Annotated in this window: 60 protein-coding genes, 6 tRNA genes and 1 riboswitch (1 of these 67 running past the window's edge); of the genes, 19 read left to right on the top strand and 47 right to left on the bottom strand. The window is 66.3% G+C overall.

Features of this window, described 5'->3' with window-relative positions; genetic code table 11:
- From folP to rlmE, 4 genes are all read right to left on the bottom strand, one after another.
- Positions 1 to 83: the 5' end (the start) of a dihydropteroate synthase gene (gene folP, locus VG561_RS06770; protein ID WP_197621514.1), read on the bottom strand. 814 nt of this gene lie to the left of the window's left edge; 83 of the gene's 897 nt are visible here — the first part of the coding sequence; it begins with the start codon at positions 81 to 83; its stop codon lies off the left edge, out of view.
- Positions 84 to 792: 709 nt separating this feature from the next.
- Complete coding sequence (locus VG561_RS06765) at positions 793 to 978, bottom strand: hypothetical protein (RefSeq protein WP_262093285.1); 186 nt, start codon at positions 976 to 978, stop codon at positions 793 to 795.
- A 99-nt stretch (positions 979 to 1,077) separates the two neighbouring features.
- On the bottom strand, positions 1,078 to 3,012 hold the full coding sequence (gene ftsH / locus VG561_RS06760; protein ID WP_005409015.1) for an ATP-dependent zinc metalloprotease FtsH: 1,935 nt from the start codon (positions 3,010 to 3,012) through the stop codon (positions 1,078 to 1,080).
- A 69-nt stretch (positions 3,013 to 3,081) separates the two neighbouring features.
- Positions 3,082 to 3,714, bottom strand: a complete 633-nt coding sequence (gene rlmE / locus VG561_RS06755; RefSeq protein ID WP_005409014.1) for a 23S rRNA (uridine(2552)-2'-O)-methyltransferase RlmE — start codon at positions 3,712 to 3,714, stop codon at positions 3,082 to 3,084.
- A 65-nt stretch (positions 3,715 to 3,779) separates the two neighbouring features.
- On the opposite strand from rlmE, the gene yhbY reads away from it, so the two are divergent.
- Together yhbY and VG561_RS06745 are read left to right on the top strand one after the other, a co-directional pair.
- Positions 3,780 to 4,085 (top strand): ribosome assembly RNA-binding protein YhbY, encoded by a 306-nt coding sequence (gene yhbY, locus VG561_RS06750; protein ID WP_004152868.1) that lies wholly within the window; start codon positions 3,780 to 3,782, stop codon positions 4,083 to 4,085.
- Positions 4,086 to 4,098: 13 nt separating this feature from the next.
- On the top strand, positions 4,099 to 4,473 hold the full coding sequence (locus VG561_RS06745; protein WP_014646710.1) for an Mth938-like domain-containing protein: 375 nt from the start codon (positions 4,099 to 4,101) through the stop codon (positions 4,471 to 4,473).
- A 27-nt stretch (positions 4,474 to 4,500) separates the two neighbouring features.
- On the opposite strand, the gene VG561_RS06740 is transcribed toward VG561_RS06745, so the two are convergent.
- The 5 genes from VG561_RS06740 to surE form a co-directional block, all read right to left on the bottom strand.
- Positions 4,501 to 4,989, bottom strand: a complete 489-nt coding sequence (locus VG561_RS06740; protein ID WP_046429909.1) for a hypothetical protein — start codon at positions 4,987 to 4,989, stop codon at positions 4,501 to 4,503.
- A gap of 486 nt (positions 4,990 to 5,475) precedes the next feature.
- Positions 5,476 to 6,261: a peptidoglycan DD-metalloendopeptidase family protein gene (locus VG561_RS06735; protein WP_262093284.1), complete on the bottom strand. Its 786-nt coding sequence runs from the start codon at positions 6,259 to 6,261 to the stop codon at positions 5,476 to 5,478.
- Positions 6,258 to 6,872, bottom strand: coding sequence for a YqaA family protein (locus VG561_RS06730; RefSeq protein WP_014646707.1), 615 nt, complete (start codon positions 6,870 to 6,872; stop codon positions 6,258 to 6,260). Before VG561_RS06730 ends, VG561_RS06735 begins: the two co-directional genes overlap by 4 nt.
- An 18-nt stretch (positions 6,873 to 6,890) precedes the next feature.
- Complete coding sequence (locus tag VG561_RS06725; RefSeq protein ID WP_014646706.1) at positions 6,891 to 7,568, bottom strand: protein-L-isoaspartate(D-aspartate) O-methyltransferase; 678 nt, start codon at positions 7,566 to 7,568, stop codon at positions 6,891 to 6,893.
- A complete protein-coding gene (surE, locus tag VG561_RS06720) occupies positions 7,565 to 8,344 on the bottom strand; it encodes a 5'/3'-nucleotidase SurE (RefSeq protein ID WP_032959183.1) in 780 nt (259 codons plus the stop codon). The genes VG561_RS06725 and surE overlap by 4 nt, the downstream gene beginning before the upstream one ends.
- 209 nt (positions 8,345 to 8,553) lie before the next feature.
- On the opposite strand from surE, the gene VG561_RS06715 reads away from it, so the two are divergent.
- Positions 8,554 to 9,093 (top strand): Smr/MutS family protein, encoded by a 540-nt coding sequence (locus VG561_RS06715; protein ID WP_032959185.1) that lies wholly within the window; start codon positions 8,554 to 8,556, stop codon positions 9,091 to 9,093.
- A gap of 70 nt (positions 9,094 to 9,163) precedes the next feature.
- On the opposite strand, the gene truD is transcribed toward VG561_RS06715, so the two are convergent.
- The 10 genes from truD to VG561_RS06665 form a co-directional block, all read right to left on the bottom strand.
- On the bottom strand, positions 9,164 to 10,195 hold the full coding sequence (truD, locus tag VG561_RS06710; RefSeq protein ID WP_053494898.1) for a tRNA pseudouridine(13) synthase TruD: 1,032 nt from the start codon (positions 10,193 to 10,195) through the stop codon (positions 9,164 to 9,166).
- Positions 10,192 to 10,689: a 2-C-methyl-D-erythritol 2,4-cyclodiphosphate synthase gene (gene ispF / locus VG561_RS06705; protein WP_014646702.1), complete on the bottom strand. Its 498-nt coding sequence runs from the start codon at positions 10,687 to 10,689 to the stop codon at positions 10,192 to 10,194. Before ispF ends, truD begins: the two co-directional genes overlap by 4 nt.
- 34 nt (positions 10,690 to 10,723) lie before the next feature.
- Positions 10,724 to 11,422: a 2-C-methyl-D-erythritol 4-phosphate cytidylyltransferase gene (ispD, locus tag VG561_RS06700; RefSeq protein ID WP_260808977.1), complete on the bottom strand. Its 699-nt coding sequence runs from the start codon at positions 11,420 to 11,422 to the stop codon at positions 10,724 to 10,726.
- The gene (gene ftsB, locus VG561_RS06695; protein WP_005412924.1) at positions 11,419 to 11,772 is read right to left on the bottom strand and encodes a cell division protein FtsB; all 354 of its coding nucleotides are present in this window, start codon (positions 11,770 to 11,772) and stop codon (positions 11,419 to 11,421) included. Before ftsB ends, ispD begins: the two co-directional genes overlap by 4 nt.
- A 4-nt stretch (positions 11,773 to 11,776) precedes the next feature.
- A complete protein-coding gene (gene eno / locus VG561_RS06690; protein ID WP_014646700.1) occupies positions 11,777 to 13,069 on the bottom strand; it encodes a phosphopyruvate hydratase in 1,293 nt (430 codons plus the stop codon).
- A gap of 96 nt (positions 13,070 to 13,165) precedes the next feature.
- A complete protein-coding gene (locus VG561_RS06685; RefSeq protein WP_046429902.1) occupies positions 13,166 to 13,495 on the bottom strand; it encodes a hypothetical protein in 330 nt (109 codons plus the stop codon).
- Positions 13,495 to 13,842 (bottom strand): hypothetical protein, encoded by a 348-nt coding sequence (locus VG561_RS06680; RefSeq protein WP_032959194.1) that lies wholly within the window; start codon positions 13,840 to 13,842, stop codon positions 13,495 to 13,497. The genes VG561_RS06685 and VG561_RS06680 overlap by 1 nt, the downstream gene beginning before the upstream one ends.
- The gene (kdsA, locus tag VG561_RS06675; RefSeq protein ID WP_014036736.1) at positions 13,839 to 14,669 is read right to left on the bottom strand and encodes a 3-deoxy-8-phosphooctulonate synthase; all 831 of its coding nucleotides are present in this window, start codon (positions 14,667 to 14,669) and stop codon (positions 13,839 to 13,841) included. Before kdsA ends, VG561_RS06680 begins: the two co-directional genes overlap by 4 nt.
- Positions 14,670 to 14,758: 89 nt before the next feature.
- Complete coding sequence (locus VG561_RS06670; protein ID WP_014646697.1) at positions 14,759 to 16,423, bottom strand: CTP synthase; 1,665 nt, start codon at positions 16,421 to 16,423, stop codon at positions 14,759 to 14,761.
- A 400-nt stretch (positions 16,424 to 16,823) separates the two neighbouring features.
- On the bottom strand, positions 16,824 to 17,057 hold the full coding sequence (locus tag VG561_RS06665) for a hypothetical protein (protein WP_014646695.1): 234 nt from the start codon (positions 17,055 to 17,057) through the stop codon (positions 16,824 to 16,826).
- Positions 17,058 to 17,228: 171 nt separating this feature from the next.
- Between VG561_RS06665 and parE the strand changes: the two genes are divergently transcribed.
- The 3 genes from parE (at position 17,229) to VG561_RS06650 (ending at position 21,482) form a co-directional block, all read left to right on the top strand.
- Complete coding sequence (gene parE, locus VG561_RS06660; protein ID WP_032959196.1) at positions 17,229 to 19,118, top strand: DNA topoisomerase IV subunit B; 1,890 nt, start codon at positions 17,229 to 17,231, stop codon at positions 19,116 to 19,118.
- Positions 19,119 to 19,296: 178 nt separating this feature from the next.
- Positions 19,297 to 19,875 carry a GNAT family N-acetyltransferase gene (locus VG561_RS06655; protein ID WP_032959203.1) on the top strand — a complete coding sequence of 193 codons (579 nt, stop codon included), beginning with the start codon at positions 19,297 to 19,299 and terminating at the stop codon, positions 19,873 to 19,875.
- 110 nt (positions 19,876 to 19,985) lie between these two features.
- The gene (locus tag VG561_RS06650) at positions 19,986 to 21,482 is read left to right on the top strand and encodes a S10 family peptidase (protein ID WP_014646692.1); all 1,497 of its coding nucleotides are present in this window, start codon (positions 19,986 to 19,988) and stop codon (positions 21,480 to 21,482) included.
- Positions 21,483 to 21,746: 264 nt separating this feature from the next.
- On the opposite strand, the gene VG561_RS06645 is transcribed toward VG561_RS06650, so the two are convergent.
- Together VG561_RS06645 and VG561_RS06640 are read right to left on the bottom strand one after the other, a co-directional pair.
- Positions 21,747 to 22,868 (bottom strand): inorganic phosphate transporter, encoded by a 1,122-nt coding sequence (locus tag VG561_RS06645; protein WP_014646691.1) that lies wholly within the window; start codon positions 22,866 to 22,868, stop codon positions 21,747 to 21,749.
- Positions 22,869 to 22,881: 13 nt separating this feature from the next.
- A complete protein-coding gene (locus VG561_RS06640; protein ID WP_004152833.1) occupies positions 22,882 to 23,508 on the bottom strand; it encodes a DUF47 domain-containing protein in 627 nt (208 codons plus the stop codon).
- 292 nt (positions 23,509 to 23,800) lie between these two features.
- Here VG561_RS06640 and VG561_RS06635 point away from each other — a divergent pair, with 292 nt between their 5' ends.
- Positions 23,801 to 25,105: a hemolysin family protein gene (locus VG561_RS06635; RefSeq protein WP_032959200.1), complete on the top strand. Its 1,305-nt coding sequence runs from the start codon at positions 23,801 to 23,803 to the stop codon at positions 25,103 to 25,105.
- The gene (locus VG561_RS06630) at positions 25,089 to 25,748 is read left to right on the top strand and encodes an exopolysaccharide biosynthesis protein (RefSeq protein WP_014646689.1); all 660 of its coding nucleotides are present in this window, start codon (positions 25,089 to 25,091) and stop codon (positions 25,746 to 25,748) included. Before VG561_RS06635 ends, VG561_RS06630 begins: the two co-directional genes overlap by 17 nt.
- 92 nt (positions 25,749 to 25,840) lie before the next feature.
- On the opposite strand, the gene VG561_RS06625 is transcribed toward VG561_RS06630, so the two are convergent.
- From VG561_RS06625 to VG561_RS06610, 4 genes are all read right to left on the bottom strand, one after another.
- The gene (locus VG561_RS06625; RefSeq protein WP_014646688.1) at positions 25,841 to 26,338 is read right to left on the bottom strand and encodes a pyridoxamine 5'-phosphate oxidase family protein; all 498 of its coding nucleotides are present in this window, start codon (positions 26,336 to 26,338) and stop codon (positions 25,841 to 25,843) included.
- Between the two features lie 67 nt (positions 26,339 to 26,405).
- Complete coding sequence (locus VG561_RS06620; protein WP_423179481.1) at positions 26,406 to 27,401, bottom strand: LLM class flavin-dependent oxidoreductase; 996 nt, start codon at positions 27,399 to 27,401, stop codon at positions 26,406 to 26,408.
- Between the two features lie 190 nt (positions 27,402 to 27,591).
- A complete protein-coding gene (locus VG561_RS06615) occupies positions 27,592 to 28,359 on the bottom strand; it encodes a sulfurtransferase (RefSeq protein WP_046429896.1) in 768 nt (255 codons plus the stop codon).
- A 167-nt stretch (positions 28,360 to 28,526) separates the two neighbouring features.
- A complete protein-coding gene (locus tag VG561_RS06610) occupies positions 28,527 to 28,892 on the bottom strand; it encodes a DUF6164 family protein (RefSeq protein WP_197621231.1) in 366 nt (121 codons plus the stop codon).
- A 70-nt stretch (positions 28,893 to 28,962) separates the two neighbouring features.
- On the opposite strand from VG561_RS06610, the gene VG561_RS06605 reads away from it, so the two are divergent.
- A complete protein-coding gene (locus tag VG561_RS06605; protein WP_014646684.1) occupies positions 28,963 to 29,397 on the top strand; it encodes an FKBP-type peptidyl-prolyl cis-trans isomerase in 435 nt (144 codons plus the stop codon).
- The gene (locus VG561_RS06600) at positions 29,384 to 30,631 is read left to right on the top strand and encodes a TIGR03862 family flavoprotein (protein WP_075076749.1); all 1,248 of its coding nucleotides are present in this window, start codon (positions 29,384 to 29,386) and stop codon (positions 30,629 to 30,631) included. Before VG561_RS06605 ends, VG561_RS06600 begins: the two co-directional genes overlap by 14 nt.
- A gap of 92 nt (positions 30,632 to 30,723) precedes the next feature.
- On the opposite strand, the gene VG561_RS06595 is transcribed toward VG561_RS06600, so the two are convergent.
- The 4 genes from VG561_RS06595 to VG561_RS06580 all read right to left on the bottom strand — a co-directional run bounded on the left by VG561_RS06595 (position 30,724) and on the right by VG561_RS06580 (position 34,824).
- Positions 30,724 to 31,185, bottom strand: a complete 462-nt coding sequence (locus VG561_RS06595) for a GNAT family N-acetyltransferase (RefSeq protein WP_329768063.1) — start codon at positions 31,183 to 31,185, stop codon at positions 30,724 to 30,726.
- 105 nt (positions 31,186 to 31,290) lie between these two features.
- Positions 31,291 to 32,913: an FMN-binding glutamate synthase family protein gene (locus VG561_RS06590; RefSeq protein WP_014646681.1), complete on the bottom strand. Its 1,623-nt coding sequence runs from the start codon at positions 32,911 to 32,913 to the stop codon at positions 31,291 to 31,293.
- A 55-nt stretch (positions 32,914 to 32,968) separates the two neighbouring features.
- The gene (locus tag VG561_RS06585; RefSeq protein WP_014646680.1) at positions 32,969 to 34,255 is read right to left on the bottom strand and encodes a nucleotide sugar dehydrogenase; all 1,287 of its coding nucleotides are present in this window, start codon (positions 34,253 to 34,255) and stop codon (positions 32,969 to 32,971) included.
- 134 nt (positions 34,256 to 34,389) lie between these two features.
- A complete protein-coding gene (locus tag VG561_RS06580) occupies positions 34,390 to 34,824 on the bottom strand; it encodes a BLUF domain-containing protein (protein WP_014646679.1) in 435 nt (144 codons plus the stop codon).
- 131 nt (positions 34,825 to 34,955) lie between these two features.
- Between VG561_RS06580 and VG561_RS06575 the strand changes: the two genes are divergently transcribed.
- Positions 34,956 to 35,042 (top strand) — tRNA-Leu (locus tag VG561_RS06575).
- Positions 35,043 to 35,063: 21 nt separating this feature from the next.
- Here the strand turns inward: VG561_RS06575 and hemN are convergent.
- Together hemN and VG561_RS06565 are read right to left on the bottom strand one after the other, a co-directional pair.
- On the bottom strand, positions 35,064 to 36,473 hold the full coding sequence (hemN, locus tag VG561_RS06570; RefSeq protein ID WP_041864131.1) for an oxygen-independent coproporphyrinogen III oxidase: 1,410 nt from the start codon (positions 36,471 to 36,473) through the stop codon (positions 35,064 to 35,066).
- 44 nt (positions 36,474 to 36,517) lie between these two features.
- Positions 36,518 to 36,958, bottom strand: a complete 441-nt coding sequence (locus VG561_RS06565) for a group III truncated hemoglobin (protein ID WP_423179480.1) — start codon at positions 36,956 to 36,958, stop codon at positions 36,518 to 36,520.
- A 180-nt stretch (positions 36,959 to 37,138) separates the two neighbouring features.
- On the opposite strand from VG561_RS06565, the gene VG561_RS06560 reads away from it, so the two are divergent.
- On the top strand, positions 37,139 to 37,426 hold the full coding sequence (locus VG561_RS06560) for a hypothetical protein (protein ID WP_164167119.1): 288 nt from the start codon (positions 37,139 to 37,141) through the stop codon (positions 37,424 to 37,426).
- Complete coding sequence (locus tag VG561_RS06555; RefSeq protein WP_142234495.1) at positions 37,423 to 38,478, top strand: 4Fe-4S dicluster domain-containing protein; 1,056 nt, start codon at positions 37,423 to 37,425, stop codon at positions 38,476 to 38,478. Before VG561_RS06560 ends, VG561_RS06555 begins: the two co-directional genes overlap by 4 nt.
- Positions 38,479 to 38,487: 9 nt before the next feature.
- On the opposite strand, the gene VG561_RS06550 is transcribed toward VG561_RS06555, so the two are convergent.
- Together VG561_RS06550 and VG561_RS06545 are read right to left on the bottom strand one after the other, a co-directional pair.
- Positions 38,488 to 38,724, bottom strand: coding sequence for a hypothetical protein (locus VG561_RS06550; RefSeq protein ID WP_005416001.1), 237 nt, complete (start codon positions 38,722 to 38,724; stop codon positions 38,488 to 38,490).
- Between the two features lie 360 nt (positions 38,725 to 39,084).
- A complete protein-coding gene (locus tag VG561_RS06545; protein ID WP_014646673.1) occupies positions 39,085 to 39,288 on the bottom strand; it encodes a hypothetical protein in 204 nt (67 codons plus the stop codon).
- A 111-nt stretch (positions 39,289 to 39,399) separates the two neighbouring features.
- Here VG561_RS06545 and VG561_RS06540 point away from each other — a divergent pair, with 111 nt between their 5' ends.
- Positions 39,400 to 39,801 carry a helix-turn-helix domain-containing protein gene (locus VG561_RS06540; RefSeq protein WP_005415999.1) on the top strand — a complete coding sequence of 134 codons (402 nt, stop codon included), beginning with the start codon at positions 39,400 to 39,402 and terminating at the stop codon, positions 39,799 to 39,801.
- Between the two features lie 22 nt (positions 39,802 to 39,823).
- Positions 39,824 to 39,887, top strand: a riboswitch (Fluoride riboswitch).
- An 81-nt stretch (positions 39,888 to 39,968) separates the two neighbouring features.
- On the top strand, positions 39,969 to 40,361 hold the full coding sequence (gene crcB, locus VG561_RS06535; RefSeq protein WP_014646672.1) for a fluoride efflux transporter CrcB: 393 nt from the start codon (positions 39,969 to 39,971) through the stop codon (positions 40,359 to 40,361).
- A gap of 3 nt (positions 40,362 to 40,364) precedes the next feature.
- Here crcB and VG561_RS06530 read toward each other — a convergent pair whose 3' ends face one another.
- Positions 40,365 to 41,198: an AraC family transcriptional regulator gene (locus VG561_RS06530; protein WP_014646671.1), complete on the bottom strand. Its 834-nt coding sequence runs from the start codon at positions 41,196 to 41,198 to the stop codon at positions 40,365 to 40,367.
- Positions 41,199 to 41,339: 141 nt separating this feature from the next.
- Positions 41,340 to 41,858 (bottom strand): AAA family ATPase, encoded by a 519-nt coding sequence (locus VG561_RS06525; RefSeq protein WP_014646670.1) that lies wholly within the window; start codon positions 41,856 to 41,858, stop codon positions 41,340 to 41,342.
- A gap of 260 nt (positions 41,859 to 42,118) precedes the next feature.
- On the opposite strand from VG561_RS06525, the gene VG561_RS06520 reads away from it, so the two are divergent.
- Positions 42,119 to 43,192 (top strand): alpha/beta hydrolase family protein, encoded by a 1,074-nt coding sequence (locus VG561_RS06520; RefSeq protein WP_414611777.1) that lies wholly within the window; start codon positions 42,119 to 42,121, stop codon positions 43,190 to 43,192.
- 175 nt (positions 43,193 to 43,367) lie between these two features.
- Here the strand turns inward: VG561_RS06520 and VG561_RS06515 are convergent, their stop codons facing one another.
- From VG561_RS06515 to VG561_RS06495, 5 genes are all read right to left on the bottom strand, one after another.
- A complete protein-coding gene (locus VG561_RS06515) occupies positions 43,368 to 43,637 on the bottom strand; it encodes a hypothetical protein (RefSeq protein ID WP_032959304.1) in 270 nt (89 codons plus the stop codon).
- A 217-nt stretch (positions 43,638 to 43,854) separates the two neighbouring features.
- The gene (locus VG561_RS06510) at positions 43,855 to 44,769 is read right to left on the bottom strand and encodes an ADP-ribosylglycohydrolase family protein (RefSeq protein ID WP_014646667.1); all 915 of its coding nucleotides are present in this window, start codon (positions 44,767 to 44,769) and stop codon (positions 43,855 to 43,857) included.
- 121 nt (positions 44,770 to 44,890) lie between these two features.
- Positions 44,891 to 44,964: transfer RNA gene (locus VG561_RS06505), tRNA-Cys, on the bottom strand.
- A 66-nt stretch (positions 44,965 to 45,030) separates the two neighbouring features.
- Positions 45,031 to 45,106, bottom strand: a tRNA-Gly gene (locus tag VG561_RS06500).
- 142 nt (positions 45,107 to 45,248) lie between these two features.
- A tRNA-Gly gene (locus VG561_RS06495) sits at positions 45,249 to 45,324 on the bottom strand.
- A 130-nt stretch (positions 45,325 to 45,454) separates the two neighbouring features.
- Here VG561_RS06495 and VG561_RS06490 point away from each other — a divergent pair.
- Positions 45,455 to 45,856: a hypothetical protein gene (locus tag VG561_RS06490; RefSeq protein WP_046429875.1), complete on the top strand. Its 402-nt coding sequence runs from the start codon at positions 45,455 to 45,457 to the stop codon at positions 45,854 to 45,856.
- Positions 45,849 to 46,298 (top strand): hypothetical protein, encoded by a 450-nt coding sequence (locus VG561_RS06485; protein ID WP_014646638.1) that lies wholly within the window; start codon positions 45,849 to 45,851, stop codon positions 46,296 to 46,298. Before VG561_RS06490 ends, VG561_RS06485 begins: the two co-directional genes overlap by 8 nt.
- A 2-nt stretch (positions 46,299 to 46,300) precedes the next feature.
- On the opposite strand, the gene VG561_RS06480 is transcribed toward VG561_RS06485, so the two are convergent.
- The 6 genes from VG561_RS06480 to VG561_RS06455 form a co-directional block, all read right to left on the bottom strand.
- Positions 46,301 to 47,215, bottom strand: a complete 915-nt coding sequence (locus VG561_RS06480) for an HlyD family secretion protein (protein ID WP_014646637.1) — start codon at positions 47,213 to 47,215, stop codon at positions 46,301 to 46,303.
- Positions 47,212 to 47,940 (bottom strand): ABC transporter ATP-binding protein, encoded by a 729-nt coding sequence (locus tag VG561_RS06475; protein WP_014646636.1) that lies wholly within the window; start codon positions 47,938 to 47,940, stop codon positions 47,212 to 47,214. The genes VG561_RS06480 and VG561_RS06475 overlap by 4 nt, the downstream gene beginning before the upstream one ends.
- Positions 47,941 to 47,950: 10 nt before the next feature.
- Complete coding sequence (locus VG561_RS06470) at positions 47,951 to 49,090, bottom strand: ABC transporter permease (RefSeq protein ID WP_111205961.1); 1,140 nt, start codon at positions 49,088 to 49,090, stop codon at positions 47,951 to 47,953.
- Positions 49,087 to 50,550 carry a TolC family protein gene (locus tag VG561_RS06465; RefSeq protein WP_262093281.1) on the bottom strand — a complete coding sequence of 488 codons (1,464 nt, stop codon included), beginning with the start codon at positions 50,548 to 50,550 and terminating at the stop codon, positions 49,087 to 49,089. Before VG561_RS06465 ends, VG561_RS06470 begins: the two co-directional genes overlap by 4 nt.
- A 367-nt stretch (positions 50,551 to 50,917) precedes the next feature.
- Positions 50,918 to 50,993 (bottom strand) — tRNA-Gly (locus VG561_RS06460).
- 116 nt (positions 50,994 to 51,109) lie between these two features.
- The gene (locus tag VG561_RS06455; RefSeq protein WP_262093280.1) at positions 51,110 to 52,216 is read right to left on the bottom strand and encodes an NAD(P)/FAD-dependent oxidoreductase; all 1,107 of its coding nucleotides are present in this window, start codon (positions 52,214 to 52,216) and stop codon (positions 51,110 to 51,112) included.
- A gap of 294 nt (positions 52,217 to 52,510) precedes the next feature.
- On the opposite strand from VG561_RS06455, the gene VG561_RS06450 reads away from it, so the two are divergent.
- Positions 52,511 to 53,287 (top strand): hypothetical protein, encoded by a 777-nt coding sequence (locus tag VG561_RS06450; RefSeq protein WP_136191672.1) that lies wholly within the window; start codon positions 52,511 to 52,513, stop codon positions 53,285 to 53,287.
- Positions 53,288 to 53,354: 67 nt separating this feature from the next.
- Here VG561_RS06450 and VG561_RS06445 read toward each other — a convergent pair.
- Positions 53,355 to 53,430, bottom strand: a tRNA-Gly gene (locus VG561_RS06445).
- Between the last annotated feature and the right edge of the window lie 116 nt (positions 53,431 to 53,546).

Raw genomic sequence — 53,546 nt, 5'->3', positions numbered from 1 at the left:
ACGTTGACGATGCCCATGACCCGGGCACGGTCGAGGCGCAGGATGCGGCCGGCGCAATCGAGCTGGGGCGAGGTATCGAACATGGGCAATCCTGCAGGGACGACGGCGGGTAGTTTAGTTCGGCAGGGCGGCGCCCTGCACCCGCAGAGGCCCGGGCTACAGCAACAGCCGAAGCAACAGCAGGTGTACTGAGGGATGGCGGGGTGGGTCCGGTTACGGGAGACGCCGTAAACCCGTCCTTGGGGGCTTGGCCGCGGCATCCATGCCGCGGCCGGGGATACAGCAACAGCCTAAGAAACAGCTGTGTTAGTTCGGGTGGGGGGGGGGGGTCGGTTTAGGGGAGAGGCCGTAAACCCGCCCTTGGGGGCTTGGCCGCGGAATCCATGCCGCGGACACTCCCGCAACCGGACCCACCCCGCCTTCGACAGTTTCTCGCGATCTGTCGGAATGGCGTGGGGTCAGATCCGTTTTCCTACGGAAAACGGATCTGACCCCGAATTGATTCGATATCTGACAGAGATTCATCCACGCATGGCGTGGATCTACCGTGTTGACCAAGGTCGACACCTGCCAACAGCAGCAGGAATCTGTCAGAGGTGGGGCGGTGTCGGAGGGCGGGGTGTCAGCCGTATGGATGCGGCTGCCAAGCCCCCATGGATGGGTTCACGGCGTCCCCGCACTCCGACACCGCCCCGCCAACCCACGGAATGTTGCTGTTGCTGTTGCTGCTGAGGTTGCCGGCCAGCGGCCGGCACTACCGCGGGTGCAGGGCGCAGCCCTGCCGCGGCGCCGTCAACGCCGCCGACGCTTGCGGTCCACGTACAGGGTTCTGGCGATGCTCAGCACGATGCCGACACCGATACCCATCACGCAGCCCAGCAGCAGGTTGTCGGCGCCCAGCCCTACGCCCACGCCGACCACGGTGGCGATGATCATTTCGGCGGTGTGGGAAATCGGTTCAGGCTTCGGGGCGGACATGCAGGCTCCAGCATCAGTTCGGTTCGGAAGGGGCCGAAGGCCCGGAAACGACAAGGCCGGGTTTCCCCGGCCTCGTCTGGTGTTACGTGCAGCGGGCCGTCAATGCGATTCGGCCGGGCCTGCGATCGGCGGCAGCGGGCGGGCGTCGCCGCCCTTGTCGTTGCCACCGTCCTTGTTCGACTTGCTCCAGCCCGCCGGCGGCGGCGGATCGCGGCCTTCCATGATGGCGTCGATCTGCGGTGCGTCGATGGTCTCGTACTGCAGCAGCAGCTGCGACATCGCATGCAGCTTGTCGATGTTCTCGGTCAACAGCTGGGTGGTGCGGGCATAGGCCTTGTCGAGGATGTTGCGCACTTCCTCGTCGATCCGGCGCGCCGTGTCGTTGGACACGCTCTTGTGCTGGGTGACCGAACGCCCCAGGAACACCTCGTCGTCCTCTTCGCCATAGGCGATCGGGCCGAGCTGCTCCGACAGGCCCCACTTGGTGACCATGTTGCGGGCCATCTTGGTTGCGCGCTCGATGTCGTTGGAGGCGCCGGTGGTGACCTTGTCCTCGCCGAAGATCAGCTCTTCGGCGACACGGCCGCCGTACAGGGAGCACAGCTGCGACTGGATCGCCACGCGGTTCATCGAGTACTTGTCGCCTTCCGGCAGGTACATCGTCACGCCCAGCGCACGGCCGCGCGGAATGATGGTGACCTTGTAGACCGGATCGTGCTCGGGCACCAGGCGGCCGACGATGGCGTGACCCGCTTCGTGGTACGCGGTCAGGGTCTTCTCGTCCTCGCTCATGGCCATCGAGCGGCGCTCGGCACCCATCAGGATCTTGTCGCGGGCACGGTCGAAGTGGTCCATGCGGACTTCCTTCTCGTTGCCGCGCGCGGCGAACAGGGCCGCCTCGTTGCAGAGGTTGGCCAGGTCGGCGCCGGAGAAGCCGGGGGTACCACGTGCGATCACCATCGGCTCGACATCGTCGGCCAGCGGCAGCTTGCGCATGTGGACCTTCAGGATGTGCTCGCGGCCCTTCACGTCCGGCAGGCCGACCACCACCTGGCGGTCGAAACGGCCCGGACGCAGCAGCGCCGGATCCAGCACGTCCGGACGGTTGGTCGCGGCGATCACGATCACGCCTTCGCCGCCTTCAAAACCGTCCATCTCGACCAGCAGCTGGTTCAGGGTCTGCTCGCGCTCGTCATGACCGCCGCCCAGGCCGGCGCCACGGTGGCGACCGACGGCGTCGATTTCGTCGATGAAGATGATGCACGGGGCGTGCTTCTTGGCCTGCTCGAACATGTCACGCACGCGGCTGGCGCCCACGCCGACGAACATTTCCACGAAGTCCGAACCGGAGATCGAGAAGAACGGCACCTTGGCTTCGCCGGCAATGGCCTTGGCCAGCAGCGTCTTGCCGGTACCTGGCGGGCCCACCATCAGCACGCCGCGCGGAATCTTGCCGCCCAGCTTGGTGAACTTGGACGGGTCGCGCAGGAAGTCGACCAGCTCGCCCACTTCTTCCTTGGCCTCGTCGCAGCCGGCGACGTCGGCGAAGGTGACCTTGATCTGGTCCTCGCCCTGCAGCTTGGCGCGCGACTTGCCGAAGGACATCGCACCCTTGGCACCGCCACCACCGCCCTGCATCTGGCGCATGATGAACAGCCAGAAGCCGATGATCAGGATGACCGGCAGGAAATTCATCAGGATCGCGCCCAGGGAAATGCCGCTGGACGGCTCCTCCTGCACGATCTCCACGTTCTTGGTGCGCAGCACGTTGATCAGGTCACGATCGAACGGCGCGGTGATGGTGGACGACTGCCCACCGCGGGTGGTGTAGGTCAGCTGGCTGGTGCCGCCGCGCATGTCGCCGCCGAAGGCGACCTTCTGCACGTTGCCGCTGTCCACCTGGTCCAGGAACTGCGAGTACGACGCGCCCTGCGCGCCGGCCCCGGAGGACTTCGGCGAGAAGCTCTGGAAGACCACCATCAGCACGACGGCGACGACCACCCATAGCAGGAGGTTCTTGGTCAAGTCGTTCATCCTCATTGGCTCCGGTGTTCCTCTCAGTGCTGGCGTTGCGTTGGGGTCGAACTTGCGTACGTTGCGAGCTTACTTCATGTGGGCGCGTTTTCCCTGACCCAAGGCATACACCTCGGGAGAGCGCTTGCGCGACGCCTCCGGCTTGCGGATGGAGACCTTGTCGTAACGGCGGCGCATGTCGCGCACGTAGTCGTCAAAGCCCTCACCTTGGAACAGCTTGATCAGGAACGCCCCACCGGTCTTCAGGTGGTTGTCGGCAAAATCCAGGGCCAGCTCCGCCAGGTGCATCATCCGCGGCTGGTCGACCGCGCCTACACCACTCTTATTGGGGGCCATGTCCGACAGCACAAGGTCTACCGGCTGATCCCCGAGCATGGCTTCAAACTGCGATAGGACGGCTTCTTCCCTGAAGTCACCATGAAGGAACTCCACGCCGGCCAGCGGCGGCATGTCCAGGATGTCCAGCGCCAGCACGCGACCGGTGTCGCCGATCTGTCTCCGGACCTGCTGAGACCAGCCACCGGGGGCCGCGCCAAGGTCGACCACCACCATGTGCGGCTTCAGCAGGCGGTCACGTTCGAGCAGCTCCTCGAGCTTGTAGGCGGCGCGCGAGCGCATGCCCTCGGCCTGCGCCTTCTTCACGAAGGGGTCGGAGAAGTGTTCCTTGAGCCAGCGCTGGCTGCTTTTGCTGCGGGTAGCCATTGAAAATAGGGGCTGATGGGGTCCTCATGATACCCTGATCGTCCCATTCAACCGTGTTTTCCTGCATGTCCATCGCCCTGACCGCCTCCCAGACCCGTTTCCTGCGCGGCCAAGCCCACGACCTGAAGGCCCTGCTGCAGACCGGCGGCAAGGGTGTGACCCCAGCCTTCATCGCGGAGCTGAACGAAGTGCTGGAGCGCCACGAACTGGTCAAGGTGAAGGTCGCTGCCGAAGACCGCGACGCCCGTGATGTGATGATCGGCGAGATCGTCGAAGCCACCGAAAGCGCGCTGGTGCAGCGCATCGGCCACGTCGCCGTGCTGTACCGCCCGAGCAAGGAACAGCGCCAGATCGTGCTGCCGCGCGGCTGATCGCCCTACCGTCATGCAGCTGAACCACGAACCGCCGGATTACGCCTACAGCCTGCGCGCCGCAGATGGCCGCTCGGCCAAGGTGAATGACCAGGTGCTGGGCGGCAGTTTCTTCCTCACCCCGGACCAACTGGTCACGCACTGGCCGGTGGCAAGTGCCGCCGCGCTGCAGTTGGCGGACCTGGAGCCGATCCTGGCGCTGAATCCGGCGCTGATCGTGCTCGGCACGGGAGACCGTCAGGTATTCCCGCCCGCGGTGGTGATGGCCGCCTGTCTGTCGCGTGGCATCGGCCTGGAGGTGATGAACAATCCGGCCGCCGCGCGCACCTTCAACATTCTGGCCGGCGAAGGCCGCAAGGTCGCGGCCGCCTTCATCCTGGAAGGCTGAGTTCGAGCCGCCGGGTGCGCCCGGGCACTAGCTGCCCGAAGGTGTGCAGCGGAACGCGGAGAACGCCTGCAGCCGACCGATCAGGTTGCCACCCTGCCCCCAGCGGATATCCATGACCTTCCAGTCCGGGCCCTGCCGCTGCAGCAGGACCCGGTCGGTCCAGCGATAGTCGCCCACGGCCATGTCGACATGGACCCAGGTGGCGTCACCGCTCGATCCGGGCGCTCCCACCGTTATCGTCTCCGGCCGGTCCGGCGCCAACAGATACGGGCTCTGGTCGAGCATGTGCGGCTTCTCGTCGGGCGCGGCCAGTGCGGTGCAGGCCTGTTCATATGCACGCTGCGCATCGATGGCTGAGCGGAGGGCATCACCCAGCAGCGGAGCAATCGCCGTTTCGTTCGACTGCGGCGCCTGGATGGCGTCGTAGAGGCGGGTGACCACGTCACGTGGATCGCTGGCGGCGGTCGCCAACGGCGCGACGATGAGCAGCGCGAAAAGGGCTGTTGGGCGAGACATGCGGCACCGGATCGGGAGGCTGGTTCCGTTGAAGCATGCCGCTTCGCTGGCTTGTCGGGAAGCTTGAGATGTGCCACTCAAGGTCGCAAACGGCCACCCACGGCGGCCAGCGTACAGTGAGTCGAGCACGGCTCGACGCTACAGGTCGGGAACGCCGAGCATTGCCCGGCGCCACCCGTCCCACTACCTCAGCGCGCCGGCAGGTACTGCTGCGGGTCGACCGGCTTGCCGTTGTAGCGGGTGAGCCGGCGGTGTTTGCGGCCCATGGGCCGCACCGTCGGCAAACGCCCGGCGCGCTGCGCCGGGCCGGGGATCCGCCCGGATTATGAATCGACGATCAGCGCGCCGGCAGGTATTGCTGCGGGTCGACCGGCTTGCCGTTGTAGCGGGTGAGCCGGCGGTGTTTGCGGCCCATGGGCCGCACCGTCGGCGAACGCCCGGCGCGCTGCGCCGGGCCCGGGATCCGCCCGGATTATGAATCGACGATCAGCGCGCCGGCAGGTACTGCTGCGGGTCGACCGGCTTGCCGTTGTAGCGGATCTCGAAGTGGACCATGTCGCGGTTCGCACCGGTGCGGCCCATCTCGGCGATCTGCTCACCGGCCTTCACGCTCTGCCCTTCATTCACCAGGCGCTTGCGGTTGTGGCCATAGGCCGACAGCCACTGGTCGCTGTGCTTGATGATGATCAGCTCGCCGTAGCCGACCAGGCCGGCGCCGGAGTACACCACCACACCGTTGGCGGTGGCTTTGACCGGCTGGCCGCTGGTACCGGCGATGTCCACGCCCTGCTTGGTCGCATCGCCGGCAACGTAGCGGCCGACGATCGCGCCATCGGCCGGCCAGCGCCAGGCGATGTTGCTCTTCACCGGACCGGCCGGCGTCGGAGTTGGCGCCGTGCTGCCGGCGCTGCTGCCACCCGAGCGCGGCGCGGTGACCACCGTGGTCGGCGCGCGGCCGCCGCTGGCACCGGCCGGATACAGCCGGATCACCTGCCCCGGATGGATGGTCGAGGGGTTGTCCAGGCTGTTCCAGGCAATCAGGTCGGCCGGGGTGATGTCATGGATGCGGGCCAGCGCATAGATGGTGTCGCCCTTGCGCACCACCACGGTCTGCCCGGGCTTGGGCACCGAGGTCTTCGGCGTGGTCACGCCACCACCGGTGCTGCCACCACCAGGACGAACCACAGTGGCGGTGCCGCAGGCGGCCAGGGTGGAAACCAGCAACACCAGCGCGCCGATGCGCACTCCCTTGCTCAGACGATCAGGACTCATGCGAACTTCGACCTCCATACAAGCCAGGCGATCAGCACCACCACCAACGCGGTGGCGATCCAGCCCAGCGGTTCAATCCAGCGACGCAGTGCCGCTTCAGCACGCGCACCACCGATACGGATGACCGCAGCCAGCACGAACACGCGCTTGCCGCGACCGATCAGCATGCTCAACAGGTACTGCGGCATCGGTACGCCGACGATACCCGATGCCCACGTGAAGACCTTCATCGGGATGGGCATGAAGCCGCCCAGCACCAGGAAGGTGAACACCGCCCACGGCGATTCGGCCATCTTCGCCTGCACGGTGGTGATGCCCTGCTCGATCGCCGGCAGCATGCCCAGCACTTCAAACAGCGGCTTGATCGCCTCGAAAGCGTAGTGACCCAGCGCGTAGCCGACCAGCGCACCGACCATCGAGCCGGCCAGGCTGAGGGTGGCAAACCACCAGCCGCGCTTGGGCTGGGCCACGCACATCGGCGCCAGCATCACCTCCGGCATCACCGGGAAGATGATCGCCTCGAAGAAGCTCAACACCGTCAGGTAGGTCGGCGCGCGTTCGTGCGCCGCCCACTTCATCGCCCGCTCGTACAGCGGCCCGAAAATCTTCATGCAACCCTGCTCCGTGGATTAGTCGAGCATGCCAGACAGCAGCGGCACGAACGTGACCGGCGCCAGCACGTGTTGTTCGATGCTGCCGTCGGCCTTGCGGTCCAGCTGTACCAGCGACTGCGCCCCAGGGCCACCGACCGGCGCCACCAGGCGGCCGCCTTCGGCCAGCTGCTCGATCAGGGCGTCGACCAGTGCCGGCGCCGCCGCAGTGACCACGATGGCATCGAACGGGCCGTGCTCGGCCCAGCCGACGCGGCCGTCGTCGTGCTTGGTGCGGATGTTCATGCCCAGCGCACGGAAGCGCTTGCGGGCCTGGCGCAGCAGATCACCAATGCGCTCCACGGTGTAGACCTCCAGGCCCAACGCGCCAAGGATGGCGGCCTGGTAACCGGAACCGGTGCCGACTTCCAGCACCCGCTTCGGCGAGACCTGCAGCACTGCCTCGGTCATCCGCGCAACCACCCAGGGCTGCGAGATGGTCTGGCCATGGCCGATCGGCAGCGCGGTGTCTTCATAGGCACGCGAGGCCAGGGCTTCATCGATGAACAGATGGCGCGGCACCACCCGGATCGCGTTCAAGGTCGGCTCGTCGACGATGCCGGCTTCGCGCAGGCGGTCGACCAGGCGGTCACGCACGCGCTGCGAGGTCATGCCGATACCGACGGCTTCCGGCTGCAATCGCAGGCGTGGGCTCATGCCGGCTGGTCCAGCGCGGCGCTGAGGCCGCCGACCCAGCTGGCGACCTTCTCCAGCGCCTGGTAGCGGGTGAGGTCGACCTGGATCGGGGTGATCGAGATGTGGCCGGTGCGCACCGCGTGGAAATCGGTACCGGGACCGGAATCCTGCTCACGGCCGGCAGGGCCGATCCAGTACACCTCGTTGCCGCGCGGATCCTTCTGCGCGATGCAGCCTTCGGCACGATGGCGGTTGCCGAGGCGGGTGACCTCGAAGCCCTTGACCTCGCTCCACGGCAGGTCCGGCACGTTGACGTTGAGGATGGTGTCGGCCGGCAGCGGATCGGCCTTGAGCCGGGCGACAATCTCCACCGCAGCACGCGCGGCGGTCTCGAAGTGCTTCGGATCGTGGTTGCGGCTGACCAGCGAGACCGCCACCGCCGGCAGGCCGAGGAAGCGACCTTCCATCGCCGCCGAGACGGTGCCGGAATAGATCACGTCGTCGCCGAGATTGGCGGCGTTGTTGATGCCGGACACGACAATGTCAGGCTCGAATTCAAGCAGGCCGGTCAGCGCCAGGTGCACGCAGTCGGTGGGTGTACCGGCCACCGAAACGGTGTAATGGTCGATGCGCTTGAGCCGGATCGGCAGGTCCAGGGTCAGCGAGTTGCTGGCGCCGGAGCGATCGCGGTCGGGCGCAACCACCGTGACTTCGTGACCGGCCTCGCGCAGGACCGCGGCAAGCATCCGGATGCCTGCGGCGTCGACACCATCGTCATTGCTGACCAGGATTCGCATCTTCGATTTAACCGCTTGATTTTCCAAGAATTCGATTCCATCACCGTGCAGTGTGGGCGGGACCGTCGCGCTCCCCTGCGGAAGCGGTCGACCCTGCAAGGGCATCGTCTATTGTGCCGCATGCGGGCCGCCGGTCCTACCCTGTCAGCGGTCACGGCCGACATCGAACCCTCATAGGCAGACCTGCGCCGGCGGTTTACCCTGTGCGCATGTCGCACCCTGATGATGAAGATCCGGCCGCCTTGTTCCGTGCGGCCATCGGCGAAGTGAAGCCGCTGCGCAAGGATGCCGAGCCGGCACCTGCCGCGCCCCGGCCGAAACCGCGTGCGCGCATGGCCGAACGTGACGAGGCCGAAGCGGCCGGCGAGTTCGCCCGGCTGCTGCGCGACAGTGCGCCACTGGAAGCCGGCGACGTGGCCAGCTATCGCCGCGACAACCTGCCACCACGCCTGTTCCAGCGCCTCAAGCGCGGCCAGTACTCGGTGCAGGACGAACTGGATCTGCACGGCGCCACCGCCGCACAGGCCGAAGCCCTGCTGCGCCAGTTCCTGCTGGAAGCGCATGCACACGAGTACGGCTGCGTGCGCATCATCCACGGCAAGGGACTGCAGTCCGATGGCGGCGCACCGGTGCTGAAGAACCTGGTCGATCGCCTGCTGCGGCTGCGCAACGACGTGCTGGCATTCCATTCGGCACCGACCGGACAAGGCGGCACCGGCGCGGTACTGGTGCTGCTGGCGCGGCGTTGAAAAGGGGACGGAGGGAATTAAGTCGTTTGTGCCACAAACGACTTAATTCCCTCCGTCCCCTTTTTTTATGTCAGGCCTGCGAGGCGTCTTCGACGGGGCCGAGTTCGTGCAGCACGGCGGTGGCGTAGCAGCCTGGCGGCAACGCGAACGACAGTTCCAGCACGTCGTCGGCCAGCCACTGGTGCTGCAGCAGCGCCGGACGCAGGCGCAACGCGCGGCGCTCCTGCTTCAGGCGCGCATCTTCCAGGCCGGCCCGCAGTGCCTTCGACTCGTCGTCGTCCAGCGCGGCCAGCTCCAGCTCACGTGCAGCGTCGGTGCTGCGCAGCTCGCCTTCGCCCCACAACGGCGCGCTGGGATGGATGTCGAAACGCGCCAGCCGCTCGGCCAGCACATCCGTGTACGGCTCGGGGCCGAACACGCTGCGACTGCCATCGAGCATCCAGACTTCGCCATCGAGCGGCTGGTCCCAGCTGCCCTGCTCCACGCGCGCGGCCAGCACGCGGTTGAACAGCGCCGAACGGGCTGCAGAGAGCAGCAGCGAACGCTGGTCCTTGCGCATGCGGCGCCCACCGAACATCGCCAGTGCAGCCGGCACGTTGCCACCGTCGCGGCCGAAACGCTGTTCACCAAACCAGTTCGGCAGGCCGCGCGCGGCAATCTGCTGCAGGCGCTCGCTGATCGCGGCGGCATCGCCCTGCACCTCGCGCAGCACCAGCTTGAAGCGGTTGCCGGCCAGTGCGCCACGCTGCAGCTTGCGGTTGTGCCAGGTCGCTTCGAGCACTTCGATCTCGTCGTTGGCCAGCTCGGCCAGGTCCGGCGCAATGCGCTTGGGCAGGTGCACGCTGAAACGCTGGGTGGTGACCGCGTGGCGGTCTTTCATGCCGGCGTAGCTCACCGCCATTTCCGGCAGGCCCGCCCATTTTGCCAGCACCTTGGCCACATGCACGGTGTTGGCGCCGCGCTTGCGGATGTGCAGCAGCAGATGCTCGCCTTCACCGCTCGCCTCGAACGCCGGCAGTTCATCCACCTGGAAATCGTCCGGCGTGGTGCGGATGCGCGCCGTCAACAACGGCGCACCAAACGCCAACGGCAGCGGGATCATGCCGCCACCAGCAACACGACCGCCTGCGCGGCGATGCCTTCACCACGGCCGGTGAAGCCCAGCTTCTCCGAGGTGGTGGCCTTGACGCTGACCGCGTCCAGCGGCAGCTGCAGCAACCCACCGATGCGCTCACGCATCGCAAGCGCATGCGGGCCGACCTTCGGCCGCTCGCAGATCACGGTGATGTCGGTGTTGCCGACGCGCCAGCCGCGCTCACGCAGCAGGCTGTCGCAGTGGCGCACGAACTCGCTGCTGTCGGCCCCCTTCCAGCGGTCGTCACTGGGCGGGAAATGCTGGCCGATGTCGCCCAGCGCCAGCGCGCCGAGCATGGCATCGCACAGGGCATGCAGGATCACGTCGCCGTCGCTGTGTGCAAGCACGCCGCAGCTGTGCGGCACGTTCACTCCGCCAAGCATGATGTGGTCGCCTTCACCGAAGGCATGGACGTCGTAGCCCTGGCCGATGCGGACGGGCGGGAACGGTGCGGTGCTCATGGATGCAACCCTTGCTGCAGGGCCGCGCGGACGGTCAGCCGGCGCGGCGGGAAAGTACGAATTCGAACCGGTCCAGATCGGCCGGGGTGGTGACCTTGAAGTTGTCCTCGCTGCCCTCGACCAGCAGCGGGCGCTGGCCCTGGCGCTCCATGGCCATGGCCTCATCGGTGACTTCAACACCGGCGGCGGCGGCTTCGGACAGCGCGCGGCTGAGCTGGTGGCGGCGGAACAGTTGTGGTGTCAGTGCGCGCCACAGCCGCTCGCGCGGCTCGGTGCCATCGATGCCACCGTCGTCGCCCGCACGCTTGAGGGTGTCGCGTACCGGTGCGGCCAGGATCGCCCCGACCGGATCGGCACGACCGACTTCAAGCAGGCGGCCAAGGTCGGCCAGCGACAGGTTCGGCCGCGCGGCATCGTGGACCAGCACGAATTCATCAGCGCGCACCGTCTCCGGCAGCGCCTGCAGGCCAGCCAGCACCGAAGCGGCACGGGTCGCGCCACCGATGCAGGTCAGCACCGGCTTGCCCGCCCACTCGTTCCAGCCGGGCCAGTCGGCGTCGTCCGGGCTGATCACTACCATTGCCCCGGCTACGGCCGGATGCGCCAGCAGGGCGTCCAGGGTATGGGCGAGCAGGATCTGCCCGCCCGCCTGCAGGTACTGCTTGGGCAACGGCGCGCCAAAGCGGGTGCCACGGCCAGCAGCCGGAACCACGACCCAGATCGCCGCACTCATGGCACGTCCGCCGGGTGGTCGCCAACCTGCGCACTGACACCTGCCGCAGGCTGCGCCGGGTGGACCGGCGCATCCTCGACCACGCGATAGAACTTCTCGCCGGGCTTGATCATGCCCAGCTCGCTGCGCGCGCGTTCCTCGATGGCGGACTGGCCTTCCTTGAGGTCCTTCACTTCCGCAGCGAGCGCATCATTGCGCTGCTGCAGGCCCTCATTGTCCCGCTCCTGGTTGGCGACCTGGGCTTCGAGCATCATCACTTCACCCGAATTGCCCGGACCAAACCAGAAGCGGTACTGCAGCCAGCCCAGCAACAGGGCCAGCACCAGCAGCATCCAGCGCCAGTCGCGCATCGGCTCAGCGCTTCAGCGAAACGAACGCGTCACGACCGGCGTAACGCGCGCCGGCGCCGAGGGCTTCCTCGATGCGCAGCAGCTGGTTGTACTTGGCCACGCGATCGCTGCGGCACAGCGAACCGGTCTTGATCTGGGTGGCGGTCGTGGCCACTGCGATGTCGGCGATGGTGGTGTCTTCGGTTTCGCCCGAACGGTGCGAGACCACGGCGGCGTAGCCGGCACGATCGGCCATGGCGATCGCTTCCAGGGTTTCGCTGAGGGTGCCGATCTGGTTGACCTTGATCAGGATCGCGTTGGCGGTGCCCGAGTCGATGCCTTCCTGGAAGATCTTCGGGTTGGTCACGAACAGGTCGTCGCCAACCAGCTGCACCTTCTTGCCGATACGGTCGGTCAGCAGCTTCCAGCCGGCCCAGTCGTTCTCTGCCAGGCCATCTTCAATCGTGATGATCGGGTACTGCGCGGCCCAGTCGGCGAGGAAGTCGACGAACTGCTCGGAGGTCAGGCGCTTGTTCTCGCCGACCAGGTTGTACTTGCCGTTCTCGAAGAACTCGCTGGAGGCCACGTCCAGGCCCAGCAGCACGTCTTCACCGGCGGTGTAGCCCGCCTTGCCGATCGCTTCGAGAATGGTGTCCAGCGCTTCGACGTTGCTGCGGAAGTCCGGCGCGAAGCCACCTTCGTCGCCGACCGCGGTGCTCAGGCCATGGCCCTTCAGCACCGACTTCAGCGAATGGAAGATTTCGGTACCGGCACGCAGCGCTTCGGAGAACGAGGTGAAGCCAACCGGCAGCACCATGAACTCCTGGAAGTCGACGTTGTTGTCGGCATGCGCGCCGCCATTGATGATGTTCATCATCGGCACCGGCAGCGCCGGGGTCACGCCGGTCCTGGCGGCCAAGTACTGCCACAGTGCCTGCTTGTTCGATGCAGCGGCGGCATGCGCGGCGGCCATCGAAACACCCAGCAGCGCGTTGGCACCCAGGCGGCCCTTGTTCTCGGTGCCGTCCAGATCGATCAGGCGACGGTCGAGGCCGGCCTGGTCGGTGGCCTCAAAGCCCTTCAGCGCGGCGGCAATCGTGGTGTTGACGTTGTCGACGGCCTTGCGCACGCCCTTGCCCAGATAACGGGTCTTGTCACCGTCACGCAGCTCGACCGCTTCCTTGGTGCCGGTCGAGGCGCCGGAGGGAACCGCGGCACGACCGAACGAACCGTCCTCCAGGATGACTTCGGCTTCCAGCGTGGGGTTGCCACGGCTGTCAAGGATTTCACGGGCGTGGATGCTGCGGATCGTACTCATGGTCGGGCCGGTTACCTGTCTGGAGAGGGGGCGACAAAACGAATGCCGCGTGATTATCCCCGGCTGCCCGCCACTTGCCAAATGGCCTGGGCGGCATCAGCCCCGGCTGGACCCGATCACGATCAGGGCCAGCGACACCAGCATCACCAGCAACGCACCGGCCACCGCCGCCGCGACGGGTCCACGACGGCGTCGCCAGGCGAGCACCATCGCCACCAGGCTGCCGACGAAAGACACACCCAGCGCGACCAGCGCGGCTACGATCCAGTACTGCATGGCCTGGATGCCATGGTTTCCGTCACCCGGCGAGCCGAAGCTGGCCGCAAAGGCCATTACTCCCAGCAGCAGGGACGCCCAGGCGAGCACGGACAGCCCCAGCGCGACCAGGCCCCAGGGCCAGCCGCGCGCCGACGTGCTCGTATTCATCAAAGCAATCCGTAGAACAGGGCGCCGAGCCACAGCGAAAGCAGGATGATCGCAAAGCCAGCCGCCACCTTGCCGCGATTCAGCCGCCAGGCCAGCACCGCGGCCGCGAGGCAGCCCGCGGCACCGAGCAGCTCCGCGACCAGCAGCGCAATGAAATACGCACGCAGATCAAGCGCGCTGCTGCCATCACCCGGGGGGCGCACCGACGCCGCACCGATCAGCACCAGGCCAAACATGCCCACGGTGAACAGCACGGCCAGGCCCAGTGCGATCAGGCCCCAGGGCCACTGTTTCCAGTGCCGGCGATGACGCTGGGCTTCCAGCGCCACCCTCGGGTCACGACTCACGCGAAGCGCGAGAAGCCGTGCTTCTTGGTCACCGCGTCGAGCTCCATCAGGGTCTCGAGCAGCGCTTCCATCTGGTCCAGCGGCCACGCGTTGGGGCCATCGGACAGGGCCTTGGACGGATCCGGATGGGTCTCGGCGAACAGGCCGGAGATGCCCACCGCGACGGCAGCACGGGCCAGCACCGGCACGTGCTCACGCTGGCCACCGGAACTGGTGCCCTGCCCGCCCGGCAACTGCACCGAGTGGGTGGCATCGAACACCACCGGGCAACCGGTATCGCGCATCACCGCCAGCGAGCGCATGTCGCTGACCAGGTTGTTGTAGCCGAAGCTGGCACCGCGCTCGCAGACCATGATCTGCTCGTTGCCGGTGGCCTTGGCCTTCTCCACGACCGGCTTCATGTCCCAGGGCGCCAGGAACTGGCCCTTCTTGATGTTGACCGGCTTGCCGGCCGAGCACACCTTGCGGATGAAGTCGGTCTGGCGGACCAGGAACGCCGGGGTCTGCAGCACATCCACCACCGAGGCCACTTCGTCCATCGGGGTGTACTCATGGACGTCGGTCAGCACCGGCACGCCGATCTGCTTCTTGACCTCGGCCAGGACCTTCAGGCCCTCTTCCATGCCCGGGCCGCGGAACGCGGTGCCCGAGGTGCGGTTGGCCTTGTCGAAGCTGGACTTGAAGATGAAGTTGACGCCGAGCTTGTCGGTGACTTCCTTCAGCTTGCCGGCGGTATCGAGCTGCAGCTGCATCGACTCGATCACGCAGGGGCCGGCGATCAGGAACAGGGGCTGGTCCAGCCCGACCTCGAATCCACACAGTTTCATGGCGTTTCCTTGTTGTCCGCAGCACCGGCCGGGCCGGTGCGCTGGGGGTTGAAGCATGCAGGATGGGGGCCGAAGCCCCCATTCACAAGTCAGGCGCGCGCTTCGGAAAGCAGCTTGCCGCCGGCCTTGCGCTCGCGCGCGGCACGGATGAAACCGATGAACAGCGGGTGGCCGTCACGCGGCGTGGACAGGAATTCCGGGTGCGCCTGGCAGGCCAGGAACCACGGATGCGCGTCGCGCGGCAGTTCGACCACTTCCACCAGGGTGTCGTCCATCGACTTGCCGGCGATCACCAGGCCGGCATCTTCCAGCTGGGTGCGGTAACGGTTGTTGAACTCGTAGCGGTGGCGGTGGCGCTCGGCGACGACGTCCTTGCCGTACAGCTCACGGGCCAGCGTGCCCGGCTTCAGGCGCTGTTCCTGCAGGCCCAGGCGCATGGTGCCGCCGAGGTCGCTCTTGTCGTCACGCTTCTCGACATCGCCGGTGGCGGTGCGCCATTCGGTGATCAGGCCGATCACCGGGTTCGGCGACTGGCGGTCGTTCTCGGTGCTGTTGGCGCCTTCCAGGCCGACCACGTTGCGCGCGTAATCGACGACGGCCGCCTGCATGCCGTAGCAGATGCCGAAGTACGGCACGTGCTGCTCGCGGGCGAACTTCGAGGTCAGCACCTTGCCTTCGAAACCACGGTCACCGAAGCCACCCGGCACCAGGATGCCGTCGACATCGGCCAGTGCGGCCATGTCGGTGCCTTCCAGATCCTGTGCTTCCAGCCACTTCAGGTTGACCTTGGTGCGCTGGCGCAGGCCGCCGTGCTTCAGTGCTTCGCCGACCGACTTGTAGGCATCCTGGTGATCCACGTACTTGCCGACCACGGCGATGGTCACTTCATCCAGCGGATGCAGGGTCGCATCGACTGCGTCCTCCCACATCGACAGATCGACCGGACCGGCCTTGTCGGCCAGCTTCAGCTGGTTGACCACGATCTCGTCCAGGCCCTGCGCGTGCAGGCCCGACGGAATGCGATACAGCACGTCCACGTCCGGCACGCTGATCACTGCGCGCTCGGAGACGTTGGTGAACTGGGCGATCTTGCGGCGCTCCGAATCCGGCACGGCCTGCTCGGAACGGCACAGCAGCACGTCCGGCTGGATGCCGATCGAACGCAGTTCCTTCACCGAATGCTGGGTCGGCTTGGTCTTCAGCTCACCGGCGGCGCCGATGTACGGCACCAGGGTGAGGTGCATGAACAGCGCCTTCTCCGGGCCACGCTCGGTGCGCACCTGGCGGATCGCTTCCAGGAACGGCAGCGACTCGATGTCGCCGACGGTGCCACCGATCTCGACCAGCGCCACGTCGTAGCCTTCGGTGGCTTCGTCGATGCAGCGACGGATCTCGTCGGTGATGTGCGGAATGACCTGCACGGTCGCGCCCAGGTAGTCGCCGCGGCGCTCCTTGCGGATCACGTTCTCGTAGATGCGGCCGGTGGTGACCGAGTTCTTGCGGCTCAGGCGGGTGCGCACGAAGCGCTCGTAGTGGCCCAGGTCGAGGTCGGTCTCGGCGCCGTCGTCGGTGACATACACCTCACCGTGCTGGAACGGGCTCATGGTGCCCGGGTCGACGTTGATGTAAGGGTCGAGCTTCATCATCGTGACCTTCAGGCCCCGGGCTTCGAGAATGGCGGCCAGCGACGCGGCGGCAATGCCTTTGCCGAGCGAGGACACCACGCCGCCGGTTACGAAAATCAAGGGAGTCATGGCTGCAAGCATCCTGTCTGGAAATGGAAAACGGCAACACCACGCGCACCCGGAGGGCGGGCATGGTGCTCGGAGGGGGTTTTCCGGTTCGCTGGGACAGCGAGGGAGGTGCGGATCCGTGCGGCGGCAGGCGCCGGACGGGGACCATCGTGCGAGGTCGGGGCGGCCGTGCCGGCCAAATCGACCGTCACCTGCGACCCGCCATGCTGGAAGCCACGCTTGGCCGCTCCAGCCCATTCGCAAAGGGTGGACACGCACTTACTCCCGGAAAGCCATAGTTTACAGATTGATGGCCGCCAACCCAAGGGGCAGACGCCACGTTCCTAAAAAGAAACGCCCCGCTGAGCGGGGCGTTCCGTTGCGCACCCCTTGTCGCAAGGGCGCTTGGCAGGTTGCGGGATCAGCGCTTCTTGCGCGCTTCTTCCTCTTCTTCCTTCTGCGGGGCCGGCTGGCCCTGCGCCTTCATTTCGGCATTGGCCTGGGCACGACGCTTGGCCTTGGCATCGGCCTCGGCCTGCGCCTTGTCGGCCTGGTCACCCTGCTGCGGGGCCGGCTGGCCCGCGTTCTGCGCCACCACCAGCGGCACTGCAACGGCGGCAGCGGCCAGGATTGCAACGGTCAGCAACTTCTTCATGAGGTCCTCCTCGCGGTATGGCTTGGATGTTTCGACCCGATGGGGCCGCCGGCGTTCAGATTCCAGCGACTGCCATTTTACCCCCTCCCCGGCGCCGAGGCTGAACCGCAGGCGTGCAAAATCGCCGTCCAGACCGCACACTTGCGCGTCGCTCCGCGCTTTAGAAGATAGATGAACGCCCGCTATAACGCCGCCGATATTGAAGTCCTGTCCGGCCTTGACCCGGTCAAGCGCCGTCCCGGCATGTATACCGACACCGCGCGCCCGAACCACCTGGCGCAGGAAGTGATCGACAACTCGGTGGACGAGGCCCTCGCCGGCCATGCCCGCTCGATCGAGATCACCCTGTACAAGGACGGCAGCGTGGAGGTCAGCGATGACGGCCGCGGCATGCCGGTGGACATCCATCCGGAAGAGAAGATCCCGGGCGTCGAACTGATCCTCACCCGCCTGCATGCAGGCGGCAAGTTCAGCAACAACAACTACACCTTCTCCGGCGGCCTGCATGGCGTCGGCGTCAGCGTGGTCAACGCGCTGTCGACCCTGGTGGAGGTGCACATCAAGCGCGAAGGTGCCGAACACCGCATCACCTTCCGCAATGGCGACCGCGCCACGCCGCTGGAGGTGGTCGGCACCGTCGGCAAGAAGAACACCGGTACCCGCGTGCGCTTCTGGCCGGACCCGAAGTACTTCGACACGCCCAAGTTCGCAGTGCGCGCGTTGAAGCACCTGCTGCGCGCCAAGGCCGTGCTGTGCCCGGGCCTGACCGTCAAGCTGACCGACGAAGCCACCGGTGAAGTCGATACCTGGTACTACGAAGACGGCCTGCGCGACTACCTGAAGCTGGAACTGGGCGAGCGCGAATCGCTGCCGGCCGACCTGTTCGTCGGCAACCTCAAGAAGGACACCGAGGTGGTGGACTGGGCCGTGGCCTGGCTGCCGGAAGGTGAGCTGGTCCAGGAAAGCTATGTCAACCTGATTCCGACCGCCCAGCATGGCACCCACGTCAACGGCCTGCGTACCGGCCTGACCGAGGCGCTGCGCGAGTTCTGCGACTTCCGCAACCTGCTGCCACGCGGCGTCAAGCTGGCCCCGGAAGACGTGTGGGACCGGGTGTCGTTCGTGCTGTCGCTGAAGATGACCGACCCGCAGTTCAGCGGCCAGACCAAGGAACGCCTGTCCTCGCGCCAGGCCGCCGGCTTTGTAGAGGGCGCCGCGCACGATGCGTTCAGCCTGTTGCTGAACCAGAACGTGGAGCTGGGCGAGAAGATCGCGCAGATCGCCATCGAGCGCGCCAGTGCGCGCCTGAAGACCGAGAAGCTGGTCGTCCGCAAGAAGGTCACGCAGGGCCCGGCCCTGCCCGGCAAGCTGGCCGACTGCATCAGCCAGGACCTGTCGCGCACCGAGCTGTTCCTGGTGGAAGGTGACTCGGCAGGCGGCAGCGCCAAGCAGGCGCGCGACAAGGATTTCCAGGCGATCCTGCCGCTGCGCGGCAAGATCCTCAACACCTGGGAAGTGTCGTCCAACAGCGTGCTGGCTTCGGAGGAAGTGCACAACCTGGCCGTGGCCATCGGCTGCGACCCCGGCAAGGACGACATCACCGGCCTGCGCTACGGCAAGGTGGTGATCCTGGCCGACGCGGACTCCGACGGCCTGCATATCGCCACCCTGCTGACCGCGCTGTTCCTCAGGCATTTCCCGGCGCTGGTCGATGCCGGCCACGTGTTCGTGGCAATGCCGCCGCTGTTCCGCATCGACGTGGGCAAGCAGGTGTTCTACGCCCTGGATGAGGAAGAGAAGCGTTCGATGCTGGACAAGATCGAGCGCGAGAAGATCAAGGGCGCAGTCAACGTCACCCGCTTCAAGGGCCTGGGCGAGATGAACCCGAACCAGCTGCGCGAGTCGACCATCCATCCGGATACGCGCCGCCTGGTGCAACTGACCGTGGACGATGGCGAGCAGACCCGTTCGCTGATGGACATGCTGCTGGCCAAGAAGCGCGCGTCCGACCGCAAGGGCTGGCTGGAGTCGAAGGGCGATCTGGCCTCGCTGGAGGTCTGATCCCGAGCGGGGTCGGATCCCTTTCCGCAGGAAAGGGCTCTGACCCGGTTGGCGGCAGTGGGGTCAGAGCCGTTTCCTGTCAGGAAACGGATCCGACCCCATGCGCTCCGACCCCATCCGCCCCCATCGGCAAACCCGGCAGCGCCATAATGCGCGTCCACCCGTGTGGACCATCGTATTGGCCAGCCACTCGCTGCTGTTCCCCGGCCTGCCGCTGCAAAGTGCACGGCTGGTCCTGAGCCCGATCCGTCGTGACGATGCCGCCGCGCTGTTCACGCTGCAGTCCAACCCGGATGTCATGCGATGGTGGAACCATCCAGCCTGGACGCGACTGGCCGAAGCGCGCGAGCAGATCGACGATGACCTCGCCGCCCATGCCATCGGCACCCAGCTGAAGCTGGCCGTGCGCGAGTCGCTGGAAGGTCCGCTGCTGGGCATCTGCGTGGTATTCGCGGTGGACCGCGATGCGGCGCGCGCCGAGATCGGCTACCTGCTGGCACCCGATCGCCAGGGCCAGGGCTATATGCACGAGGCCCTGCAACAGGTACTGGCCTACCTGTTCCGCACCCTGCACCTGCATCGGGTGGAAGCCGAGATCGACCCGCGCAATGCGCCGTCCGCGCACGTGCTGGAACGCCTGGGCTTCCACCGCGAGGGGGTGCTGCGCCAGCGCTGGCGCATCCAGGGGCAGCTGGCCGACTCGGCCGTCTACGGCCTGCTGGCCGACGACGCCGCCGCAGCCACCCTCCCCGCTTGACCCAATCTGGCCAGTAGCGGGCTCAACGCACGGCCATGCCTTTGGACACATACGGCATGGCCCGCCACCGGCCTAGCATCGGAACCCCCTTCCGCTGCCGAACCGGTGCCATGAAGTCCCTGCTGCACACTGCCGCGCTCTGCGTCGGCCTGCTCATCGCCCCTGCCAGCGTGCTGGCCGCGCCCGACGCCGAGGGCAAGCCCGACCCGAAAGACGACAAGACCGAAGCGCCTGCGCTGCCCGCCGACGCCTCGGCCCGCCAGAGCATGCGCCTGGCCGGCCGCACCCTGGACTACACCGCCACCGTCGGCACCCTGCCGGTACGCGATGCCAAGGGCAAGGTGATCGCCGATGTGGTGTTCACCGCCTACACGATGCCGGGCAAGGACCGGCCGGTGACCTTCGCGCTCAATGGCGGCCCCGGTGCGTCGTCGGTGTACCTCAACATGGGCGCGATCGGGCCCAAGGTGGTGACCTTCGGCTCCGAGGGTGACAGCGCATCGGCGCCGGCCACCCTGCACGACAACCCGGGCACCTGGCTGGACTTCACCGATCTGGTGTTCATCGATCCGGTCGGTACCGGCTTCAGCCGCGCGCGGATCGGCGACGATGAAGCCAAGAAAGCGCTCTACAACCCCAGTGCCGACGTCGAATACCTGTCGCGCTCGATCTACGACTGGCTGCTGCGCAACCAGCGCATGGCCTCGCGCAAGTACCTGACCGGCGAGAGCTACGGTGGCTACCGCGGCCCGCGCATCACCCACTTCCTGCAGACCCGGCTGGGCGTGGCAATGAACGGACTGGTGCTGGTCTCGCCCTACCTGAGCCCGACCCTGGAAGACAACGCCGATGTCTCGCCGATGGCGTGGATGCAGACGCTGCCGTCGATCGCCGCGGCGCACCTGGAGCGCCAGGGCAAGCTGACCGATGCGGCGATGCGCGAGGTGGTGGAGTACACCCGTGGCGATTACGCCACCGCGTTGATGAAGGGCCGCAGCGATCCGCAGGCTACGGAAGCCATGCTGCGCCGGGTCACCGCGCTGACCGGACTGGACCCGCAGTTCGTGCGCCGCGCTGGCGGGCGCCTGGAGACCCAGGCCTACCTGCGTGAAGTGTTCCGCGACAAGGGCACGCTGGGCAGCCGCTACGACTCCAACGTGACCGCGTTCGATCCGTTCCCGAATGATCCGGAGCAGCGCGCCAACGACCCACTGCTGGACAGCATCATCGCGCCGACCACCACGGCGATGGTCGACTTCGTGACGCGCGTGGTCGGCTGGAAAGTAGATGCGCGCTACCAGGCGCTGAACTACGACGTGAACCGGCTGTGGGACCGCAATGGCGAACTGCGCCAGGGTGCGGTGACCCAGCTGCGCCAGGCGGTGGCGATCGACCCGCATCTGCAGGTGCTGATCGTGCATGGCTGGAACGACCTGTCGTGCCCGTTCATGGGCTCGATCCTGACCGTGGACCAGATGCCGACGATGGGCAGCAATCCGGACCGGGTGCAGGTGCGCAGTTATCCGGGCGGGCACATGTTCTACAGCCGGGCGGACAGCCAGGCGGCGTTCCGCAAGGATGTACAGGCGTTGTTCCAGCGTAATTGAAGGGGTTTGGCCGGGCCTGCGGCCCGGCACCCGCTGACAGCCACGGCAACGGCAACTGCAAAAGCTGGCTTCCTGAGGGCTGTTGGTGGGTGCCGACCGTTGGTCGGCACGGGGCGGACCCCGTTGCTTGGCAACGGGCCCTGACCCTGGTTCTGCTCTGGTAGGTGTCGACCTTGGTCGACACGGTGGGTGCGGAAAAATTCTTGCCCATGAAAAAGCCCGCCTGATATGGCGGGCTTTTCGTTTGCAACCCTGGCGTGGCGATCAGGTCCAGCCGAACAGCTCGAACAGCTTCAGGATCAGGTACGCGCAGCCGCCTGCCGCCGGGATGGTCAGGATCCAGGCCCAGACGATGCGCTCGATCACGCCGAACTTCAGCGAGCGCGGGTTCTTGGCGAAGCCGACGCCCATGATCGCGGTGGAGATGCTGTGCGTGGTCGAGACCGGCATGCCGAAGTGGGCCGCCAGGGTCAGGATGGTGGCCGAGCTGGTCTCCGCGGCGAAGCCGTGGATCGGGTGCAGCTTGACCATCTTGTGGCCCAGGGTCTTGATGATCTTCCAGCCGCCCGAAGCGGTACCGGCCGCCATCACCACCGCGCAGGTCAGCACGATCCACATCGCGATGCCGTCACCGGCATGCGCGTCCGGGTGCATGAAGGCCAGCCAGGACGGCAGGTCGTTCAATGCGCCGGTGGCTTCGGCACCGATCAGGGTCATGGCGATGATGCCCATGGTCTTCTGCGCGTCGTTGTGGCCGTGGGCGAAGCCCATGTAGGCCGCCGAGGCGATCTGCGCCTTGCCGAAGAAGGCGTTGACGATGCGCGGACGCGCCAGGCGGCCGATGGCACCACCGATCTTGGCCAGGCCGGCGATCAGCGCCCACAGCAGCACCATCACCACGATGCCGAGCAGGAAACCGGCAATCGGCGAGGTGATCATCGGCACGAACACCTTCCACAGCAGGCCCTTGTTCTGCGCCCAGCTGCCCAGGCGCTCGGACCAGATCAGCGCGTCCCAGTTGTTGTGGGCGGCAGCCAGGCCGGCGCCGCAGAGGCCACCGATCAGGGCGTGCGAGGACGAGGACGGCAGGCCCTTCCACCAGGTGATCAGGTTCCAGATGATGCCGCCCAGCAGGGCGCACAGGATCACCTGCGGGGTGACCTCGACCACGTTGGTGTTGAGCAGGCCCGAGGCGATGGTCAGCGCCACCGCGGTACCGGTCAGTGCACCGATGAGGTTCATGAAGGCGGCCAGCATCACCGCCCAGCCGGGCGAGAGCACCTTGGTCGCCACCACAGTGGCAATGGAGTTGGCAGTGTCGTGGAAGCCGTTGATGAACTCGAAGACGAGCGCGGCCAGGATCACCACCAGGACAAGGGTCAACATGCGGCGGCGTCCGTCAGCTGTTCTTCAACACGATCTGGTACGCCACCACGCCAGCCTCGCGGCAGCGGTCGATGGCCTTTTCCAGGATCTCGAAGAATTCCTTCAGCAGGAACATCTGCAGGTTGTCCAGGCGGCCCGAATAGATGTCGCGGTACAGCTCGAGCATCAGGCGGTCGGCCTCGTTCTCCAGCGAGCGCAGCTTCTCGTTGAGCGCGGTCATCCGGTCCAGGTTCATGTGGCGCAGATCGGCCACCATCTCCACCACCACGCCGGCGGCCTGTTCGAGCATCGCCGCGCGCGGCGCGAAGTCGATGTGCTCCAGGTGCGTCGTGGCCAGCGAATAGCGGTCGGCGAACTTCTCGATCTGCTTGGGAATCTTGTACAGCGCCGAGCCCAGCGCTTCGATGTCTTCGCGCTCGATCGGGGTCATGAAGCTGTCCACCAGCGCCTGGCTGATCTTGTCCGAGGCCGCGCGTTCGCGCAGGCGGGCCAGCTTGAAGGCGTCCAGCGCGGGCTGGCGGTCGGCCTCGCGCAGCATGGAATGCAGCGCCTTGGCGGCGTCGGAAGCCGCGACGGCAGCCTCATCGAGCAGGGTGTAGAACTGTTTGCCGGAACCGAAAATGGTCTGCAGAGAGAACATTGAGAAACCTGTCAGCCGTCGCGGGAAGGACGGCACCAGACGGAATTATGACGGCTAGATGACCATCACGGGTATCCCCGCCCCCTTTCGAGGCCTTGGAACCCCCAACCTGAACAGGCGGTTGCCACCCTGCCATGCCCCTTTGCTAAGATGCCAGCGCGCCTTCGGGCGCACCTTATGGACGACGACCCTTATCCCCCTGCGCCGCGCCGGACCCCGTTCCTGAGCGCCTGCCGCCATCGCCAGCACCCGCCCTCCCTGCCACCAACCGGGGACGACGCCCGTGTTTGAAATGATCCTGATTGTCTTCGCGCTTGTTCTGCTGAACGGCTTCTTCGCCATGTCCGAGATGTCGGTCATGACCTCGCGCAAGAGCCGCCTGAAGCAGATGGCTGCCACCTCCAAGCGCGCGGCCAAGGCACTGGAGCTGTCCGAGAAGCCGGAGAGCTTCCTGTCCACCGTGCAGATCGGCATCACCGTCATCGGCGTGCTGACCGGCTACCTCGGCGGTGAGGCGTTGGGCGAGGCCTTCGCCGGCTGGATCCAGGGGCTGATGCCGGGGTTTGCGTACGCGGGCAACATCGGTACCGCGCTGGCCGTCAGCCTGATCACCTTCATCACGCTGATCTTCGGCGAACTGGTGCCCAAGCGCCTGGCGCTGACCCGCTCGGAGGCCATTGCCGGCCTGGTCGCGATGCCGATGAGCTGGCTGGCCAAGCTGGCCCTGCCCTTCGTCTGGCTGCTGTCCAAGACCACCCAGCTGGTGCTGCGCCTGTTCGGCCTGGGCAAGGACGAAGTCGCCTCGGTGACTGAAGAAGAGATCCGCATGCTGGTGGCCGAGAGCCACGAAGCCGGTGTGATCGACGCCCACGAGCGTGACATGATGAACCGCGTCATGCGCCTGGGCGACCGCACCGCCGACAGCCTGATGACCCCGCGCAACCGCATTGCCTGGCTGGACACCCAGGCCGGGCTGGAGCGCAACCTGGAAATCATGGCCGAGCACGAGTTCTCGCGGTACCCGGTGTACCGCGACAACGACATGGACGTGGTCGGCGTACTTGAATTGAAATCGCTGGCCACGCGCATGGCACGCGGCGACAACGCGCTGTTCCAGACCTTGCGCGAACCGCTCTACGTGTCCGAATCGACCCACGCGATGAAGCTGCTGGAGATCTTCCGCGAGGAACAGCAGTCGATGGCGCTGGTGGTGGACGAGTACGGCGAGATCCAGGGCCTGGTGACCATCAGCGACCTGATGGGCGCCGTGGTCGGCCGCCTGCAGGCGGTGGAGAATGCCGATGAAGATGCGCTGGTGGTGACCCGCGAGGACGGTTCGCTGCTGGTGGATGGCTCGCTGCCGATCGAAGACCTGCGCGAACTGATCGGCAGCAACGAGCTGCCCGATGCCGAGGACGGCGATTACTACACCCTGGCCGGCATGTGCATCCACTACTTCGGCCGCATCCCGCACGCAGGCGAGTACTTCGACTGGGCCGGCTGGCGCTTCGAAGTGGTCGACCTGGACGGTGCGCGGGTGGACAAGCTGCTGCTGCGCACGCTGTCCGACGAGCAGGCCGATGAGCTCACCGCCTGAGGCCGGCCAGGGTCCAGGCGCCGAGCGCCCGGCCTACCGCAACGAGGGCATCCGCACCCTGCTGGAGATGTTCGCTTCCGGCGACCCCGCCGAGCACATGCCGCTCGGCCAGATCCTGAGCAACCTGCAGCAGAGCGCGTTCGGCGTGTTCCTGTTCGTGGCGATCCTGCCCTCGTTCATCCCGATCCCGGGCATGGGTGGCGCGGTCAGCGGCCCACTGGTGATCCTGATCGGCCTGCAGATGCTGTTCTGCCTGCGCCGGCCGTGGCTGCCCGGCTTCATTGCCCGCCGCGGACCCAAGCGCGGCACCATGCACCGTTTCCTGGACCGCATCGACCGCCCACTGCGGCGCCTGGACAGGATGCTGAGGCCACGCCTGCCGCAGCTGTTGACGCCCCTCCCCGCCCACGCCTTCAGCGGCCTGCTGCTGGTGCTGCTGGGCCTGCTGCTGTCGTTGCCGATTCCCTTCACCAATTTCCTGTTCGGCTTCCAGCTGCTGCTGTTCTCGCTGGCGCTGCTGGAACGCGATGGCGCGCTGATGCTGTTCAACTGGATCGCCGCGTTGGCGGCGATCGCCTTCTTCGGCTTCAGTTCGGGGCAGCTGGTGGGTTACACGGTGGACCTGTTCCAGCGCTGGTTCTGAACCGGAATCCGGTAGAGCCGGCCGCTGGCCGGCTGCCACGTTTCCAGGTCTGCCGGCCAGCGTCCGGCACTACCAATACCGGACATCGATCCTCACCGAAGATCGATGAAGCCATTGTCGGCCAATTGCGCCGGCTCGTCCTGCACCGCCGACAGCACGAAATTCAACGCCTTGCCCAGCAGCGTGCCCGGACCATCCCAATACTCGGCCGAGTCGGCCCGCACGTGGATCAGGCGCAGGTTCGGGTCGTCCTTGCCGCCCGGGAAAAACAGTTTCATCGCCGGCGACCACAGTTCCTCGATCTTCGCGCGGTCATCAACGATGCGCGCGCGCCCTGCCACCGATACGTAGGTGTTCTTCGACGGCGAGGCATAGGCCACGTTGACGTGCGGATCAAGCGCGATCTCGGCAACCTTCGGGCTGTCGGCGGTGATGACGAACCACAGGTCACCGTCGAAGGTGACCTGCTGGGTGGCCAGCGGCCGGCTGTAGAGTCGTCCGTCGACGCCGGTGGTGGTGAACATCGCCACCTCCACGTCCTTGATCAGTTCGGCCAGCTGGGCGATGTGTTCGGCGCGGGTATCCGCCATGGGAGGCTCCAATGGGAAGAGCCCCCATCAGACCCGTCGCGGCTGCAACGGGCCGTGACGCCATTGTTCAGCCCGCGTGGCGGGCATGCCAGGCCTGCATCGCCAGTTCGAACGAACGCAGGCGCGCACGGTGGTCATGCAGGTTGGCGGTGAGCATCAGCTCGTCCGGCGAGTGCCGCTCAACGAACGCGGCGATGCCATCGGCCACCTGCTGCGGATCGCCGAGCACGGTGCAGGCCAGGGCCCGCTCCACGCCGAGCTTTTCGTGCGGCTCCCAGAAGGCTTCGATGTCGTCGATCGGCGCCGGAATCTTGCCCGGCCGGCCGCGGCGCAGGTTGACGAAACTCTGCTGCTGGCTGGTGAACAGGCGGCGCGATTCGGCCTCGCTGTCACTGGCGACGACATTCAGGGCCAGCATCGCGTGCGGCTGCTTCAACGTGGCCGAGGGGCGGAACTCGCGGCGGTACACCGCCAGCGCCTCGTCCATGGCATCGGGCGCGAAGTGCGAGGCAAACGCATAGGGCAGGCCCATCGCGGCGGCCATGCGCGCGCCGAACAGGCTGGACCCCAGGATCCAGGTCGGCACCCGCAGGCCACCGCCCGGAACCGCCTGCACCGCCTGCCTGGGCTGTACCGGCTCGAAGTAGTGCAGCAGTTCGCGCACGTCCTGCGGGAACTGGTCGGCGCTGTCGAAGTAGCGGCGCAGTGCACGCGCGGTGGGCTGATCGGTGCCCGGCGCACGGCCGAGGCCGAGATCGATGCGGTCCGGATACAGCGAAGCCAGCGTGCCGAACTGCTCGGCCACCTGCAGCGGCGCATGGTTGGGCAGCATGATGCCGCCGGCACCGACGCGGATGCGCCGGGTGCCGCCCGCGACGTGGCCGATCAGCACGGCCGTGGCCGCGCTGGCGATGCCGGGCATGTTGTGGTGTTCGGCCAGCCAGTAACGGCGGTAGCCCAGCGCATCGGCGTGCTGGGCCAGTTCCAGCATGTTGGCGAAGGCGGCGGTGGTGTCACTGCCCTCGCAGACCGGGGCCAGGTCAAGGATCGACAACGGGATCATCAGCGGTTTTCCGTCTCAGTATCCCCCCTGCATGGGGTCGGCCAAGCGCAGCGGCCAGTGACGGTGGCGGGATGCTGATTCCCGCGGAGCCGGTTCAGGGCCTGCCGGACCGTGTAGAGCCGAGCCCATGCTCGGCTGCTGTTGATCAACAAAAGGCAGCCGAGCATGGGCTCGGCTCTACAGAAGCGTGTCAGAACGCGCTGGGGCGCGGCTCCGGCAGCGGCTGGTCGACCATCGGCTTCAGTTCGGCATCCAGCGCCACGCGCTCGTCGAACACGAAACAGCGGCCTTCATAACCTTCGCCGCCGACCTCCTCGAAGTAGCCGAGGATGCCGCCATCGAGCTGCAGCACGTTGTCCATGCCATCGTTGGCCATCCACAGTGCGGCCTTCTCGCAGCGGATGCCGCCGGTGCAGAAACTGACCACGGTGCTGTCCTTCAGTGCCTCGCGATGCGGCGCCAACGCCTCCGGCAGGTCGGTGAACTTGTGGATGGGCAGTACCAGCGCATCCTTGAAGGTGCCGTACTCCACTTCCTGCAGGTTGCGGGTATCGAGCATCACCACCGGCTTGCCGGCGTCATCGTGGCCCTGCCGCAGCCAGCGCTGCACGGTGGCCGGATCGACCGCCGGTGCACGCGGATAGTCCAGCGGCTGGCCGTCATCGCGGCGGAAGCTGATGATCTCGTCCTTCACCTTGGCCTTCAGCCGCGCGAACGGCTGGTGCTCGCTCAGGCTGGTCTTGACCCGCATCCCGGCAAAACGCGCATCGGCATGCAGCGCGGCGTAGAAATCCTCGACCGCCTCCGGCTCACCGGCCAGGAACAGGTTCAGTCCCTCGCCCGCCACCAGGATCGTGCCCCGCAACCCGGCCGCCTGGGCACGCGCCAGCAGCTGGTCGCACAGGGCCTGGGGGGCGTCGATGACGGCGAAATGGTAGGCAGCGGTGTTGGCGATCATCCTGCCATTTTAGCGCCTCCAGCCCGCACAGACAGATTCAGGGGGTCAGAGCCTTGCACGGCAGAGGGATCCGACCCCGGCAGCCACCCTCCCACTGAAGCCCGGCTTTTGACGTTGCCGTTGCCGTTGCATCGGCGGGTGCCGGGTGCAACCCGGCCAGAAGCCCCTTACCCCCGCAACAGCACGAACGGCAGCAGCACCAGCGCCGCCGCAGCGGCCATGCCCAGCAGCACCAGCACCACGAACACCGGCCGCCGCCGGAACAGGCTGCCAAAGGTCTCCGCCGTGCCATCCCGCAACGCCTGCTCACGCTCGGCCCGCACGCGCGCACCGCGCGCCGCCTGGTACCCGGCCATCAGCGCCTTCGCGCGCGGATGATCGGCGTCCTCGCGCAGCCACAGGCCACCGTTGGAAATACCCCAGGGGCTGGGTTCGGTGCGGTACCAGGCGATGCCGTGCTGGTCGAGCAGCGTGCAGACATCGGCATATTCGTCGTCGCCGACATTGCGCAGATTGAGCAGGAGTTTTGCCATGCCGCCATGATACCCGGCGCCGATGCGCTACCCTTGCCGCCCTCGCCCTGCGCCCTTCTGGAGACACCCGATGCGCCGCCTGCTGCTTCCCCTGCTGCTGTCCCTCGCCGCCGCTGGCTGCTCGAGCGAGCCCTCCGGTCCGCCGCCGGGCGGCACCCTGACCACCTTCGAGCGCATCGATACCGTCGCTGGCACCGGCACCGAAGCCGTTCCCGGCAGCAAGGTCACCGTGCACTACACCGGCTGGATCTACGACAACCGCACCGAAACCAAGCACGGCAAGACCTTCGACAGCTCCTTCAAGCACGGCCAGCCGTTCACCTTCGCGCTCGGCGCCGGCCAGGTCATCCGCGGCTGGGATGAGGGCGTGGCCGGCATGAAGGTCGGCGGCAAGCGCACGCTGATGATCCCGCCGGATTACGGCTACGGCGACCGCCGGGTCGGGCCGATTCCGGCCGGTTCGTCGCTGGTGTTCGATGTCGAGCTGCTCGATGTCAAGCCGTAATACCGCATTGCCCCATCGGGTCGCCGTCATCGGCGGTGGCCCGGCCGGCCTGTTCGCCGCCGAGCGCCTGCGCGCCGCGGGGCTGGACGTGGACCTGTACGAGGCCAAGGGCTCACCCGGCCGCAAGTTCCTGATCGCCGGCAAGGGCGGTCTCAACCTCACCCATTCCGATCCGCGGCCGCTGTTCGACAGCCGCTACCGCGAGCAATCCACGGCCGTGGGCCGCTGGCTGGATGGCTTCGACGCGCAGGCGCTGCGCGACTGGGCTGCCGGCCTTGGCGTGGAGACCTATGTCGGCAGCTCCGGCCGCGTGTTTCCGGTCGACCGCAAGGCTGCGCCGCTGCTGCGCGGCTGGGTGCGCCGACTGAAGGAACAGGGCGTGCGCCTGCATGCCAACCACCGCTGGATCGGCTGGGGCAACGACGGCGCGCTGCGCTTCGCCACCGAAGCCGGCGAGATCGATGTCCACGCCGATGCCAGCGTGTTGGCGATGGGTGGCGGCAGCTGGCCGCAGCTGGGCAGTGATGGCGCCTGGGTCGCCCCCTTGCAGGCACGAGGCGTGGACATTGCGCCGCTGCAATCGGCCAACTGCGGCTTCGACATCGACTGGACGCCGTTCTTCGCCCAGCGCAATGCAGGCGCACCGTTGAAGCCGGTGGTCGCGCACTGGCTCGACCTGGCCGGACAACCGCAGTCGCTGCAGGGCGAATGCGTAGCCAGCGAGTACGGCATCGAAGGCAGCCTGATCTACGCGCTGGCCGCAGACCTGCGCGAGACCATCAACCGTGATGGCCATGCCATGCTGTGGCTGGACCTGGTACCGGGACGCGATGAAGCACGCCTGCTGGCCGATCTTTCGCGGCCGCGCAAGGGTCGCAGTTTTGGTGAGCATCTGCGCCGCCAGGCCGGCCTGGATGCGGTGAAGGCCACCCTGGTGTTCGAGATCCTTGGCAAGGATGCGGGCCACGACCTGCCTGCCGTGGCTACCACGCTCAAGCGCCTGCCGTTGCGCCTTCTGCGTCCACGGCCGATGGCCGAGGTGATCAGCACTGCCGGCGGCGTGCGCCTGGATGCGCTGGATGATGGCCTGATGCTGCGGGCAGCACCCGGCGTATTCTGTGCCGGCGAGATGCTGGACTGGGAGGCCCCCACGGGGGGCTACCTGCTGACGGCGTGCTATGCCAGTGGCCTGCGCGCCGCCGAGGGCGTGATCGGGTGGCTGGCTGGGCGGTGACACCCGCATTGTGGAGTTTAGCCATGCTCAACTGCCTTTGATTCAGGCGATGAAGCAGTCGAGCATGGCTCGACTCTACAATCCCCGGGCGCTCACCACGGCCTGCGCATGCTCACCGAAGCCAGCGCCACGCCGCTGGGATGCGGGTAGGCTTCCTCCCGCACGGCAATGAATCCCTGCCGTTGGTAGAACGGCACGGCGTTTAGCGAGGCTGACAGCACCACCTCGCGCTCACGATCGGCCATCGCCAGCAGACGCTGCATCAGCGCCTGGCCGATGCCCGTGCCGCCACGATCCGGATCGACGAACAGCGCATCGACTTCATTGGCGTCGGTATCAAACACGCCGAACCCGAGCAGGACACCCTGCCCGTCCTCGGCCACCACGCAGCCTCCCTGCCCCAGCAGCCGTGCGTACTGCGACGGCGGCGGCGAAGCAGACCACGGATCGATCACCTCCGCCGGGTAATGGCTGCTGCACGTCTCGCGAACGCAACGCGTGCGCAGTGCCCACAGCGTGGCGACATCGTCGATGGTGCCGGTCCTGAACCGCATGACATCCCCCTGTAGAGCCGAGCCCATGCTCGGCTCGGCTGTTCTTCGTTCCAACATCGCGATGAGAGAAGCAGCCGAGCATGGGCTCGGCTCTACAGCAACACATTATCGCGACTTGCTGGCGCGCAGCGCCTGGATCTTCGGCGGCGGCTGGAACGAATCGCTGCGTGCATCGGCCCAGAATGCATGGAACACCGCATGATCCGGCACCTTGTGCAGCAGCTCGCCCGGTTCCAGGTAGCGGTACAGCGACGCCAGCGAGCGGATCTCGACAGGCGAAACACGACGCAGGATGTGCTCCGGCCCCAGTTCGGCCGGATCGTTCAGGCCGGCCGCACACAACAGCTCCTTCAGGGCGTGCAGCGTGTGCTCGTGGTAGCTGTACACGCGGGTGGCCTTGTCCGGTGCATCCAGGTGCTTCCAGCGCGCCCGGTCCTGGGTGGCGATGCCGGTCGGGCACTTGTCGGTATGGCAGCTCAGCGACTGGATGCAGCCCAGCGCGAACATGAAGCCACGGCCGGCATTGCACCAATCGGCACCCAGCGCGATGGTGCGCGCGATGTCGAAGGCGCTGGTGATCTTGCCCGCCGCGCCGATGCGGATCCGCTCGCGAAGGTCCAGGCCGACCAGCGTGTTGTGCACCAGCAGCAGTGCTTCGTGCATCGGCACGCCGACATGGTCGACGAACTCCGCCGGTGCTGCGCCAGTACCGCCTTCGGCACCGTCGACCACGATGAAGTCCGGCAGCAGGCCGGTTTCCTGCATCGCCTTGGCAATGCCGAACCACTCCCACGGGTGGCCGATGGCCAGCTTGAAACCGACCGGCTTGCCGCCGGACAGTTCGCGCAGACGGGCGACGAACTGCAGCAGTTCGACCGGCGTCGAGAACGCCGAGTGACGCGACGGCGATACGCAGTCCACGCCCATCGGCACGCCACGGGTGACCGAGATCTCAGCGGTCACCTTTGGCGCCGGCAGCACGCCGCCATGACCGGGCTTGGCGCCCTGCGACAGCTTGATCTCGATCATCCTGACCTGATCATGGGTGGCGTTGGCGACGAAGCGCTCTTCACTGAAACCGCCCTTTTCGTCACGGCAACCGAAGTAGCCCGAGCCGATCTCCCACACCAGATCGCCGCCCATCTCGCGGTGGTATGGCGAAATCGAACCTTCGCCGGTGTCGTGGTAGAAGCCACCGCGCCGCGCGCCTTCGTTCAGTGCGCGGATCGCGTTGGCCGACAGCGAGCCGAAGCTCATCGCCGAAATATTGAACACGCTCGCCGAATACGGCTTTGCACAATTGGCGCCGATCAGCACGCGGAAATCGTGCTTGGCGATGGCGGTCGGCGCCAGCGAGTGGTTGATCCACTCGTAATCCACCGCGTAGGTGCTGCGCAGGGTGCCGAACGGCACCGTGTCCATCTCGTTCTTGGCCCGCTGGTAGATCAGTGCACGCTGCTGGCGCGAGAACGGCACGTCCTCCAGGTCGCTCTGCACGAAGTACTGGCGGATTTCCGGACCGATCGATTCCAGGCCGTAGCGGAAGTGCGCCATCACCGGATAGTTGCGGCGCAGCGTGCTGCGCTTCTGCAGCAGGTCCCAGGTCCCCAGTGCCACCATCGCGGCGGTCAGGCCGACGCCCCAGTACCAGGCCGGCCAGATCGTGGCCAACCACAGGCAGATGGGGAACATCAGGATGGCGAGCAGGTAGACGATATACCGGTGCATGGCGTTCCTTGGTTGCAACTGCCTGCGAGTCTACCGTGCTGCCCGCCGCCCGGGTTTACAGGCGATCGTCAACCACGTTGCGTGGCCAGGCCGATTTGACGTCGTAGACCAGGCCGCCCGGCGCCAGCAGCGACCGGATACCGGCCTCGTCCATCGCCTTGAAGCGGGCATGGGCAACCGCCAGCACCACCGCGTCATAGGCCCCTGCCACGGGTTCGGCCAGCCACTGCACGCCCTCATCGGCCAATGCCGCCGGGCCGACCCAGGGATCACTGACCTCGACCTGAGCGCCGGCATCACGCAGGCGCTGCGCCAGCTCCAGCGCGCGGCTGTTGCGCAGGTCCGGGCAATCCTCCTTGAAGGTCACACCGAGCACCAGGATGCGCGACTGCACTGGTTCGCGGCCGCGTTCGGCCAGCATCGCCAGCACCCGCGACGCCACATGCTCACCGACGCGGTTGTTGACCTGCCGCGCGGTGTGGATCAGGTCCGGGTGGTAGCCCACGCTCTCGGACTTGTGCAGCAGGTAATACGGGTCCACGCCGATGCAATGGCCGCCGACCAGGCCCGGCCGGAATGGAAGGAAGTTCCACTTGCTGCCGGCGGCATCGAGCACATCCTGGGTATCGATGCCCAGCCTGTCGAAGATCAGCGCCAACTCATTGACCAGCGCGATGTTCACATCGCGCTGGATGTTCTCGACCACCTTGGCCGCCTCGGCCACGCGCATCGATGGCGCGGGGAACGTGCCGGCGGCAATGATGCGCTGGTACAGGCCATCGATCACCGCAGCCACTTCCGCTGTCGACCCCGAGGTGATCTTGCGGATGTCGGCCAGGCGCCGCTGGCGGTCACCGGGACTGACCCGCTCCGGGCTGTAACCGCAGTAGAAGTCTTCGTTGAAGCGCAGGCCCGAGCCTTCTTCCAGCAGCGGCACGCAGACTTCTTCAGTGGTGCCGGGGTACACCGTGGATTCGTAGATCACCAGGTCACCCGCGCGCAGATGGCTGGCGATCAGCCGCGTCGCCGAACGCAACGGCTCCAGATCGGGCTGCTCATAGGCATCGATCGGCGTCGGCACGGTGACGATGTAGACGTTGCATGCATCAAGCAAGGCCGGATCGCTGCCGTACTGCAGCTGCCGAGCACTGGCCAGCTCGTCGGCCTCCACCTCCAGCGTATGGTCCTGGCCATCGCGCAGCTCGGCGATGCGATCGGCATCGATGTCGAAGCCCAGCGTCGGCCAGTGCCGACCGAAGGCCACCGCCAACGGCAGGCCGACGTAGCCCAGGCCGATCACCGCAAAACGCGGGGTCTCCGCTGCCGCAAGGGACGCGCTCACTGGCATGTCCCGCGCAACGGCATGCATGCCGCCATGGATTCGGCCGACCTGCTCATTCGCTGCACCACTCCGTGTAATTCCACGCCAGAAAGGCGACAGCGTAACGGCCCGGGCGCCTGCCCGCCAAGATGGGATCAGGAGCCCAGTGCGACCGCGGCCGGTTCCAGTTCGCCATCGGCGCCGGTCCAGGCCTGCCGCAGGCGCTCGAAGCCACCGCTGCCAAGCAGGAAGCCCGGCCACGCCGATTCAACGATCTGTGCCAGCAGCTCCGCATCAATGCGCCGGGTTCCCATCGACCAGCGCGGAAACGCCCGCTGCGCCACCGGCGCGCGGCACAGCACCTTCAGCTGGCCATGGCTGCGCGCATTGACGATGCGCTGGTACACCGAATCGATACCGTCCTCCGGGCCTTCCAGGTACTGCAGGAAACGGCTGCCATCGAACATCAGCACACCGGTGACACCGGCTACACGGTTGAATGCCGTGGCATCGGCCAGCAGGCGGTCAAGATCGGTTGTCTGCAGATCGGCGCGGGCCTCACTGGCATAGGCAATCGCGTGCAGCGACATCGTGCGGCTCCCCCCCTGGGAACGATGGTTGGGACTATGACATGAATGGGAGCGACAGTTAAACACGCTGCCGCTCCACGGCAATCCAGCTGCGATTCTGCAGCTGGGCTACAATCGGCGCCGCGCTGCAGGCCCGGATGGCGAAACTGGTAGACGCATCGGACTTAAAATCCGCCGGGGGCAACCCCATGCCGGTTCGATTCCGGCTCCGGGCACCAACCGCGCTGCGCGAGTACACCTTAGATTGCACGCGAGTAACGCGGCTGTTCATGCGCCGCGCGCAGGTAGGGGTCGAAACACATCGCCAGCAGCCGCAGCAGCGGCCGACCCGGCTCGCTGGCGCGCACTACACCGTCGCGGTATTCGGCCAGGCCGTCTTCCTGCAACCGCTGCACCGAACGCAGGTCCTCGGCGAAGTACTGCTCGAAATCGACGCCATGGCGCTGGCCCAGCACGGCACCGTCCACCTCGCCCTGGCACATCAGCTGCTGGATGAGTTCAGCGCGCAGCTGGTCGTCGGCGCTCAGTGCCACGCCGCGCCAGACCGGCAGCTGGCCCTGGTCCACCGCGTCCTCCCACGACGGCAGGTCACGCGGATTCTGGCTGTAGGTGGCACCGATATGACTGATCGCACTCACGCCCAGGCCGAGCAGGTCGGTATCGGCGTGGGTGGTATAGCCCATGAAGTTGCGATGCAGCTGGCCGGCACGCTGCGCGCGCGACAGGTCCTCTTCCGGCAGCGCGAAGTGATCCATGCCGATGTACTGGTAACCCGCAGCAGAAAGCTTCTCCACCGCCAGGCCCAGCAGCGCCAGCTTGTCTTCCGGTGAAGGCAACCGGCGCTCGTCGATCTGCTTCTGCGCGCGGAACAGGTGTGGCAGGTGTGCGTAGCCATACACCGCCAGGCGATCCGGTCGCAATGCCAGCACTCGTTCCAGGGTGCGGCCGAATCCCTGCAGGCTCTGTCCAGGCAGCCCATAGATCAGGTCGACGTTGACAGAGCGCATGCCGCTGTCGCGGCAGGCATGCAGGATGTCCAGCGTCTGCTGCACGCCCTGTATGCGGTTGATCGATTCCTGCACATGCGGATCGAAATCCTGCACGCCCAGGCTGGCCCGGTTGAAGCCCAGCCGCGCCAGCATGGCGACATCGCGGGTATCGATGAAGCGCGGATCGAGTTCGATCGAGAAATCGCGCTGCGGCGAATCGCTGAAATCGAAGCGCCGGCGCAGCCCCTCCACCAGCGTGGTCATCGCCTCGGCCTCGAGGAAGTTCGGCGTACCACCGCCCAGATGCAGCTGGATGACCTCACGGCCGTCCTCGAACTGCGGCGCCAGCAGGTCGGCCTCGGCCAGCACGCGCGCGACGTAGCTGTGGCCCCGACCGCGGTCGCGGGTGATCACCCGGTTGCAGCCGCAGTAGAAGCAGGGGCTGGAGCAGAACGGCACATGCACGTACAGCGACAGCGCGCGCGCCAGCTGGTTGCTGTCGGCGATCGCCTGGCGCAGCGCCGGCGCGTCGAAGCCATCGTGGAAGTGCGGCGCGGTCGGATACGAGGTGTAGCGCGGCCCCGGCCGGTCATGCCGGCGCAGCAGGTCGGGGTCGAAGGTCCAGGCCAGGCCACCGGCGGCGGGAGAGAACGTGTCCATGCCGCCAGCATCGCGCCGGACGGCCATGACCGCCTTGACCCAGATCAATCGCGGGTGGGGATTCCCAGCACCGGCAGACCCACCTGCGGCCAGCGCAGCATCTGGTAGCGCTTCCAGAAGCTGTCACCGATGCGCGCGGCGACGTCGTTGGCCAGCTCCTGCATCGGCGGGTTGCCGCACTCGGCGGTGGTGATCCGGAACAGCACCAGCCAGCGATCGAACAAGTCCTTGTCCAGCTCGATGGCCATGTGCTTGGACATCGGCGAGCCCTTGAAGCGGCGCGTGCCGCGCAGCATCGCCGACCAGAAATCGACCAGCTGCGCCAGATGTTCCGGCCAGTCGTGGACATGCGCCTGGAACACCGGCCCCAACCGCTCTTCCTCGCGCACGCGCGCATAGAAGTCGTGGACCAGGCGGGTCACTTCCTGCTCGGTGCACAGCCCGGGCGAGGCGACGGGCAGGACAGGTGGCGGTATTGCGTTCATCGGGGGTACCCAAAGCGTGCCGGCAGTGTGCCGCAGCCGGCCGGCACCGCCGTTGATCCAGATCAATGTCGGCGCAGTCCGCTGCACCTAGGCTGCCACGATTGCAGGAAGCATGCCCTGCGGATGCTGCGCCGGCCTCGGCGGAGTATACGCGCCGCCCTCATTCCGATCCGGGACAGCATGAACAGACCCTCTCCCAGCCGCCGCCAGCGGCTGATCCAGCACTGGGGCGCCATCCTCTGGCCCAGCTTCATCGCTGCCGGCCTGGCCAGCGTGGTGTTCTTCGCCTTCGTCGACCCGCTGCGGTTGCAGGCGATCAGCTTCCCGGGCACGGCGATCAGCCGTGAACTGGGCTATACGGCAGGATTCTTCATGTTCTGGTCGGTGACCGCACTTTCCAGCGCGGTCACCTGGTACCTGCAGCGGCCCCTGCCGAGCGATGACGACGACGAGCTGCCGCTGGGATGAGTACGCCCTGTACCGGAACCGGAACCCCACGCCTCTGGCGTTGGCGCGGCGCGCTCAGCGCGCTCTTGCTGGTCCTGTTCTATGCCCTGCCATGGCTGCGCTGGAATGGACACCAGGCCCTGCTGCTGGACATCAACGCACGGCGCTTCGACCTGTTCGGCTGGACGTTGTGGCCCGGCGATGTCGGCGTGCTGATCGGGTTGCTGGCGGTGCTGGCGGTGGGCCTTGCGCTGCTCACCCACCTCGCCGGCCGCATCTGGTGCGGTCATGCCTGCCCGCAGACGCTGTGGCGTCGTGCCTTCGACTGGATCGCGCACGGCATGGCCAAGGTCTTGCCAGTGCCAGCCGTGCGCCCGGCCACCCAGGTCGCCTGGGGGTTGCTGTCGCTGTGGACTGGCATCACCTTCGTCGGCCTGTTCAGCCCGATCGCCGGACTGCTGGCCGCCGCTCCGCATGCCGGCTGGAGCGGCTGGGAAACATTCTGGGTGCTGTTCTATGCCGCCGCCACCTGGGGCAATGCCGGCTTCCTGCGCGAGCAGGTGTGCCGTTCGCTGTGCCCGTTCGCGCGCATGCAACCACTGCTGATCGATCCACATACACCACGCATGCTGTACGACGCGCGCCGCGGCGAACCGCGCGGCATGCGCCCTCCGGGCATGGGGGGCGTGCTCGGACGCGGACGCGGCCTGCTCGACCCGACCACCGCACAGGACTACGTGTTCCGCGCCGCACATCCGCTGCTGGCCGGACCGATGCCCACCTTCAGCGCCGATCGCCTGGGCGACTGCACCGACTGCGCCGCGTGTGTCAGCGCCTGCCCGATGCAACTGGACATCCGCCAGGGACCGCAGGCCGATTGCCTGGCCTGCGGCGCCTGCCTGGACGCCTGCTCGCGGCAGCAGCACCAGGCCGGTTTCGGCCCGGGGCTGGTGCGCTACTGCAGTCCGCAGGCCATGGCCGGGCAACCGCGGCAATGGTGGCGACCGCGGACCCTGGCACTGCTGTCAATGCTGCTGGCCCTGTTGGCCTGTGGCGCCTGGCGCCTGCTTTGAATCAACGGGTCAACGCGGCCCGTTGGCGTGCGGCGGCACCAGCTGCGCACGTCGGACGATGCCGAGCTGTTCGATGATCAGCGCCATTTCATTGGTGACTTCGGTACGCTCGGTCCCCTGCGGGACCAGGCGGTCCAGCACCTGCTGGTAGGTATCCCAGAACGCCGGACCGCATCCGTGTTTGTGATAACTGGCTTCCAGTTCGCGGCGTACCCGTTCAGCCAAGCCATGCATGCCGTATTCCATACGACCTCCGTTGGACTTGTTCTGCATCGTTTGACGGTCTACCGACTCACTTGCGAGCTACTGAAAGACTCCCGGGCTTCACGCCCGGTTGATGCCAATTAGTCATAGATTTCACGACAGGTCAATTACATGCAGCGACTTTCGTGATCGAAATTATTAATCGTTCACGAAACCACATACGGGATGACAGGCTTCCCGGATGGGCCGGAGCCGACAACCTACCCGATTCCTCCAGCCTCTGCCCTGGTAGGCCTCATCGATAGCCCGACCCCGTTCCATCGAAGTTTCCTATGTTGCTAAGCATACTTAGCAAATGGCACTTAGAGTGCTATATGCGACAAAAGGCGGCGCAGTTGAGGCTTATTCGCCCTGCGTGGCTTCAGTTGCCGGGAACAGGTTGGGGTAGCGCTGATGCAGGATGTATTGGCGTAACGCAGGAATAGGGAAATCCTTGGGCCATTGCGACACTGCAGATCGGCTTATGCCAAAGAAGCGCGCCAGTTCGGCATCGGTGCGGAAACCCAGCCGGGTGCGCACCTGCCCCTTGCTCCAGAATTCGGTCACGGTCGGTCCTTCTGTTAACCAGACTTATTCTTGGAACAAGGGATCTTTGCGATCCACGCGTTAAGCTGGCTTGCATAGATGAATACTCTCGGCCAACGACTCGCCATTGCCATGAAGAAAGCCGGGCACCCTCGCCCGGCCGATCTGGCCCGCGCCGCCGATTCGACGACGGCAACCATCAGCAACTGGCTCAACGACCACGTCAGCCCCGCCCATGTGAAGGCCGAACAACTGTTCCGCATCGCCGATGCGGCCAAGCTGGACGCGCGTGAACTGCTGTATGGCGTGAGCGGGCTAGGCGTCGGTGAGCGGGGCAATACCTATATCCCCAGCCAGGCCCATTTGGATGTCTGGCAGGACGCCTACGAACTGGTCAGCCATCTGGTGGAAGAGAAAGGCCTGGAGATCGACCATCGCCGCCACGCGGCCCTGGACCTGCTGGCCTTCGAACTGCTGATGGACGGCTTCAGCCGCAGCAAGGTCATCCGGGTGCTGACGACCTCGATGACGTGAATGCACTACCGCTGGTAGCATGGTCGCCGATGGGGATGGGGCTCCCCCGATAACCGCCTGAAAGGGCTGATGGCTCCTGCCAGGACGAACCGGCGTTCGTCGATGGCAGGCCGTGCCTGCCCTCGGCGTTCGCCATCGAATCAGCGAACCCGTACCCGAGGCACGTGATGCACGCATTGAACAACTACTTGCTGGTCTTCATCGGCGGCGGGCTCGGCGCCTGCCTTCGCCATGCCTGCAACCTGATCGGTACGCGGGTGGCAGTCGGCAGCCCGTGGCCATGGTCGACCTTCCTGATCAACATCAGCGGCGCGCTGCTGATGGGCGTGCTGGTCGAAGCCTTCGCCCTGCGCAATGGCGCCTCGCCGCAGCTGCGCCTGCTGCTGGCCACCGGCGTTCTCGGCGGCTACACCACGTTCTCCACCTATGCGCTGGAAATCGGCGTGCTGCTGCAGCGCGGCCAGCACGGCCTGGCAGCGTTGTACGCCGGCGGTTCGGTGGCACTGGGCCTGGTCGGCCTGTTCGGTGGCATGAAACTGGCCCGGCTGGTGCTGGGCTGAGACTCAGGCCGCGCCGGCGCGGGCCTGCCCGCGCCACTCGCGCGGCGACTGCCCGGTGTGCGCCTTGAATGCGCGCGACAGCGCGGCTTCGCTGCCGTACCCCACATCGTCGGCAATCCGCTTGAGCGGTCTGCCCTGGCGCAGTGCCTGCTGCGCCAGGCCCACCCGCCAGCCCTGCAGGTATTGACCGGGCGTGGTGCCCATCGCCTCACGGAAACTGGCAGCAAACACGCTGCGTGACATGCCGGCGACCTCGGCTAGGTCTTCCAGGGTCCAGGACTGTGCGGGCGCCTCATGCATCGCCACCAGCGCCAGCCGCAGCCGCGGATGACCCAGCCCGGCAAACAGGCCACCACGCATTTCGCCACCTTCCATCAGCTGGCGCAGCACCTGGATCATCACCACCTCGAACAGCCGGTTGACCATCGCCGCACGCCCGCAACGCTGCTCGAAGGCTTCCTCGAACAGCAGTTCCAGCGCTGCGTTGCCGCCGTACAGATCGGCCAGCGGCAGGCATATGAAATCGGGCAATGCGGCGCTGATCGGGTTGAGCCGTCCCCCCTCGAAATGCAGGTTGGCGCAGGCCATGTCGGCGCCGTGCTGCGGATCGGTGCTGAACCGATGCGGCATCGGCCGCGGGTACAGCAGCAGGCTCGGTACCTCGACCTGCACGGTCTGCTGGCCGTGGCTGACCTGCAGCGGGCCACGTCGCACCAGGTGCAACTGCCCGGCTTCATCCTCGCCCTCCAGCGTGTTGATGCCGCACAGCGCGCCGGCATGGAACACCGAGGCGGTGACCGAAAAACGTTCCAGCAGAATGGCGAGACGGTCGACCATGACGGGACTCCGGGTCAAGCGAGACTAACGCAATGTGACAGATCGTATCGGAATCGGCGGTTGAGGGGGCGGCACTGGCTGAGTGATCCGTCTCGAATTCATGCAGCTGCGCCAGCATGACGACGGCCGCCTGGTGCTGCGCTACGCCGGGCCTGCCTCGGTATAGCGCATCACCACGAAGCGCTCTTCCGCGGCCGGTGCAACGAAGTGGCGGGTGATACGTTCGAACTCCTCGTCGCTGGCCTGGAACGGATGTTCGCCGAGAGCATTGCGCGCGCGCAGCCGCGCCTTGCAGACCTCATCGGCAATGTCGAGGAAATGCAGTTGATGTGCAGCGCCAACCGGCGAGAACACTTCACGTGCCCACGCGCGGCTGGCTGGCGTATTGAATGGAAAATCGAGCACCACCGAAACACCGGCCTGCAGCAATGCGCGCAGATGATCGGCCAGCACATTGCGCAACGTGGCTGCACGCTGCAGATAGTCGGCAATGGAATGGATTTCGCCCGGATACAGCGCCGCCAGCCAAGTGTCCTCACTGATCAATACGTGGCGCGGCTTCAACGCCAGCTGCTGCGACAGGGTGGATTTGCCGGCACCGATCTTGCCGCACACCAGGTGCAGGGTCGGCGCAGCGTCGTTCGATGAAAGGTCGTGCATCTGCATTCTCCTTGGTGGATTCATTACCCGGGAGAGCGCTGCATGCAACCCGCCTTCCCGGGCAGGTTGCTTGGCCGAGATGACCGCGCGCTACCCCGCCTTCCCGTGGGGAATGCGGATAATCGACGCGATGCTGTGCAGGGCCATGCCGCCAGCGTAGAGCGCAGCACCGCCGACCGGCAATGCCCTGCGGCACTGCAGCGCGCGCAAGGTTGTTCAGGGATCTATGCTCGGCGCCATTCCCGCATGGAATGACCCCGATGCGAACCTTGTTTCGATGTGCGCTTGCCCTCTGCCTGCTGCCCTGGATGACATCGCTGGCTGCACCGCCGCCAGCAGCGCGTACGCTCAGCGGCGAGCGGCAGGGCGCACCGTGGCGGCTGGATGTGCCTGCCGACTGGAACGGCGACCTGGTAATGCTGGCCCATGGCTATGAACCGGTCGGCGTGCCGCGCACCGCCCCCATGGCGGCCAATGACAGCACCGCACCACTGCTGGCAGCAGGTTACGCCGTCGCGCAGAGCGCCTATGCCAGCCAGGGCTGGGCGGTGGCCGATGCGATCACCGACATGGAACGCCTGCGCCAGCAGGCACTGGGTGAACTCAAGCATGTCCGCCACACCTGGATGCTGGGATTCTCGATGGGCGGTGCCGTGACCATCGGAAGCCTCGAACGCTTCCCGCAGCACTACACCGGCGGTGTATCGCTGTGCGGCGCCAATCTCAGTGGCGAACAGATCGCGACCGATCTGCTGACCACGCTGGTCGCGTTCGATTACTTGTTCCCCCAGGCTGATGGGCTGCCGCCCACCGGCCTGCTATCGCGCGAAGCGGCGGCGCTGCCGCAGGGCGAGTTGTACCAGGGCATCGCCAATGCACTGCAACGTGATCCGTCGCACGCCGCAGTGCTGGCACGGCGGCTGCAGGTCTCCGCTGATGCACTGGCCGGCACGATCAGCCTGCACGCGCTGGTCCTGCATGAACTGGCTGCACGGAGCGGCGGCATGCCGATGGGCAACATCGGCGTGGTCTACAGCGGCTTTGGCGATGACACCGCGTTCAATGCCGGCGTGCAGCGTGTCAGCGCTGTTCCCGCGGCGCAGGCGCATGTCCGCAACTCGCTGGCAATCACCGGCGCACTGAAGCGACCGCTGGTGATCCAGTTCAACCACAACGACCCGACCATCGTGCCGCACATGCAGACGGTGTATCCGCAATTGGCCGTACGGGCTGGCGCACGCCCGCTGCCACGCGTGTTGCCGCCGGTGGGCGAAGGACACTGTGGTTTTTCTGGGACACAGGTGGTCGACGCCTTGAAAGCAGTGCAACGCTGAGTCCATCGCGTGCCGCAACGCATCACCACCGTGCGGGAAGGGGCTGCTCGGGTGGCGTGTGTCGTTCAGCCGCCAAGGCCTCGGCCTGACCGGCATGGTGCTGCACGATGCACGCCGCCCGATCGGCATGCAGGGCCAGGCGCTGACCGTGCGAGCGCAACCATGACGGGCCCAGTCAGCCGCCCAGCGTGCCCATCGTGAAGGTGTAGCCCGAGCTCATCAGGAATTCGCGCATGCGCATTTCCGCGCGCCGCGGTGAGGCCAGGCTGGCCGGCGCATACAAGGCATACACCAGGCCCGATCCCTCGATATGCTCGCGGCGGACCTCACAGCGGGCGGTTTCCGAGGCAATCACCCATCCGTCCTTCAGCCGCTCCGGCCCGATGGATTGCCCGTTCTTCAACCGAAAGGTCAGCCAACGCACATCTGCCATGACTTTGCTCATTTCCGTTTCGCTCCGCGGCTGAAGCGACGCGTGATGTCCTTGCTCGCCATTGCGGCTCCCTGAGACGTGGAACCTGACCATAGCGCCTTTCCATGTCGTGGCCGGCTGAGACTGGCGGCCGCGGCATGCGAGCTGCCGCACGGGTTCCCTCGCGGCGTCGGAAATGGCGCCGGCAGGGAGCGTCCTGCCGGCGCAGTTCACAGGCAGGGAACCCGACTCACGCAGCGCGGTCGCTGCCCTGGTTCAAGGCGTGCAGCGCATCGGCCAGCGCCTGGATTTCGGCACGCAGGGCCAGCCGCTGCAACCACCGCCCGGGGATTCCGCGCGCACCATGGAATGCGCCCGCCAGCTGCCCCGCGATGGCGGCCGTGGTGTCGGCGTCCTCGCCAAGATTGGCCGCCTCGAGTACGACGGCTTCAAAGGTGTCGTGGCGATCAAAGCACCAGAGTGCAGCTTCGACACTGTCGACAACATAGCCATTGCCACGGATCTGCTCACGCGCGGCACCGCGGTAGCCGCCCGCCGCGATCTGCTGCAGCCGCGCGCTCTCGACGGGGACATTGCTGAGATCCAGCACCGCGTCACGGGTGCCACCTGCCAACGCCCGCTCCAGCGCGACCGCCAGCAAGCGGCACGCCTCCAGGCACTCCTGCGCAGCGTGCGTCGTTCGCGAACTCAGCTCGGCCATTGCCTGCAGGTCGGGGGTCCCGGCGTAGCGCAATGCCACCGGCGCCAAACGCATGATCGAGCCATTGCCAGCGCTGCGTGGGTCGTCACTACCCGCCAGCGGATGGCCATCCTGCAGGAACCGGTCGATCGCAGCCCGCGTTGCCATACCGATATCGAAGCACTCGCCGGTCGCACTCCAGTACCCATGCCGGTACCAGTTGGCGTAGCGGTTCATCTGATCGTGCACATCGAAGGTGTCACAACGCACCAGGCTCTCGGCCAGGCACATCGCCATGGAGGTATCGTCGGTCCATTGCCCCGGCTGCAGCTGGAACGGCCCACCACCCACCATGTCGGTGATCGGGGTGAAGCTGCCACGAGGCTTGAACTCCAGCGTGGTACCGACGGCATCGCCGCACGCGAGGCCGAGCAAGGCGCCGCGGAAGTGATCAATCTGGTTCATCAGACCAGTGTAGCGCCACCGGATCCGCCATGACTGGCCGCCAGGCCGCGCGACGATCGCGCAAGCGGGAAAGCAATCGTAGCCAACAAAAAAGCCCTGACCGGAGTCAGGGCTTTTCAATTGGAGGCCTCAAGCGGAATCGAACCGCTGTAAACGGATTTGCAATCCGGTGCATAGCCACTCTGCCATGAGGCCAACGTACTGCGCGCCAGGAACGGAACCCTGACAAGACAAAACCCCATGATGGGGCCTGTCGGAACATGGAGCGGGAAACGAGACTCGAACTCGCGACCTCAACCTTGGCAAGGTTGCGCTCTACCAACTGAGCTATTCCCGCGTAAGCCGACATGCTACCGGAAATCCGGAAAACACACCAGCGATTTCACCTTTCTGACTGCGCGCAAAGCCTTGCGGCTCAACGTGCCCCGCCTTGCCGTGGCGGGAGAAAAACAAGGCCCCTGCCGGGGCCCTGTAGAATCTGGAGCGGGAAACGAGACTCGAACTCGCGACCTCAACCTTGGCAAGGTTGCGCTCTACCAACTGAGCTATTCCCGCAGATTCCGTTCGACCTGCGTCGAAGGAGCGCTATTGTGTCCAAATTCCTTCACGCCGTCAACAGTCTTCACATCATGCGGTCACGGGCGTCCGCACTGGGTTACGCTGCCCCGCCCAGCCCCATGCGCCCATGTTCCTTCGCGGCAAACCCTTGTTGATCGCCCTGCTGCTGCATCTGCTGGTGGCGCTGCTGTACTGGGCACTGATTCCGCTGGGAATGAACTGGTATCGCGACCATTTCGGCTTCACCGCCCATCGCGACATCGGCCTGGGCATCGCCCAGTTCCATCTGTTCTGGATGTTCATTGGCGCCCAACTGCTGATCGCAGTGTTGCGGCCATTGTTCGCCAAGCTGCTGGTGCTGGCGGCGCCGCTGGCGTTCGCCAGCTGGACGCTGATGCACGACCATCCGCTGCGCCTGGTGTACTTCACCGTTGGACCTGGCCTGCTGGCACTGGCCGCAATCGCCGCAAGCCTGCGCTATTCGTCGCGGGCAACCTCCCGCTACACCACGGACACCACCGATGCCTAGACGTTACATCCGCCTGTTCTGGCTGCTGGTCGCGCTGACCTGGCTGGCGCTGATCGCCGCACTGGTCAATGCCGGCTTCACTCCGGACTACTGGCTGCTGCACCACCTGGAAGGCGCCGAACTGCCCTACCCGACCAGCACCGTCATCGTCTTCGCGTTGCTGGGCACGGTCGAACTGGTGGTAGCCGCCTTGATCGTGCGGCCGTGGAGACTGAAACGCCTGTGGCTGCGCCTGCTGATCGCCTTCGCCCTTCTGCTGCTGTGGTCGGTGCCGTGGATGCTGTCGGCGATGCATCAGCCGCCGGTACAAGGCATGCATCTGCTGTGGCTGCTGCTGTTGGACGTGGGCCTGCTGCTGGCGCTGTGCATGGTGTCGGCGGTGAGCGCGTGGCGGGCGTTCAGGCGTCGAGGGCGCGCGGATGCGCCCCCGTTGCAGCACTAGGCCTACTTCCGGAACTCCACCCGCACATGCTGGCCGAAGCGCGCCTTGGCCTCGCCATCGAACTCCAGCACGCACTCCACCACCTTGGCCACGCCACGCCCCGCGTCTTCAGGCAGGCGAGCCTGCGCGAACACCGGGCTGATGCGTACCACGCGTGCGGGCGGCAGCGTGCTGGCGTTCTCGGCACCATCGCTGTCTGGCACCACGGTGGCCCTCATGCCCACCTGCACGGCATCGGCGTAGGCCGCGCTGAGTTCGGCACGTACCTGCAGCGGGCGCGCCGGCAGCAGTGATATCGCCGGCTTGCCGGCCTGCACGAAGGCGCCGAGGCCCGGCACCTGGCCGACCACGGTGCCGGCTTCCGGCGCGCTCAGCGACATCTGCTGCAGTTTCAGCCTGGCGTGTTCCAGCTTGTGCTGGGCCATGTCGACCTGCGCACCGGCCACGTCGACATCGGCGCGTACGCCAGCCAGCTGCTGCTTGGCCGCATCGGCCTGCTGGTTGGACGACACGCCTTCGCTCGCACCCGTGGACAGGCGGGTGGCATTGCGCTCCAGTTCGCGCAGCTGCGCCTGGCTGCCCTTCAGGCGGTCATTGGCCAGTGCGAGATCAGCGGTGGCCATCGCCACTTCCTGCTGCAGCAGCGCACCGTCCAGCGACAGCAGAAGCTGCCCCTTCTTCACCGTGGCGCCCTCCTTCACCAGCGCGGCGGTGATCGAACCATCCACCGGCGGCGCCAGCGCGATCAGGCCACCCTCGACATCGATGATGCCGCGCGCCACCGCAACCTTGCCGGCGGTGGCAGTGCTGGCTTTACCTGCAGGTGCCTGGGCGGGCGCGTCCCTGGAACAGGCGCAAAGCAGCAGTGCCGCGGACAGTACCAGGCTGAGGGGAAGCAGGTGCGACGTCTTGGTCATGGGGCGGACTCTACGGTTTCGTTCTGGCGGCGGTCATCACGGACCATGCCGTCTTCCATGGCGATCACCCGATCGGCATGCCGGATCAGGCGCGGATCGTGGCTCACGCACAGCACGGTGGCGCCATGCGCACGTGCGTAGCGATGCAGGATGTCGATCACGCGCTGGCCATTCTCGGCGTCCAGCGCGCTGGTGGGTTCGTCGGCGAAGATCAGTGTCGGCGACTTGGCGAAGGCACGGGCCACCGCCACGCGCTGCTTCTCGCCGCCGGACAGCTGCGCCGGACGCATGTGGCTGCGGTGGCTGAGGCCCACTTCTTCCAGCGCCTTGCGGGCCAGCGGTTCGCTTTCGCGATTGCGCATGCCACGGTAGCCCAGCGGCAACTGCACCTGCTCCAGCGCAGTCAACGCCGGGAACAGGTTGAAGCCCTGGAACACGAAGCCGACATGGTGCAGGCGGAAGCGCTCCACCTCGCCGCGGGTCATGTGGCCCACGTCCTGGCCCAGCGCGTGCACGCGACCGCCATCCGGCGCGGACAGGCCGGACAGCAGCGACAGCAGCGTGCTCTTGCCGCACCCCGAAGGGCCCGAGACCAGGGTCAACTCGCCCGGATAGATGTCCAGCGACAGGCCGCGCAGCACCGGCACCTGTACATCGCCGGACATGAAGGCTTTTTCCAGTGCGTCGGCCTGCAACGTGGGAGCGACGGCATGTTTGGAGGTCATCGGCCGGTCCTCAACGCAGCAGCAACGATGGATCGGAGCGGACCACACTGCGTACCGCCATGATGCTCGACAGCATGGCCATCACCGCGACCAGCGCCACGCAGCCGATGATGACCATCGGCGTCAGCTGCACCGGCACGCGCTGGGACTGTGCGATCAACAGCACGACGGTACTGAACGCCGCCGCCAGCAACATGCCCACGCCACCGATCAGCAATGCCTGCTCGAATACCACCCGTGCCAGCGCGTAGCGACCTGCGCCGAGCGCGTTGAGCGTGGCGTACTCGCGCACCGAACCAGCCACCACCGAGGCGAACGACTGGTTGGTGATCACCGCGCCGACGAAGCAGACGATGACCGCCATGAACAGCACCGCGATGCCGGCGCCGGTGTCGAACAACCAGTACTGCTGCGAACGGCTGGCGAACGCCGGCGCGGTCCAGAACTCGACCGGCGTGGCTTGGCCCATCGACGCAGCGAGGCGGTCGCGCACGCGGTCGGCCAGGTCCGGCGAGCGCAGGCCCGCCACGAAATAGGTACTACCCTCGTGCGGATCGGTACCGGCGATGGCACGCGCGGTATCCAGCGAGGCCAGCACGTTGACGCCACCGAGGCCACGCAGGCCGGGTTGCGCGGCGACCACGCGCACCGCCTTGCCATTGATCCATGCACGGTTGCTCTGCAGGTCCACGCCCAGCGTATCCAGGTCGGCGCTGTCGACGATCACCGCCCCCGGCTCGCGCAGCTGCGCGCGCAGGTCGGCAGGCAGGATGCGCGCGAACATCATTGCGTCATCGCCGGTGGAGATGCCGGACAGGTACACCGACACGTTGCCGGTACCCTGCGCGCCCGAGCGCCATTCGCCATCGACCCACTCGTAGGATTCGACGCGGGTGACATCCGGGTCCATGCGCAGGTGGCTTTCGACGTCGGCGCTGATCGCATGGCCGTAGTTGACGCTCTGGGTGCCGGGGAAGCCGGCCCAGATGTCGGCCGAGGACGCTTTCACGTAGATCGCAGCGGTACCGAAGATGCCCAGCACCAGTGCCGCCTGCACGATCAACAGCACACCGGCGAAGCACATCGCCAGCACCACCGGCAGGAACCGGCGCCACTCATAGGCCAGGGTCTTGCGGGCCAGCGCGATCATTGCGAGTCGCCCTCACCCTCGACAGGCAACGGAGCACCACCGAGGGCGCGGTAGAGCGACGCAAAGGCCAGCACGCGCGCACCCTGTGCACCGATCAGGTCGGCCTGCGCGGCGAGTGCCGCACGCTGCCCGTCAAGCCCGTCGAATTCGCTGGACAGCCCCAACTGCACCTGCCGCGCCTGCCGCTTGACCTGTTGCCCGGCGGCATCATCGGCCGCGCGCAGCGACTGGATGCTGCTGTCCTGGCGCGCCAGGCTGCCGAGCGCGCCTTCCACTTCGCTCACGCCTTCCAGCACCGCCTTGCGGTAACCCAGCAAGGCGGCATCCAGCTGCTTTTCATCGGCATGGAAGCGTGCGCGGCGCTGGCCCCAGTCCCACAGCGGAATATCGATGTACGGGCCGATGGACGGGCTCGAATCGGAATTGGAGCGGGCGTTCTGGGTGAGGTTGTAGGCGTACAGGATGGAGCCACCGAGGCTGACACGCGGATACATCGCGGCGCGTGCCGAACCCTTGCTGGCAGCAGCCTGCATCACCTCCGATTCGGCCAGCAGGATCTGCGGCCGATGGCGCAGCAGATCGGCCGGGACCTGCTGCAGCGAGAACGCACCCAGCGTCGGCGGCGTGCGATAGGCACGCCAGGCCGGGTCCGGGCCATCGCGTCCCAGCAGCAAAGCCAACGCACGGGCAGCGTTGTCCGCGTTTTCCCGTGCCTGCGCCGTGGCCGCGCGGGTGGCGGCCTGGCGTGCACGCAGGCGATCAAGTTCGCCGGGCTCATCAAGGCGCAGGCGCTGGCGTACCAGGGCCAACTGTTCGCCGCGATCGTCCACCGCCTGCTGGCGGGCCAACAGGACCTGCTGGGCCTGCGCCACGGTCAGATCCAGATAGCTGCGCACCACGTCGGCGATCACCGCGACCTGCGCGGCACCACGCAGCGCCTCGGCGTTGCCGGCCGACGCCTGCGCGCTCAACTGCGCGCTCTCGGCGGCGCCGAACAGGCCCAGGTCCCAGATCGCTTCGATACCCGCGTGGAAGTAGGTGTCGACCGCAGCGGCATCCTGCACCTGCTTTGCGCTGGCGGTGATTTCCGGCAGGAAGCGCGAATCGGACGTGCCGGCGACAATCCGCACGGCCTGCAGGCGCAGCGTGGCCTGCTGCAGGTCGAGGTTGCCGGCGATGGCCTGATCGACCAGTCCATCCAGCGCTGGATCGGACAACACTTTCCACCACTGTTTGGCGTCCACCGCCACGCCTTGGCCCTGCGGCACCTGGGTCCAGGTGCTGGGCGTGCGATCAGGCAGATCCGGAACCGGCACCGACATGCAGCCCGCCAATGCGAGACTTGCGAGCAGCGCGCCGGGTCGCAGCACTGCCTGCAGGGAGAGTCCGCGCCCCGTCCTGGGCACTGCCACTGAAGTGATACGCCTGACCACCAGCCCGCCAACGTGTAGAAGGAGCATGAAGGCTACCGTGCGATTGTGGAGCGAACATGGAGAAATGGTCCGAAAAAGGTCACAGCACGCGTGCGGTTCAGGCAACGCCGGCGCAGGCCTTTCGCCAGCCTTTCAGCGCCTGCAGCAGGCGGAACACTGGTGCGGATTCCAGGTCATTGCGTCTGTTGCAGCCCCTCGTGCCAGGTGCTTCCGATCGTCCCCACGATCGCTGCGCCCCCCGTCATGCCGATTGCGACACCAATGTCGGAATCGCCCCCAGCTGCAGACTTACCACGCCCACCATGAAAATGTCGTGGCCCGCCTGTAGCGACCCGCCTGGCCAACGTCATGACAAACGAAAAACGCCCCCTTGCGGGAGCGTTTTTCTTGAATCTGGAGCGGGAAACGAGACTCGAACTCGCGACCTCAACCTTGGCAAGGTTGCGCTCTACCAACTGAGCTATTCCCGCAGATTCCGTTCGACCTGCGTCGAAGGAGCGCTATTGTGTCGATATTGCTGCACGGCGTCAACAGGAATTTTCACGTGAACCGAAGGACGGCGTTCAGGCGCCCCTGCCTGCTCGCTTTACGTGCGCAGGCCACGGCGGTGGAAGTAGACCTGCTCGGCGATGCGACGCGTGGCGGCCGTGTGCAGCAGTGCATTGAGCGGCCAATCGGCCTGCAGGTGATCCATCGCCCAGCGCAGCAGGTGCTTGCCACGGAAGGCCGGGGCCGCCTGCCGCGCCACCCGCTCGGCGTCCGGCCCCTGGCCGCGCAGATGCCGGGCGATCGCCTCGCCGACCGTCCAACCGTGCCGCCACGAGGAATGGATGCCGCCGGCCGAGAGCGGCGAGACGATGCCCGCCGCGTCACCGGTCAGGATCAGGCGGGGCCCGCTGATCGAGCCGTCCGGCCGGCCGCAGGGCACCAGACCGGCGCGGGTGGCCGAAGGACGCGCCGAGGCCGGAATGCCGACCACATCGCGCACATGCTCAAGGAAGCCATCGATATCTGGCGGCCGCACCCGGTCCGGGTCATGGCGCACTGCCAACCCGACCTGCAGGCCGGTTGGATTCTGCGCGACCCAGCCGATGTAGCCCGGCGCGTAGCGCTTGCTGACAAAGCAATGCAACGCATCACCCTGCGGCAATTGCAGGCCGGCGAACTCGCGTTCGACACCGTAGAGATTGTCGCGCACCTGGCCAAGGCCAGTGCGCCGGGCCACGCGCGAGCGTGCACCATCGGCACCGACCAAGTAGGCGCAGCGCCCTGCCCCTTCTACCTGCCAGCCGTCACCACTGCGATGGGCGTCGGTGAAGGACTGTTGCAGGCGAAGGTCGACGCCATTCGCGCGCAGCTCACGGGCCAGCCAGCGCATCAGGTTCGGCGTATCGGTGGTGAGGAAGTAATAGCCCGGTGCGGCCAGCAACACGCTGCGCAGGTTCGGCGCATACAGGCGCACGTTTGCGACCCGGTCCACCAGATGTTCGGGCATGCGCCCCAACCAGGTCTCCTCCATCGCTTCTTTCACCACGATACCGGTGGTGTGCAAGCGCTCGCCGGGGTCGACCTTGCGTTCCAGCACGCAGACGCGCAGACCGTACTGCGCGGCGGCCAAGGCGCAGGCGGCACCAGCGAAACTGGCGCCGACGATGACCACATCGTGGTCGTAGGCGGAGGGAGTGTGAGGCATTGCTGCATCGTCCTGGAGGAACGGAGATGCAGCTTCGAACGGTAGCGTGGCGGGGTGATGGGGTGGCGGTGAAGTGGGGATGAAGCGTAGAACACGCAAACGAGAAACGCCCCCTTGCGGGAGCGTTCTTCTTGAATCTGGAGCGGGAAACGAGACTCGAATCCACGGTCCCAACCTTGGCAAGGTAGCGGTTGAAGCAGCTGACTGCGTAATGTATGAGTGGCACCGTCACCCAAACCAGCGGCCAGCTCCGGCAGGAATACCAAGCCACTGCTTCCATTTCGGAAAAATTGCATGGACCGCGCCACATCAAAGCCTGATGGTGCATGCCCCTTCCTCGCGCATTCAACGATGGCGATTCCAGTCGATCAAATCGTGTTTCTGCTGGCCACCGACTGTTTCAGGGAGGTCCTCCTTTCAACATTTCCGAGAAGCGATGCTGAAGCTGCGCGGCTTGCAGCACAGCGGACAGTGAGCCAGCTGGTCGATGGAGGAGATAACTACTACCTGTGCGCCAGCTTCAGCGAAGCAAGGATAGGAAGCACTCATGATGCATTCTTCGACGATCTTCGCTCGCTTGGCGCCTCCGCCCGATTACAGAACCACGTTGCACTTGTGATTCAAGCACTACCAACTCCCGGAGCAGCAACGATCCGCGCGTGCGATACGATCACGTCCATCGCCAGCTACCTCTTCTGGCTGGAAAGCAAGGCTCTATGCAATCCGATTACAGCGGAGCTCGTTGATGCGATCGCCGTGATAGAACCGCTTGGCCTGCAACGCGAGCCGCCCTGCGTGGATTGGCATGCAGCCTGGACCCATTCGCAGTCCGAGCAGGATCGTTACATTGCTTCGTTGATGGATGGAATTGACGATGCGCCCGTGTACGTGTTTAACGACGTGCAGGCATTCACTGTTCGATTCGATTTTCTCTCACTGTGGAGAGCGCGACTTGGCGAAGCCTGCTTTGGACTGATCAGCAAGTTCATCGCGACCGAGGCGCACTTGAGGCTGGACGATCGCGATGCTGACGCCGCTGGTCACATCGATCAGATCCTTGCGGCGATCTAGAACGTTGAAAGGACAGATTCAAACCAGAACGAAAAACGCTCCTTTCCGGGAGCGTTCTTCTTGAATCTGGAGCGGGAAACGAGACTCGAACTCGCGACCTCAACCTTGGCAAGGTTGCGCTCTACCAACTGAGCTATTCCCGCTTGGGAGGCGAAATTTTACCTATTCCAAGCATGGCGTCAAGCGCTTTTTTTCAGGGTCTGCGAGGCGTCTTGCACCGCCCATCCACGCATGGCGTGGATCTACTACGGCGTCTCCG

The organism is Stenotrophomonas sp. CASM110, assembly GCF_049384345.1.
Lineage (GTDB): Bacteria > Pseudomonadota > Gammaproteobacteria > Xanthomonadales > Xanthomonadaceae > Stenotrophomonas > Stenotrophomonas muris.
This window is presented reverse-complemented; position numbering and strand designations above follow the sequence as displayed.

Bases quoted from the DNA above. Each gene is read 5' to 3' on its own strand.
- VG561_RS06725 (WP_014646706.1), bottom strand. From the start codon at position 7,568: ATGAGCCCACGCCTGCGATTGCAGCCGGAAGCCGTCGGTATCGGCATG.
- VG561_RS06730 (WP_014646707.1), bottom strand. From the start codon at position 6,872: ATGAAGATTTTCGGGCCGCTGTACGAGCGGGCGATGAAGTGGGCGGCG.
- VG561_RS06595 (WP_329768063.1), bottom strand. From the start codon at position 31,185: ATGCGGTTCAGGACCGGCACCATCGACGATGTCGCCACGCTGTGGGCA.
- VG561_RS06555 (WP_142234495.1), top strand. From the start codon at position 37,423: ATGAGTACGCCCTGTACCGGAACCGGAACCCCACGCCTCTGGCGTTGG.
- VG561_RS06515 (WP_032959304.1), bottom strand. From the start codon at position 43,637: ATGAGCAAAGTCATGGCAGATGTGCGTTGGCTGACCTTTCGGTTGAAG.
- VG561_RS06490 (WP_046429875.1), top strand. From the start codon at position 45,455: ATGTTCCTTCGCGGCAAACCCTTGTTGATCGCCCTGCTGCTGCATCTG.
- ispF (WP_014646702.1), bottom strand. From the start codon at position 10,689: ATGAGCACCGCACCGTTCCCGCCCGTCCGCATCGGCCAGGGCTACGAC.
- VG561_RS06615 (WP_046429896.1), bottom strand. From the start codon at position 28,359: ATGATCGCCAACACCGCTGCCTACCATTTCGCCGTCATCGACGCCCCC.
- VG561_RS06640 (WP_004152833.1), bottom strand. From the start codon at position 23,508: ATGTTCTCTCTGCAGACCATTTTCGGTTCCGGCAAACAGTTCTACACC.
- VG561_RS06485 (WP_014646638.1), top strand. From the start codon at position 45,849: ATGCCTAGACGTTACATCCGCCTGTTCTGGCTGCTGGTCGCGCTGACC.
- crcB (WP_014646672.1), top strand. From the start codon at position 39,969: ATGCACGCATTGAACAACTACTTGCTGGTCTTCATCGGCGGCGGGCTC.
- VG561_RS06610 (WP_197621231.1), bottom strand. From the start codon at position 28,892: ATGGCAAAACTCCTGCTCAATCTGCGCAATGTCGGCGACGACGAATAT.
- VG561_RS06745 (WP_014646710.1), top strand. From the start codon at position 4,099: ATGCAGCTGAACCACGAACCGCCGGATTACGCCTACAGCCTGCGCGCC.
- VG561_RS06620 (WP_423179481.1), bottom strand. From the start codon at position 27,401: ATGATCCCGTTGTCGATCCTTGACCTGGCCCCGGTCTGCGAGGGCAGT.
- surE (WP_032959183.1), bottom strand. From the start codon at position 8,344: ATGCGAATCCTGGTCAGCAATGACGATGGTGTCGACGCCGCAGGCATC.
- VG561_RS06635 (WP_032959200.1), top strand. From the start codon at position 23,801: ATGATCCTGATTGTCTTCGCGCTTGTTCTGCTGAACGGCTTCTTCGCC.
- VG561_RS06520 (WP_414611777.1), top strand. From the start codon at position 42,119: ATGCGAACCTTGTTTCGATGTGCGCTTGCCCTCTGCCTGCTGCCCTGG.
- VG561_RS06475 (WP_014646636.1), bottom strand. From the start codon at position 47,940: ATGACCTCCAAACATGCCGTCGCTCCCACGTTGCAGGCCGACGCACTG.
- VG561_RS06550 (WP_005416001.1), bottom strand. From the start codon at position 38,724: ATGGAATACGGCATGCATGGCTTGGCTGAACGGGTACGCCGCGAACTG.
- VG561_RS06470 (WP_111205961.1), bottom strand. From the start codon at position 49,090: ATGATCGCGCTGGCCCGCAAGACCCTGGCCTATGAGTGGCGCCGGTTC.
- VG561_RS06455 (WP_262093280.1), bottom strand. From the start codon at position 52,216: ATGCCTCACACTCCCTCCGCCTACGACCACGATGTGGTCATCGTCGGC.
- hemN (WP_041864131.1), bottom strand. From the start codon at position 36,473: ATGGACACGTTCTCTCCCGCCGCCGGTGGCCTGGCCTGGACCTTCGAC.
- VG561_RS06630 (WP_014646689.1), top strand. From the start codon at position 25,089: ATGAGCTCACCGCCTGAGGCCGGCCAGGGTCCAGGCGCCGAGCGCCCG.
- eno (WP_014646700.1), bottom strand. From the start codon at position 13,069: ATGAGTACGATCCGCAGCATCCACGCCCGTGAAATCCTTGACAGCCGT.
- VG561_RS06665 (WP_014646695.1), bottom strand. From the start codon at position 17,057: ATGAAGAAGTTGCTGACCGTTGCAATCCTGGCCGCTGCCGCCGTTGCA.
- VG561_RS06510 (WP_014646667.1), bottom strand. From the start codon at position 44,769: ATGAACCAGATTGATCACTTCCGCGGCGCCTTGCTCGGCCTCGCGTGC.
- parE (WP_032959196.1), top strand. From the start codon at position 17,229: ATGAACGCCCGCTATAACGCCGCCGATATTGAAGTCCTGTCCGGCCTT.
- VG561_RS06735 (WP_262093284.1), bottom strand. From the start codon at position 6,261: ATGAGTCCTGATCGTCTGAGCAAGGGAGTGCGCATCGGCGCGCTGGTG.
- VG561_RS06465 (WP_262093281.1), bottom strand. From the start codon at position 50,550: ATGCTCCTTCTACACGTTGGCGGGCTGGTGGTCAGGCGTATCACTTCA.
- yhbY (WP_004152868.1), top strand. From the start codon at position 3,780: ATGTCCATCGCCCTGACCGCCTCCCAGACCCGTTTCCTGCGCGGCCAA.
- VG561_RS06450 (WP_136191672.1), top strand. From the start codon at position 52,511: ATGGACCGCGCCACATCAAAGCCTGATGGTGCATGCCCCTTCCTCGCG.
- VG561_RS06560 (WP_164167119.1), top strand. From the start codon at position 37,139: ATGAACAGACCCTCTCCCAGCCGCCGCCAGCGGCTGATCCAGCACTGG.
- VG561_RS06580 (WP_014646679.1), bottom strand. From the start codon at position 34,824: ATGTCGCTGCACGCGATTGCCTATGCCAGTGAGGCCCGCGCCGATCTG.
- VG561_RS06480 (WP_014646637.1), bottom strand. From the start codon at position 47,215: ATGACCAAGACGTCGCACCTGCTTCCCCTCAGCCTGGTACTGTCCGCG.
- rlmE (WP_005409014.1), bottom strand. From the start codon at position 3,714: ATGGCTACCCGCAGCAAAAGCAGCCAGCGCTGGCTCAAGGAACACTTC.
- ftsH (WP_005409015.1), bottom strand. From the start codon at position 3,012: ATGAACGACTTGACCAAGAACCTCCTGCTATGGGTGGTCGTCGCCGTC.
- VG561_RS06600 (WP_075076749.1), top strand. From the start codon at position 29,384: ATGTCAAGCCGTAATACCGCATTGCCCCATCGGGTCGCCGTCATCGGC.
- VG561_RS06590 (WP_014646681.1), bottom strand. From the start codon at position 32,913: ATGCACCGGTATATCGTCTACCTGCTCGCCATCCTGATGTTCCCCATC.
- VG561_RS06685 (WP_046429902.1), bottom strand. From the start codon at position 13,495: ATGAATACGAGCACGTCGGCGCGCGGCTGGCCCTGGGGCCTGGTCGCG.
- VG561_RS06670 (WP_014646697.1), bottom strand. From the start codon at position 16,423: ATGACTCCCTTGATTTTCGTAACCGGCGGCGTGGTGTCCTCGCTCGGC.
- ftsB (WP_005412924.1), bottom strand. From the start codon at position 11,772: ATGCGCGACTGGCGCTGGATGCTGCTGGTGCTGGCCCTGTTGCTGGGC.
- VG561_RS06525 (WP_014646670.1), bottom strand. From the start codon at position 41,858: ATGCACGACCTTTCATCGAACGACGCTGCGCCGACCCTGCACCTGGTG.
- truD (WP_053494898.1), bottom strand. From the start codon at position 10,195: ATGATCCCGCTGCCGTTGGCGTTTGGTGCGCCGTTGTTGACGGCGCGC.
- VG561_RS06625 (WP_014646688.1), bottom strand. From the start codon at position 26,338: ATGGCGGATACCCGCGCCGAACACATCGCCCAGCTGGCCGAACTGATC.
- VG561_RS06605 (WP_014646684.1), top strand. From the start codon at position 28,963: ATGCGCCGCCTGCTGCTTCCCCTGCTGCTGTCCCTCGCCGCCGCTGGC.
- VG561_RS06530 (WP_014646671.1), bottom strand. From the start codon at position 41,198: ATGGTCGACCGTCTCGCCATTCTGCTGGAACGTTTTTCGGTCACCGCC.
- kdsA (WP_014036736.1), bottom strand. From the start codon at position 14,669: ATGAAACTGTGTGGATTCGAGGTCGGGCTGGACCAGCCCCTGTTCCTG.
- VG561_RS06650 (WP_014646692.1), top strand. From the start codon at position 19,986: ATGAAGTCCCTGCTGCACACTGCCGCGCTCTGCGTCGGCCTGCTCATC.
- ispD (WP_260808977.1), bottom strand. From the start codon at position 11,422: ATGAGTGCGGCGATCTGGGTCGTGGTTCCGGCTGCTGGCCGTGGCACC.
- VG561_RS06645 (WP_014646691.1), bottom strand. From the start codon at position 22,868: ATGTTGACCCTTGTCCTGGTGGTGATCCTGGCCGCGCTCGTCTTCGAG.
- VG561_RS06540 (WP_005415999.1), top strand. From the start codon at position 39,400: ATGAAGAAAGCCGGGCACCCTCGCCCGGCCGATCTGGCCCGCGCCGCC.
- VG561_RS06715 (WP_032959185.1), top strand. From the start codon at position 8,554: ATGTCGCACCCTGATGATGAAGATCCGGCCGCCTTGTTCCGTGCGGCC.
- VG561_RS06565 (WP_423179480.1), bottom strand. From the start codon at position 36,958: ATGAACGCAATACCGCCACCTGTCCTGCCCGTCGCCTCGCCCGGGCTG.
- VG561_RS06765 (WP_262093285.1), bottom strand. From the start codon at position 978: ATGTCCGCCCCGAAGCCTGAACCGATTTCCCACACCGCCGAAATGATC.
- VG561_RS06740 (WP_046429909.1), bottom strand. From the start codon at position 4,989: ATGTCTCGCCCAACAGCCCTTTTCGCGCTGCTCATCGTCGCGCCGTTG.